48 protein-coding genes and 1 tRNA gene (2 of these 49 only partly in view) are annotated in these 56,196 nt (G+C 69.0%); 25 read left to right on the top strand and 24 right to left on the bottom strand.

The features are described from left to right. From dqs_RS13665 to dqs_RS13640, 6 genes are all read left to right on the top strand, one after another. Positions 1 to 146, top strand: partial view of a sensor domain-containing diguanylate cyclase gene (locus dqs_RS13665; protein ID WP_065340843.1) — the 3' portion only. Its footprint begins 790 nt before the window's first position; the window shows 146 of its 936 coding nt (coding positions 791–936); its start codon lies off the left edge, out of view; it ends in the stop codon at positions 144 to 146. 249 nt (positions 147 to 395) lie between these two features. Further along, positions 396 to 1,016, top strand: coding sequence for a PepSY-associated TM helix domain-containing protein (locus dqs_RS13660; RefSeq protein ID WP_065340842.1), 621 nt, complete (start codon positions 396 to 398; stop codon positions 1,014 to 1,016). A gap of 102 nt (positions 1,017 to 1,118) precedes the next feature. Further along, entirely contained in the window at positions 1,119 to 3,248 is a 2,130-nt protein-coding gene (locus dqs_RS13655) for a TonB-dependent receptor (protein ID WP_011766337.1), read from the top strand. Positions 3,249 to 3,361: 113 nt separating this feature from the next. Then, the gene (locus dqs_RS13650; protein ID WP_065340841.1) at positions 3,362 to 4,333 is read left to right on the top strand and encodes an endonuclease/exonuclease/phosphatase family protein; all 972 of its coding nucleotides are present in this window, start codon (positions 3,362 to 3,364) and stop codon (positions 4,331 to 4,333) included. 189 nt (positions 4,334 to 4,522) lie between these two features. Then, on the top strand, positions 4,523 to 5,293 hold the full coding sequence (locus dqs_RS13645; protein ID WP_065340840.1) for a class II aldolase/adducin family protein: 771 nt from the start codon (positions 4,523 to 4,525) through the stop codon (positions 5,291 to 5,293). Between the two features lie 50 nt (positions 5,294 to 5,343). Beyond that, positions 5,344 to 6,321, top strand: a complete 978-nt coding sequence (locus dqs_RS13640; protein ID WP_065340839.1) for a 2-dehydropantoate 2-reductase — start codon at positions 5,344 to 5,346, stop codon at positions 6,319 to 6,321. A gap of 4 nt (positions 6,322 to 6,325) precedes the next feature. Here the strand turns inward: dqs_RS13640 and dqs_RS13635 are convergent, their stop codons facing one another. Then, positions 6,326 to 6,763: a DUF2721 domain-containing protein gene (locus dqs_RS13635; RefSeq protein WP_011766333.1), complete on the bottom strand. Its 438-nt coding sequence runs from the start codon at positions 6,761 to 6,763 to the stop codon at positions 6,326 to 6,328. 214 nt (positions 6,764 to 6,977) lie between these two features. Between dqs_RS13635 and dqs_RS13630 the strand changes: the two genes are divergently transcribed. Continuing rightward, positions 6,978 to 7,499: a hypothetical protein gene (locus dqs_RS13630; RefSeq protein ID WP_011766332.1), complete on the top strand. Its 522-nt coding sequence runs from the start codon at positions 6,978 to 6,980 to the stop codon at positions 7,497 to 7,499. Positions 7,500 to 7,514: 15 nt separating this feature from the next. On the opposite strand, the gene dqs_RS13625 is transcribed toward dqs_RS13630, so the two are convergent. Then, positions 7,515 to 8,357 (bottom strand): EamA family transporter, encoded by an 843-nt coding sequence (locus dqs_RS13625; protein ID WP_065340838.1) that lies wholly within the window; start codon positions 8,355 to 8,357, stop codon positions 7,515 to 7,517. 415 nt (positions 8,358 to 8,772) lie between these two features. On the opposite strand from dqs_RS13625, the gene dqs_RS13620 reads away from it, so the two are divergent. The 3 genes from dqs_RS13620 (at position 8,773) to dqs_RS13610 (ending at position 9,849) form a co-directional block, all read left to right on the top strand. Next, entirely contained in the window at positions 8,773 to 8,976 is a 204-nt protein-coding gene (locus dqs_RS13620; RefSeq protein WP_011766330.1) for a cold-shock protein, read from the top strand. Between the two features lie 137 nt (positions 8,977 to 9,113). Further along, the gene (gene infA / locus dqs_RS13615) at positions 9,114 to 9,371 is read left to right on the top strand and encodes a translation initiation factor IF-1 (RefSeq protein ID WP_011766329.1); all 258 of its coding nucleotides are present in this window, start codon (positions 9,114 to 9,116) and stop codon (positions 9,369 to 9,371) included. 169 nt (positions 9,372 to 9,540) lie between these two features. Beyond that, positions 9,541 to 9,849, top strand: a complete 309-nt coding sequence (locus tag dqs_RS13610) for a Rieske (2Fe-2S) protein (RefSeq protein WP_011766328.1) — start codon at positions 9,541 to 9,543, stop codon at positions 9,847 to 9,849. Positions 9,850 to 9,861: 12 nt separating this feature from the next. Here dqs_RS13610 and dqs_RS13605 read toward each other — a convergent pair whose 3' ends face one another. Continuing rightward, positions 9,862 to 10,758: a LysR family transcriptional regulator gene (locus dqs_RS13605; RefSeq protein WP_065340837.1), complete on the bottom strand. Its 897-nt coding sequence runs from the start codon at positions 10,756 to 10,758 to the stop codon at positions 9,862 to 9,864. Positions 10,759 to 10,926: 168 nt separating this feature from the next. On the opposite strand from dqs_RS13605, the gene dqs_RS13600 reads away from it, so the two are divergent. Continuing rightward, positions 10,927 to 11,304 carry a cupin domain-containing protein gene (locus dqs_RS13600; RefSeq protein ID WP_065340836.1) on the top strand — a complete coding sequence of 126 codons (378 nt, stop codon included), beginning with the start codon at positions 10,927 to 10,929 and terminating at the stop codon, positions 11,302 to 11,304. Between the two features lie 9 nt (positions 11,305 to 11,313). Here dqs_RS13600 and dqs_RS13595 read toward each other — a convergent pair whose 3' ends face one another. The 8 genes from dqs_RS13595 to dqs_RS13560 all read right to left on the bottom strand — a co-directional run bounded on the left by dqs_RS13595 (position 11,314) and on the right by dqs_RS13560 (position 24,665). Then, positions 11,314 to 13,110, bottom strand: coding sequence for a tetratricopeptide repeat protein (locus tag dqs_RS13595; RefSeq protein ID WP_065340835.1), 1,797 nt, complete (start codon positions 13,108 to 13,110; stop codon positions 11,314 to 11,316). A gap of 190 nt (positions 13,111 to 13,300) precedes the next feature. After that, positions 13,301 to 14,896, bottom strand: coding sequence for a toll/interleukin-1 receptor domain-containing protein (locus tag dqs_RS13590; RefSeq protein ID WP_065340834.1), 1,596 nt, complete (start codon positions 14,894 to 14,896; stop codon positions 13,301 to 13,303). Between the two features lie 13 nt (positions 14,897 to 14,909). Continuing rightward, a complete protein-coding gene (locus dqs_RS13585) occupies positions 14,910 to 15,893 on the bottom strand; it encodes a hypothetical protein (RefSeq protein WP_065340833.1) in 984 nt (327 codons plus the stop codon). 22 nt (positions 15,894 to 15,915) lie between these two features. Beyond that, positions 15,916 to 17,415 (bottom strand): c-type cytochrome, encoded by a 1,500-nt coding sequence (locus dqs_RS13580; RefSeq protein WP_065340832.1) that lies wholly within the window; start codon positions 17,413 to 17,415, stop codon positions 15,916 to 15,918. Between the two features lie 21 nt (positions 17,416 to 17,436). Then, a complete protein-coding gene (locus dqs_RS13575) occupies positions 17,437 to 18,993 on the bottom strand; it encodes a c-type cytochrome (protein ID WP_065340831.1) in 1,557 nt (518 codons plus the stop codon). Further along, complete coding sequence (locus dqs_RS13570) at positions 18,990 to 21,113, bottom strand: hypothetical protein (protein WP_065340830.1); 2,124 nt, start codon at positions 21,111 to 21,113, stop codon at positions 18,990 to 18,992. Before dqs_RS13570 ends, dqs_RS13575 begins: the two co-directional genes overlap by 4 nt. 18 nt (positions 21,114 to 21,131) lie before the next feature. After that, positions 21,132 to 22,049 (bottom strand): hypothetical protein, encoded by a 918-nt coding sequence (locus dqs_RS13565; protein WP_065340829.1) that lies wholly within the window; start codon positions 22,047 to 22,049, stop codon positions 21,132 to 21,134. A gap of 12 nt (positions 22,050 to 22,061) precedes the next feature. Beyond that, positions 22,062 to 24,665 carry a hypothetical protein gene (locus dqs_RS13560; protein WP_065340828.1) on the bottom strand — a complete coding sequence of 868 codons (2,604 nt, stop codon included), beginning with the start codon at positions 24,663 to 24,665 and terminating at the stop codon, positions 22,062 to 22,064. A gap of 356 nt (positions 24,666 to 25,021) precedes the next feature. Between dqs_RS13560 and dqs_RS13555 the strand changes: the two genes are divergently transcribed. Next, positions 25,022 to 26,290: a polysaccharide pyruvyl transferase family protein gene (locus dqs_RS13555; RefSeq protein ID WP_065340827.1), complete on the top strand. Its 1,269-nt coding sequence runs from the start codon at positions 25,022 to 25,024 to the stop codon at positions 26,288 to 26,290. Positions 26,291 to 26,418: 128 nt separating this feature from the next. Then, a tRNA-Met gene (locus dqs_RS13550) sits at positions 26,419 to 26,495 on the top strand. Between the two features lie 219 nt (positions 26,496 to 26,714). Here the strand turns inward: dqs_RS13550 and ubiG are convergent. From ubiG to dqs_RS13535, 3 genes are all read right to left on the bottom strand, one after another. Then, entirely contained in the window at positions 26,715 to 27,416 is a 702-nt protein-coding gene (gene ubiG, locus dqs_RS13545) for a bifunctional 2-polyprenyl-6-hydroxyphenol methylase/3-demethylubiquinol 3-O-methyltransferase UbiG (protein ID WP_011766316.1), read from the bottom strand. 105 nt (positions 27,417 to 27,521) lie between these two features. Further along, the gene (locus tag dqs_RS13540; protein ID WP_011766315.1) at positions 27,522 to 28,238 is read right to left on the bottom strand and encodes an OmpA family protein; all 717 of its coding nucleotides are present in this window, start codon (positions 28,236 to 28,238) and stop codon (positions 27,522 to 27,524) included. A 119-nt stretch (positions 28,239 to 28,357) separates the two neighbouring features. Then, positions 28,358 to 29,677: a TRZ/ATZ family hydrolase gene (locus dqs_RS13535; protein WP_065340826.1), complete on the bottom strand. Its 1,320-nt coding sequence runs from the start codon at positions 29,675 to 29,677 to the stop codon at positions 28,358 to 28,360. A gap of 200 nt (positions 29,678 to 29,877) precedes the next feature. Here dqs_RS13535 and dqs_RS13530 point away from each other — a divergent pair, with 200 nt between their 5' ends. After that, on the top strand, positions 29,878 to 31,242 hold the full coding sequence (locus tag dqs_RS13530; protein WP_065340825.1) for a serine/threonine-protein kinase: 1,365 nt from the start codon (positions 29,878 to 29,880) through the stop codon (positions 31,240 to 31,242). Positions 31,243 to 31,276: 34 nt separating this feature from the next. Here the strand turns inward: dqs_RS13530 and dqs_RS13525 are convergent, their stop codons facing one another. From dqs_RS13525 to hrcA, 4 genes are read right to left on the bottom strand one after another with little or no spacing between them, the layout of a single operon-like run. Next, a complete protein-coding gene (locus dqs_RS13525) occupies positions 31,277 to 32,287 on the bottom strand; it encodes a hypothetical protein (protein WP_065340824.1) in 1,011 nt (336 codons plus the stop codon). 57 nt (positions 32,288 to 32,344) lie between these two features. Beyond that, entirely contained in the window at positions 32,345 to 32,701 is a 357-nt protein-coding gene (locus tag dqs_RS13520; protein WP_011766310.1) for a phage holin family protein, read from the bottom strand. Next, complete coding sequence (gene hemH, locus dqs_RS13515) at positions 32,701 to 33,792, bottom strand: ferrochelatase (protein WP_065340823.1); 1,092 nt, start codon at positions 33,790 to 33,792, stop codon at positions 32,701 to 32,703. Before hemH ends, dqs_RS13520 begins: the two co-directional genes overlap by 1 nt. 46 nt (positions 33,793 to 33,838) lie before the next feature. After that, the gene (gene hrcA / locus dqs_RS13510) at positions 33,839 to 34,867 is read right to left on the bottom strand and encodes a heat-inducible transcriptional repressor HrcA (protein WP_065340822.1); all 1,029 of its coding nucleotides are present in this window, start codon (positions 34,865 to 34,867) and stop codon (positions 33,839 to 33,841) included. Between the two features lie 103 nt (positions 34,868 to 34,970). Between hrcA and dqs_RS13505 the strand changes: the two genes are divergently transcribed. Together dqs_RS13505 and recN are read left to right on the top strand one after the other, a co-directional pair. Beyond that, positions 34,971 to 35,855: an NAD kinase gene (locus tag dqs_RS13505; RefSeq protein ID WP_065340821.1), complete on the top strand. Its 885-nt coding sequence runs from the start codon at positions 34,971 to 34,973 to the stop codon at positions 35,853 to 35,855. Between the two features lie 37 nt (positions 35,856 to 35,892). After that, complete coding sequence (recN, locus tag dqs_RS13500; RefSeq protein ID WP_065340820.1) at positions 35,893 to 37,560, top strand: DNA repair protein RecN; 1,668 nt, start codon at positions 35,893 to 35,895, stop codon at positions 37,558 to 37,560. Between the two features lie 25 nt (positions 37,561 to 37,585). On the opposite strand, the gene fur is transcribed toward recN, so the two are convergent. Next, positions 37,586 to 38,023 carry a ferric iron uptake transcriptional regulator gene (gene fur, locus dqs_RS13495; RefSeq protein WP_011766305.1) on the bottom strand — a complete coding sequence of 146 codons (438 nt, stop codon included), beginning with the start codon at positions 38,021 to 38,023 and terminating at the stop codon, positions 37,586 to 37,588. 116 nt (positions 38,024 to 38,139) lie between these two features. Here fur and dqs_RS13490 point away from each other — a divergent pair, with 116 nt between their 5' ends. From dqs_RS13490 to dqs_RS13480, 3 genes are read left to right on the top strand one after another with little or no spacing between them, the layout of a single operon-like run. After that, positions 38,140 to 38,553: an outer membrane protein assembly factor BamE gene (locus tag dqs_RS13490; RefSeq protein WP_041642620.1), complete on the top strand. Its 414-nt coding sequence runs from the start codon at positions 38,140 to 38,142 to the stop codon at positions 38,551 to 38,553. A gap of 37 nt (positions 38,554 to 38,590) precedes the next feature. Continuing rightward, complete coding sequence (dapB, locus tag dqs_RS13485) at positions 38,591 to 39,400, top strand: 4-hydroxy-tetrahydrodipicolinate reductase (RefSeq protein ID WP_065340819.1); 810 nt, start codon at positions 38,591 to 38,593, stop codon at positions 39,398 to 39,400. 9 nt (positions 39,401 to 39,409) lie between these two features. Then, positions 39,410 to 41,905, top strand: a complete 2,496-nt coding sequence (locus dqs_RS13480) for a response regulator (RefSeq protein WP_065340818.1) — start codon at positions 39,410 to 39,412, stop codon at positions 41,903 to 41,905. A gap of 51 nt (positions 41,906 to 41,956) precedes the next feature. Here dqs_RS13480 and dqs_RS13475 read toward each other — a convergent pair whose 3' ends face one another. After that, complete coding sequence (locus tag dqs_RS13475) at positions 41,957 to 42,742, bottom strand: AraC family transcriptional regulator (RefSeq protein WP_011766301.1); 786 nt, start codon at positions 42,740 to 42,742, stop codon at positions 41,957 to 41,959. A 92-nt stretch (positions 42,743 to 42,834) separates the two neighbouring features. Here dqs_RS13475 and dqs_RS13470 point away from each other — a divergent pair, with 92 nt between their 5' ends. The 3 genes from dqs_RS13470 (at position 42,835) to dqs_RS13460 (ending at position 45,334) form a co-directional block, all read left to right on the top strand. Continuing rightward, entirely contained in the window at positions 42,835 to 44,073 is a 1,239-nt protein-coding gene (locus dqs_RS13470) for an MFS transporter (protein WP_065340817.1), read from the top strand. A gap of 83 nt (positions 44,074 to 44,156) precedes the next feature. Then, a complete protein-coding gene (locus dqs_RS13465) occupies positions 44,157 to 44,807 on the top strand; it encodes a hypothetical protein (RefSeq protein WP_065340816.1) in 651 nt (216 codons plus the stop codon). Next, positions 44,804 to 45,334 (top strand): DUF2867 domain-containing protein, encoded by a 531-nt coding sequence (locus tag dqs_RS13460; protein WP_065340815.1) that lies wholly within the window; start codon positions 44,804 to 44,806, stop codon positions 45,332 to 45,334. Before dqs_RS13465 ends, dqs_RS13460 begins: the two co-directional genes overlap by 4 nt. Before the next feature lie 28 nt (positions 45,335 to 45,362). Here the strand turns inward: dqs_RS13460 and dqs_RS13455 are convergent, their stop codons facing one another. The 3 genes from dqs_RS13455 to dqs_RS13445 are packed head-to-tail and all read right to left on the bottom strand — an operon-like array spanning position 45,363 to position 51,310. Beyond that, on the bottom strand, positions 45,363 to 46,889 hold the full coding sequence (locus dqs_RS13455) for an efflux transporter outer membrane subunit (protein WP_065340814.1): 1,527 nt from the start codon (positions 46,887 to 46,889) through the stop codon (positions 45,363 to 45,365). 16 nt (positions 46,890 to 46,905) lie between these two features. After that, positions 46,906 to 50,097, bottom strand: coding sequence for an efflux RND transporter permease subunit (locus dqs_RS13450; RefSeq protein WP_065340813.1), 3,192 nt, complete (start codon positions 50,095 to 50,097; stop codon positions 46,906 to 46,908). A 10-nt stretch (positions 50,098 to 50,107) separates the two neighbouring features. Next, positions 50,108 to 51,310, bottom strand: coding sequence for an efflux RND transporter periplasmic adaptor subunit (locus tag dqs_RS13445; protein ID WP_011766295.1), 1,203 nt, complete (start codon positions 51,308 to 51,310; stop codon positions 50,108 to 50,110). Between the two features lies 1 nt (position 51,311). Between dqs_RS13445 and dqs_RS20805 the strand changes: the two genes are divergently transcribed. From dqs_RS20805 to dqs_RS13435, 3 genes are all read left to right on the top strand, one after another. After that, positions 51,312 to 51,491, top strand: a complete 180-nt coding sequence (locus tag dqs_RS20805) for a hypothetical protein (protein WP_148268755.1) — start codon at positions 51,312 to 51,314, stop codon at positions 51,489 to 51,491. 68 nt (positions 51,492 to 51,559) lie between these two features. Next, positions 51,560 to 52,567 (top strand): LysR family transcriptional regulator, encoded by a 1,008-nt coding sequence (locus dqs_RS13440; protein ID WP_065340812.1) that lies wholly within the window; start codon positions 51,560 to 51,562, stop codon positions 52,565 to 52,567. Between the two features lie 107 nt (positions 52,568 to 52,674). Next, on the top strand, positions 52,675 to 55,563 hold the full coding sequence (locus dqs_RS13435; protein WP_065340811.1) for an EAL domain-containing protein: 2,889 nt from the start codon (positions 52,675 to 52,677) through the stop codon (positions 55,561 to 55,563). A gap of 30 nt (positions 55,564 to 55,593) precedes the next feature. Here the strand turns inward: dqs_RS13435 and dqs_RS13430 are convergent, their stop codons facing one another. Then, positions 55,594 to 56,196: the 3' portion of a cation:proton antiporter gene (locus dqs_RS13430; protein ID WP_065340810.1), read on the bottom strand. 696 nt of this gene lie beyond the right edge of the window; only the last 603 of its 1,299 coding nucleotides appear in the window; its start codon lies beyond the right edge, outside the window; its stop codon occupies positions 55,594 to 55,596.

Below are 56,196 nucleotides of genomic sequence, written 5' to 3'. Positions count from 1 at the left end.
TGGCGCGGTTGCGAGCCGCCTTTGCGGCCTATGGTGTGGATGCGTCGATCGGCATGGCAATGCGCGATCCCACCTGGGGCCTGGACGCGGCCTGGCAGCGCGCCGACCGCCTGATGTACAGCGAAAAGCGCCGTCTGCGGGGTTAAGGCGCGCAGCCGCAAGTCGCCTTCTCGGATTCGTTTCGGTCTGTATCGAGATTGATTCTTATTTGTGCATGACGATACAATCCGCGCCAGCCAGCCCGCCGCACCGGTCAGCCCGCGACTCCGCTCCTCGACACTGACCGCCATGCACGTCCGATCTCCACGCCCGCCGCGGGTGCCAAAAACCCACTTCTCCCTGATCCGCCGCCGGTCCCACCCTGCTTGTGGGGGAGCGCGGTGAAGAGGGTGCGCATGCCTGCCGGCAAACCCAACGCACAGAAGTGGCTGCGCAAGCTGCACGCCTGGATCGGCCTGATGCTGGCCACGGTGGTGTTGCTGTTCGCGGTCACCGGCTTCCTGCTCAACCACCGCGACGTGATGAAGATTCCTGCGCTGCAGCGCGAGGAAGTGCGCGAGCTGGTGACGCTGGCCGAAACCCCGGCGACGCCCCAGGCATTGCTCGCCCAGCTGGCGCTGCCACTGGACCCTGAACTCGGCAAGCTGCGCACCACCGTGGAGGCCGCCCGCGAAGTGGAATGGGACGGCCGCCGCGTGCGCCAGCCGGAGCGCTGGCGCATCACCCACGACACCCCCTCGCTCGCGACCCGCGTCGAATACTGGGCCGGCGCGAGCCAGGCCGAGGTCGTGCGCACCAAGCCCAATCTGTGGCTGCACCTCGCCCGCCTGCACATGGCGATCGGCACCGGCGCCGGCTGGATCCTGCTTGCCGACGCGGTGGCGATTGCGCTGGCGCTGCTCAGCCTGTCCGGCTTCTGGCTGTGGGGGCGGCTGCACGGCTCCACGCTGCGGCTCGGCGCGCTGTCGCTGGGCGGCGGCGCGCTGGTGGTGACGCTGGCGCTGCTCGCCGGCTGAATCCCGCCCGCGCCGGGCGTACCGGCGTTCCGGATTCCTCTTCCAGCCAGCCCGCCGCGCCCGTCGGCCAGCCAGCCAGCAATCTCCTTCGGGCGTATTTCCATGCAATTCAAAACAATCATCAGCCTGTCCATCGCGGCGGCGTTTCCCTTGCAGTCGCACGCCGCGGATGCGGTCATGGCCCCGGTTACCGTCAGCGCCGAATCCGCCGCTGAAACCAGCTACAACCCGCTCGTATCATCGTCCGCCACCAAGGGCACGGCGGCGCTGCGCGACATCCCGCAGACGGTGAACGTGGTCGGCCCCGAGCTGATCGAGGACCAGGGCGTGCGCTCGCTGACCGACGCGCTGCGCAATGTGCCGGGCGTGACGCTCAACATGGGCGACGGCCAGCGCGACCAGGTGGCGATCCGCGGCTTCACCGCGATCGGCGACGTCTTCCTCGACGGCGTGCGCGACGACGCGCTCTACTTCCGCGACCTCTCCAACACCGACCGGGTGGAAGTCATCAAGGGGCCGGCGGCGGTGCTCTACGGCCGCGGCTCGTCTGGCGGCATCATCAACCGCGTCAGCAAGCTGCCCATTACCCAGAGCTTGCGCGAGATCACCCTGCAACTCGACAGCGAAGGCGAGCGCCGTACCAGCGTGGACTTCGCCGGCGCGCTCGGCGACGGCGGCCACAGCTACCGCCTGACCGGCGCCTTCGAGGATTCCACCGGCTTTCGCGACGAGTCCTACCTCAAGCGCGAGGCGATCGCGCCTTCGGTGGATTTCAGGCTCGGCGAGGATACCCGGCTGCTGCTGCAACTGAGCCACAACCGTGACCGCCGCCCGACCGACTTCGGCATCCCCGATAACAACGGCCGCCCGCTCGACGTCGATCACGACACCTACTACGGCTCCGGCGACGCCGAGGACGACGACATGACGTCGGCGACGATGAACACCGCCACCGCCACGCTCAGCCACCGCTTCAACGGCCAGTGGTCGCTGCGCAACGTGCTGCGCTATTACGACTTCAAGCTCGACCGCGAGAACACCTTGTACCGCTCCGGCAGCGCCTACACGCTCGTCGGCGGCCAGCTGCGCATGCAGCGCACCCACGGTCATGTGCAGCGCGACGAGGAAGGCTGGTTCAACCAGCTCGAACTCACCCAGCAGCTCGCCCTCGGCGGCGTCAAGCACACCCTGCTGTATGGCATCGAGGTGGGCAGCCAGCGCAAGGGGCTGAACATCGACAACTGGATCGGCATCGACCGCGTGCCGCTGTACAACCCGGGCGGCGCGATTCCGCCGTACGCCGGCGTGGCGCCGACTTCGCGCACCATCGACAGCATGACCACCCAGGACAGCCTGGCCTTCTACCTGCAGGACCAGATCGCCATCGGCAACAACTGGAAGGCGCTGCTCGGCGTGCGCTACGACGACTTCCGCCAGAAGACCACCGAGTTCAACAAGGCCGACCTCGATCGCACCGACCGCGAATGGAGCCCGCGTGCCGGCCTGGTGTGGCAGCCGGACGAGGTGCAGTCCTACTACGTGTCGGTGTCGCGCTCCTTCCAGCCCTCGGCCGAGCAGTTCCAGCTGTCGACCTCCAACGTCGATGCCGATCCGGAGATCTCCACCAACTACGAACTCGGCGCCAAGTGGGACTTCTTCGGCGGCGCGCTGTCGGCCGGCGCCTCGGTGTTCCACCTGGTGCGCACCGACATGAAGATCACCGACCCGATCACCCGCGCCACCATCAACGCCGGCGAACAGCGCACGGATGGCCTGGAGCTGTCGCTGTCGGGCCGGCCGGCGCCGGGCTGGCAGGTGTATGCCGGCTACGCCTTCCTCGACACCGAAATCGTGAAATCCACCGCCACCGGCACCGCCAACTGGGGCACTACCGTGGTCCGCGCCGCCTACGAGGGCAACAACGCGGCGCTGACTCCGCGCCACAGCGCCACCCTGTGGGTGACCCGCGAGCTGGGGCAGGGCTGGAGCCTGGGCGGCGGCATGCAGGCGCAGGCCTCGCAGTACGCCGCGCCAGACAACCTGGTGAAGCTGCCCGGCTTCGCGGTGTTCGACGCCGCGCTGCTCTACCGCAGCAAGACCTACGACCTGTCCTTCAACCTGAAGAACGTGTTCGACCGCGAGTACTGGGCCTCCGCCCACGGCAGCGTGAACGGTCTCAACCAGCCGGGCGCGCCGCGCACCTTCCAGGCCACCGCGAGCTACCGCTTCTGAGCCTGACGGCCGGCGGCCGCGACCGCCGCTGGCCGCCTCGGTGCCGCCTTGCCGCTGCCGGTCCGATGATCTATCTGTTATGACATCAGGCGGTGGCGCGCGGGGAGGCGGACATGCAGCACGGCACGCTGGCACCCGCGCTGGCGCGCGGCCTGCTGAAGCTGAAGGACAGGATCGACGCCGCCGGCATTCCGCCGTCGTGCCTCGACCAGACCATCAACATTGCCACCTGGAACATCCGCGAGTTCGGCAAGAAGCCGCGCAGCGAGGCGGCGATTCATTACGTCGCGGAAATCCTCGGCCAGTTCGACCTGATCTCGGTGGTCGAGCTGCGCGAGAACCTCGGCGACCTCAAGCGCGTGCTCGACATCCTCGGCCCCGAGTGGCGCGCGGTGTATTCCGGCGTGGTGCCGGACGACGGCGGCAATGGCGAGCGCATCGGCTTCATCTTCGACCGCCGCGCGGTGGGCTTCCAGGGCATGGCGGCGGTAGCGGTGCCGCCACGGGTGAAGGTGGGCGGCGAATACCTGATCCAGGACCGCTTCTGGTGGCGGCTGCCCTACATGGCCTCGTTCTGCGCCGGCAGCTTCGAGTTCATCCTGATCGCCGCCCACATCCGCTGGGGCAACGGCGACACCGACCGCCTTGCCGAGATCGAGCTGCTGGCGCAGTGGATCGACGCCTTCCGCAAGTCCGAGCAGGCCACCACCCGCGACCTGATCGTGGTCGGCGACTTCAACATCCCCAGCCGGCGCAGCGCGCTGTTCAAGGCCATCACCCGCTACGGCCTGCACGTGCCCAAGGCGCTGCTGGCCGACACCTTCGGCAGCAACCTCGCACGCAACAAGCGCTACGACCAGATCCTGCAGTACCCGTCGGAAGCCTATCCCGACAGCTTCGCCGACAAGGGCGGGGTGCTGGATTTCCACGTGTCTGACGCGCTGGTGGGAGAGCTGTTTCCGCCCGAGCTGTTCCCGACCATGACGATGGACAAATACACCTACCAGCTCTCGGACCACCTGCCGCTGTGGATACAGGTGCGGACGGATGATGCGAGGGCGAAGCTGGAGGGGATGGCGGGGTAGGGGGAGGGGGCACTCGGCGGCCTCGCCCAAGGCCGCGTGGCGTGGGCTTTCGACGAGCGCCACCTGCGGCGCTGTTGCCGCCGCGCGCGAGATCACCCGCCAGACGCAGCCCTGACCAGGCCACGTCCGACGAGCCCGGCCGCGCGCCCCGCGACGCGACCGGAAGCACCACCTAAGGAGGAGATCACCATGAGCACCACCGACCGCTACTACGAACATCCCGCCCGCTTTTCCGACACCGACTGGCAGGCCCGCGTGCAGCTCGCCGCGATGTACCGCATCTTTGCCTACCTGAAGTGGGACGAAGGCATCTACAACCACATCTCGCTGCGGGTGCCGGGCGAGCCCGGCTTCTACCTGATGAACCCCTTCGGCCTGCATTACTCGGAGGTGTGCGCCTCCAACCTGGTCAAGGTCAATCTGGAGGGGCGGGTGGTCGACCATTCCGACTGGCCGATCAACCCCGCCGGCGTCACCTTCCACGGCGCCATCCACGGCCACGTGCCGCACGGCCACTGCGTGATGCATGTGCACACCACCGCGACCCAGGCGGTGTGCTGCCTGAAGGAGGGCTTGTCGTTCAGCAACTTCTACGCCGCCCAGCTGTACGGCAAGGTTGCCTACCACGACTTCGAGGGCATCACCGTGCATGCCGACGAGGGCGAACGCATCCTCGCCAGCGCGGGCGACAAGCCGGTGCTGCTCTTGCGCAACCACGGCCCCGTGGTGATCGGCGCCACGCTGGCGCAAGCCTTTTCGCTGATGTGGCTGGTCAATCGCGCCTGCGAGATCCAGCTCGCCTCGCAGTCCATGGGGCCGGTGATCGAGCTGCCGACCGCGGTGCTGGAGAAATGCGTGGCCGATTCGCTCAACTTCGATCCCAAGTACGGCGCCGGGGAGGACGTGTTCGCCGCCTTCACCCGGCTGGTCGACAAGGTCGATCCGGGTTACCGTCACTGAGCCACGCCGCCGGCATCGGACCGGCGGCGGATCGAACGGAGGAGACGCGAGTGAAGATCTGCCTGTATGGCGTCGGTGCGGTGGGCGGCCTGATCGGCGCCCGCCTGGCCGCCGCCGGCCATGCCCTCAACGCGGTCGCGCGCGGCGCCACGCTGGAAGCGCTGCAGCGCGACGGCCTCGGCCTGGAGACGGCGGAAGGCCGCCGCCACTTTCCGCTGCGCGCGGTGGCGGACCCCGCCGAACTCGGCGAGCAGGATCTCGTCATCGTCGCCGTCAAGCAGCCGGCGCTGGCCGCGGTGGCGGCGGCGATCGGCCCCTTGATCGGACCGCGCACGCGGGTGCTGGTGGCGATGAACGGCGTGCCGTGGTGGTTCTTCGACGGCCTGGCGGGGCCGCTTGCCGGCATCACGCTGGAAAGCGTGGACCCCGGCGGCGATCTGCGCAGCCGCATCCCCACCGCGCAGGTGATCGGCTGCGTGGTGCACATCGCCTGCAACACCCCGGCGCCCGGGGTGTGCCGGCTCGGCTTCGGCAACGGCCTCATCCTCGGCGACGCCCTCGGCGGCCCGCCCACCGCGCCCACCCGCGCGGCGGCCGAACTGCTTGCCGGCGCCGGGCTGGACGTCAAGCTGTCGGACGGCATCCAGCGCGACATCTGGTACAAGCTGTGGGGCAACATGACGATGAACCCGGTCTCCGCGCTGACCGGCGCCACCTCCGACCGCATCCTCGACGACCCGCTGGTCAATGCCTTCGTGGTGGCCGTGATGGAGGAGGCCGCCGCGGTCGGCGAGCGTATCGGCTGCCCGGTGGCGCAGACTCCGCAGGCACGCAACGCCGTCACCCGCGAACTCGGCGCGATGCGCACCTCGATGCTGCAGGACGTGGAGGCCGGCCGCGCGCTGGAAATCGACGCGCTGCTCGGCGTGGTGGTGGAGATCGCCGCCAGGGCCGGCGTGGCGGTGCCGAACGCGTCGGCGCTGCTGGGGCTGGTGCGGCTGTTCGGGCGGGTACGCGGGCTGTATTGATGCCTCAGCGCCAGCGGTGGCTGCGCGCCTTCACCACCAGGAACACTTCGCGCAGGAACAGCGCCAGCGACACGATCATCGCCAGCATTGCCAGCACGAACAGCGCCGCCACCCCGAAGGCGACGTTGAGCGTAACCATGGCCCCGAGGAAGGCGACCGCCACCACCAGGCACACCAGCAGCGCCGCAAGTACCGCGAAGAACATCGCGTGGTAGATCAGCCGCGCGCGGCGTTCCAGCAGGCCCAGTTCCTCCACGTCGTCGGCGATCGGCTCGTGCGGCTTGGGGTCGGCAAGGCGGCCGTTGAGCACGCGGCGGCGATCGACGATGCGGGAGAGGCGGCCGCTGAGGACGTTGATCAGCGTGGCGATCGCGGTCAGCAGGAAGACCGGGGCGACCGCGAGCTGGATCGCGTGGGTGATGTCGGCAATCTGGACGATCATGGGCGGGGCGGCGAGCGGAATGCCGCCACTTTAGCGCATCGCGGCGCCCGGCCCGCAGGCGCTGCGCGGCCGGCTTCCCCCGGGGCGGGAGCGCCGTTTGCATGCCGATCGGGCCGCGCCGGCCGCTCGTTTGTGCGCCGCCCCGCCCATGCCCGGGTTTCGCCCGTACCCGGCCGGCGCTCCGTCCATCCAAAGGGATAGCGAGGAGAGTGCAATGAGCGAGTATCGACACTACGTCTCTGGATTTTTTGCCGATCGCGAGCATGCCGAGCGCACCCGCGCCCAACTGCTGGAGCGCGGCCTGCCCGCGGCGCAGACGAATATCTACGCCACCGAACCCGGCCTGCCGCCGCCGGCCGAGCCGCCCAAGAGCAAGGCGGTGCTGAAGGACGTGCTGGTGGATGGCGCGATCGGGACCGCGGTGGGCACCGGCGTTGGCGCGCTCGCGCAGCTTGCGCTGGTGGCCGCCAACGTCACGCTGTTTGTCGCCAGTCCGCTGATCGCGCCCCTGGCGATGCTGGGCTGGGGCGCCAGCCTGGGCGGGCTCATCGGCACCGTGGTGGGGGCCGAAAGCAGGAAGGGCCCGTTCTCCGATCTGGTCAAGGATGCGATCGACAGCGGCCAGACCGTGCTGGTGGTCGAAACCCACGACGAGCAGCAGACCGCGCTGGCCGAAGAGGTCATTCACGCCGCAATCGGCGAGCACGACCCCAGCATCAAGGCCGGGCTGTATTGACCCTGGGTGCGGGCTTCAGCGCACCCGCCGCTGGGTGATGACCAGCGCGATGCCGCCGAGCACGGCCACCGAGGCCAGCGCAAGGCGCAGCGTGATCGCCTCGCCCAGGAAGGCCGCGGCGCCGAGCGCGGCGATGATGGGCACGCTCAGTTGCACGGTGGCGGCGCTGGTGGCGCGCAGGCCGGGCAGCGCCGCATACCAGATTGCATAACCCAGGCCGGACGCCAGCGCGCCCGACGCCACGGCGTAGGCCGCGCCTGCGCCGTCCACCGCGCCATGCGCTGCGGCCAAGAGGCTCAGCGCGGCCGCGAACGGTAGCGCGCGCACGAAGTTGCCGGCGGTGACCGCAGTGGGGTTGGCGGCCCCGCGCCCCCGCAGTGAATACACCCCCCACGCCACGCCGGCGCCGATCATCAGCACCGCGCCACCCAGCGGCGGGGCGGACAGCCCCGGCAGCAGCAAACCCACCAGGCCGCCAGCGGCGAGCAGCAGGCCGATGGTCTGGCGCCGGTTGAAGCGTTCGCCGTGGGCAAGGCCGTAGCCGATCATCGTCGCCTGCACCGCGCCGAACAGCAGCAAGGCGCCGGCCGCGGCAGGCAGACTGACATAGGCGTAGGAGAAGGCCGCGGCATACGCGAACAGCGCCAGGCCCGACGCCCAGCTACCATGGCTGCGGATGCCGCCGCCGCGCAGGATCACGATCAACCACAGCACCAGCGCCCCGGACCCGATGCGGATGGCGGTGAAGCTGGCAGCGTCGATGCCGGTTTCGCGCAAGGCCAGCCGGCACAGCAGCGAATTGGCGGCAAAGGCGATCATCGCGATCAGGGTCAGCACGGCGGTGCGGGCTGGCGTCATCGGTATGTCCTGAAGAAGGGGTGCGAGCGGGACGTGTCGAACTGGAGAGCCGGCCCCGCGCATGCTAGGGCGCGGGGGGACAGCGCGTAAACGAGTGCAACGGATTGTGACCCGGCGACGAGGGCCGCAAGGCGCTGATCCGGGTGATCTTCCTGCCATTGAAGGGGTGTCACGCGCGGAAATCACCCTTGAACAGGGCGCCGCCTCGACGCCATCGTTCATTGCTGCACACTTTCCGGTTTGCTATTTCTGTTCTGCGGGCGCATAGTGCGCCGCAGCGATTTTCAAGCAGTGCCTTTGTTGTCCGGTTCAGTCTCCGCGTTTTCGCGCGGCGTTCTCCCTTCACTGCCAGCCGTCTTGATTTTCGCCTTACCGGGGATATCCCCTCACTTTATTTTTTTGGGATGTACAAGACATGGCAACAGGTACCGTGAAGTGGTTCAACGACGCGAAGGGCTTTGGTTTCATCACGCCGGAAAACGGTGGTGAGGATCTCTTCGCCCACTTCTCCGCGATCCAGGGTTCCGGCTTCAAGTCGCTGGCTGAAGGCCAGCGCGTCGAGTTCGAAATCACGCGTGGCCCGAAGGGCCAGCAGGCGTCCAACATTCGCCCGCTGTAACTGCTGAATGTGGCGCGGCGTTCTGCCCGCGCCGTCCGCAGCAGGGGGTGTTCCCGTCTGCGGTTCGCCCCCCACTCCGAAAAGAAACCCGGCTTCGGTCGGGTTTTTTTATTTCTGCCTTTTCTGGAGATTTCCCCATGGCAAAAGAAGAACTGCTTGAAATGAGCGGCACGGTGCTCGAAGTGCTGCCGGACGCCCGCTACCGCGTGACCCTCGACAACGGCCACAGCCTGGTCGCCTACGGCGCGGGCAAGATGCGCAAGCACCACATCCGCATCATCGCCGGCGACAAGGTCCTGCTCGAACTGTCGCCCTACGACCTCAGCAAGGGTCGCATCACCTTCCGTCATATCGAAGGCCGCGCGCCGATGACGAGCCGTCATCAAAAGCGCTGATCCAAAGCGCGCACCGCAGGGTGCAGGGGACACTGGTCCAGTACTTGCTGCTCATCGGGCCGAACGCGCCTGACGCGAAGCCCGCGGGCTGCAGGGCCGGGAAGGGCGCGGAAATGAGGGTGGAGGCACTCCGCCCCGACGACGTCCAACTCCGACAGAGACCCCGAAAATGGCCTACATCCCCCTGTGCAAGCTGCGCAACCTCATCGAAGGCGAAGCCGCGCCCTTCAACCTCGACGGCCGCGAAATCATGCTGCTGTGGCCGGAAGGCGGCGAGCTGAAGGCCTTCGACGGACTCTGTCCGCATCAGCACATCCCGTTCTCGCGCGGCGTGTTCAACGGCCGCTACCTCACCTGTACCGCGCACGACTGGGTGTTTGACGGCCGCAGCGGCGAATGCCGCCAGGGCGAGGAATGCACGCTCGACAGCTACCCGCTGCGCGTTGTCGACGGCATCGTCGAGATCGAGCTGGCCTGAGCGCTCGCGACTTCAATTCACCACCGGCGCCACCGGCTCGCACAGCAGCTCGATGAAGGCGCGCAGCCGCGGTGGCGGCTGGCGCGCCGACGGATAGACCAGCGAGATCGGCAGCGGCGGTGGGCGTCGGTCCGCCAGCACTTCCACCAGCGCGCCGCGGGCGATCGCCTCCGTGACCATGTAGTCCGGCACCTGCGCCAGGCCCATGCCGGCACAGGCGGCGGCCACCAGCGCCTCGCCGTCGTTGATCGCGAGCGTTGCCGCATCGCCCAGTGTTGCGGTAACGCCGCCCGCGAAGGCCCACGGCCGCGTCCGTCCGCTCGACGGGCTGCGGAACAGCAGGCAGTCGTGCGCGGCGAGTTCCTCGGGCGTGCCCGGCGTGCCGCGGCGGGCGAGATAGGCCGGCGCCGCAACCGTGACGATGTGGTGCTCGCCCACGCGCCGCGCGGCCAGCGCCGAATCCGCCAGCGGGCCGACCCGCAGCGCACCGTCCAGGCGGTCGGCCAGCACATCCACCTGGCGGTCGGCCAGTTCCAGCTCCACCCCCAGCTGTGGATGGCGGCGGCGCAGCTCGGCAAGCGCGGGCACCACGCGCTGGCGGCCCAGCACCACCGGCGCGCTCAGCCGCAGCGTGCCGCTCGGCCGGGCGCGCGCGCCGGCCGCTTCGTCGTGCAGGGCCTCGATTTCGTCGGCAATGCGGCTGCAGCGCTGGTAAAGCTCCTCGCCCTCGGTGGTCAGCACCACCTGCCGCGTGCTGCGATGGAAGAGCCGCAGGCCGAGATCGGCCTCCAGCCGCGCGACGCTCTTCGCCACCGTGGAGGCAGACAGCCCCAGGCTGCGTGCCGCGGCGGCGAAGCTGCCGCGCTTCACGGTTTCGACGAAGGCCAGAAAGGCCTGCAAGCCCGCCATCGTGCTGCCCTCATTGCGGAAAAATTGTCGGCAATGTTACGACATGGCGCGCACTTCCTTCGGTAGTTGAGGAGGCGGACACTGCGCTCACCGCGTCGCCGCTGTCCGGCGCCGTTCAACCCGCAGTTCAACCCGCAGTTCAACCCTATCGCACCCTGGGAGAAGCGCATGTACGTCCTCGACAACACCCGCCAGCCCGAAGCCGCCCTGCCGGGCATCCACCACGTCACCCTCGCCGGCGCGGCCGACGGCCTGCAGCGCCTGTCCGTGTGGCGCCAGACCATCGCCGCCGGCGAGGCCACGCCGCCGCACCGCCACGATTGCGAGGAAGTGGTGGTGGTCGAAAGCGGCCACGGCGAACTGCACATCGCCGGGGCCGTCCATCGCTTCGGCCCGGACACCACGCTGGTGATTCCGCCCGCGGCCGATCATCAGATCTTCAACACCGGCGAAGCGCCGATCCGGCTTACCGCCGTGTTCTCGGTGTCGCCGGTGGAGGTGGTGTTTCCCGACGGTTCCCCGCTGGCGCTGCCCTGGCGCAGCTGACAGAGGGGCTTACAGCCGCTCCAGCGCCGGGCCGCCGGCGGGGCCGAACCAGGCGCGGCTGAAGGCCTTCTGCGCTTCCGCCTGGGCTGCGGGCTTGCGCTGCTGGCGATACACCTCCGCCAGCCCGGCCAGCGCCCAGCCGTTGTTGCGCACCTTGCCGAGCGAGTCGCGGAATGCTTTCTCCGCTTCGTCGAGCCTGCCCTGGCGCAGCTTCACCGCGCCCAGCGACTGCCGCACCGGGTAGTACCAGTAGGGCGGCTCCATGTAGGACAGCGCGTCCTCGATCGCCACCGCCGCCTCGTAGTCCTTGGCTGCGGCATCGAGGTCGCCTTCGGCATCGGCCACGCGGCCGCCGGCCACCAGGCGCGCGGTCTGCACGATCTCCCTGGCCGGCACCTGCCACGCCGCGTAAGGCTGGAAATCGGCGTTGGCCTCGATGCGAGTCAGTGCGTCCAGTTCCGCGCGGGCGGCGGGCAGGTCCTTGTTCGCGGCGAAGGCGACCGCGCGCGCGTAGTGGTACATCGCGGTCACCAGAGTCAGGCCCTCGGCGGGGCGCGGCAGCGCCAGGATGGTGGCCGGTTCGCTGAACAGCGCGTGCGTGGTGTAAGGCGCGCCCTTGATCGCCTCCAGCGAGGGGAACTGCCTGACCACGTCTGCCGGCATCACGCCATCCAGCTTCGCTGCGGCCTCCAGCGCGGTGGTGGCGTCGCCGCCCATCTGCGCCGATACCAGCACGAAGTGGATGTTGTGCGGGTAGTAGCCGGTGCGGTACAGCGGGTCGGACGGCGAGGTCTGGAAATAGCGCTCATCTACCGCGATCGCCTTCTTGTTGGCCTCCAGCGAATCGCGGAACAGCCCGGTGCGGTAGTAGATGTGGGCCGGCATGTGCACGATGTGGCCGGCCCCCGGCATCAGCGCCGCAAGCCGCCGGGCCGGTGCCAATGCGCGTTCCGGCGTGGTCGAGGCCTCCACCGCGTGGATGTAGAGGTGGATCGCGCCGGGGTGGCCGGGGTTACGCTTCAGCACCGTTTCCAGCGCCGCGATCAGGTCGGCGGCGCGGCCCTTGGGTCGGGTGCCGCCAGCCTCCCAGTAGTCCCACGGCTGGGTATCCATTGCCGCCTCGGCGAACAGGACCTGGATGGTGTCGTCCCGCGGGTAGCGGCGTGCGGCCTCGTGCATCGCGTCGGCGTAGGCCGCGTCGAGCGCGCTGCGGTCCGCCTTCGGATCGGCGGAATAGCGCCGCGCGAGCGCTTCGATCAACACCCGTTCGCGCGCGTCCGCGCGCGATGCGAGTGCCTGTGCGTGGCCGGTGGCCTCCAGTGCGGGTGGGTTGGCTTCGGGCGGCATCGGCGCGTTGATGTTGGGACCGAGCGCCAGCGCTTCACCCCAGTAGCACATCGCGCAGTGCGGATCGATCTGCTGCGCGGCGCGGAAGGCGCGGATCGCCTCGGCGTGGTTGAAGGCGAAGGCGAGCCGCAAGCCCTGGTCGAAATAGGCCTGGGCGCGCGGCTCCACGGTGCTCACCTTGAAGCTCAGCGTGCCCAGATCCTTGTACAGCGGCACCTCGCCGCCGGCGGGCTGCATCTGCCCGGTCTGGAAGGGGGCGTTCTCGGACTTCGCCGCGGCAATCTGGACGAGCGTGCGCTGCCACGCCCCGGTGAACGGGCTGGCGCAGACGGCGCCCGGGTCGGACAGCAGCGGGTCGAAGGCGGGCTGGGCGGCGCGCGATTCGCTGCTGCCTTCGGGCAGGAACAGCGTGGCGGCGAACAGCGCGAGGACGGCGGGACGCAGGGAAAGCGGTGCCATGATGGAACTCCAGGTCAAGGGCACTCACCCGTTATGGACGGCGCGGCGCGGGCGGACAAGTGCGGTTTGGATGCGGGTGGATGGGCGTCTGTTTTCCGGGCGGAGACGAACTCCCGTCTGTGGCGGAGACGGCGGTCGCGCCAACTTCGGGCGCGCCTTGGGCCGGGCAGGCGGCGACGCGGGCGATCCGTCACGTCTCCTCATCGGCGTTCTCCAGCACGGGTTCAAGGGCGTCGGCCAGACTGGCCACGTCTTCGCGCAGGCGCGCAGTTGCAACCACCAGCGCGCTGTGCTCCATCAGGCCCGCCACCTCCGCCGGCAACTGCTCCACCCTTGGCAGGTCGGCGCCGCGCACCAGCACCGGCACCACCGCGATGCCGCGCGCGAGCGCCTGCACGATCTCGTGGCGGACAACGTCGCGCGGGTCGTCGAGGCGGCGCACGCCGTCGCGCCGGGCGTCCACCCAGCCGGGACCGATCACGACCACCAGCGCGCGGCAGCTGGCGATGATCTCGGTGATGCGCTGCAGGAAGCGGTCGCCCGGGCGGATGTCGTCGAGGTCGATGAAGACGCGGTCGGGGCCGAAATGGGTGGCGAGTTCGCGCGCGATCAGCGCTGCCTCGGCGATGCTGTCGTCGCGCCGGTAGCTGATGAAGATGTCCGCCTTGCGCAGCGCCCGGCGCCGTTGCAGCGCGCGGTACAGCGGCAGCCCGGCGCCGAGCGCGAGCACCAGATCGCCGGCGGCGACTGCCGCCAGCAGCGGGGCCTCGTTGCGCATGCGGGTGGCCAGCGGCGCGTTGAGTGCGTCGCCGTCGTCGAGCAGCCACGCCCGCCCGCTCAGTTCGGTGCCCAGCCCGGCCGGTGCCACCCGCAGCTGCGCCACGGTCAGCGTGGGGGAGGCCGGGCCGCGGTCGCACGGGCCGCTCGCCAGCGCCGCGGCGCCGCGCCAGTGGGGGCCGCGGGGCGGCGCGGAGCAGGCCAGCAGGCGCCAGCGCCCGTCGCGGTCGACGACGCCCGCGCCGCGCACCGGCAGCAGGGTGCCGCCGCCCTCGCTGCCGCCGAAGACGAAGCGCGCGCTGGGCGGGCCGGCGGGCGAGGCATCGGCGCCCGCCGCATGAACGCGCAGCGCGGCCCCGTCCGGTATGGCGAACTCCAGCGGCAGCGCCGCCGGCAAGGGCCAGGTGCGGCCGCCGCCCACGAGACGGCGGGGGGCGCCGCCGATGACCGCCGGGGCGTCCGCGCGCGGCGTGCCGTCGACGAAGGCGGCGGGGTCGATGGACGCCATCGCGGCGTTGAGTTCGGCACCCACCGCGCGCAGTTCGAAGTAGGGCTGGCGGCGCTCGGGGTCGGGCTGCTGGAACAGTTCGACCCGCGCGACGCCGGTGGGCGCCTGCAGTGCGACGTGGATCCGGCTGCCGCCGCGCTCGCCGGGTTCGGCGAGCCAGTCGAAGGCGCCCTCGTCGCTGGGCGGGTCGAGCGCCGCGCTGCGCAGCAGGGCCAGCGTGGCGAGTGACAGGTGGGCGCGGTCGAGGCGCAGTTCCAGCACCTGGTCGCCGCTCGCGCGCAGCAGGGGATCCGCCGCCGCGGGCAGCAACAGCACCAGGCGCTCGCCTGGTTGCGCCTCCAGCGGCGGCGCCAGCGCAGCATCCGCCGGAAATGGCAGGCGGACGAGCCACAGGTGACCCACTGCGGCGAGCACCACCAGCAGCCCCCACGCCACCCGGGTCAGCCGCCGCGCGGCCTCGACGCGGGCTGCGGGCGGCATGGCGGGGCGGAGCGCGCGCATCGCGGGCCGCGCCTCAGCGGCGCACCTCGACCGCGCGCGGCGACCACGCAACCACCCAGTCACCGGGGTCCGCTGCCCATGCCCGCACATAGAGCAGATGGGCGCCCTGCGAGGCGGCGCCGCGCTCGTCGGCGCCGTTCCAGTGCAGCGGCGGTTCGCGCCCCACCCAGCTGTTGCGCGCGACCGACTGCTGCACCGGTTCGCTGCGCACCCGCACCAGGCGCGGCCCCCCGGGGGCCGCGTCGAGGCGGGCGATGTCCACCACCGCGCGGCTGAAATCCGAGCGCGAGTGGAAGCCGTAGAAGGCACGCTCGCCCGTCCCCAGGCGGAGCCGGGCGGGTTCGAACACCACCTCGTCGATCGCCACCGAGCCGATCGCGAGCGGCCCGCAGCCCAGGCCGTACAACTGAAGTGGCGCGGTCCCGCTGCCGCCCTCGACGCGCAGGCTGACGGTGCCGACCTTGAGGACCTCGCCGAAGCGCTCCGGCAGGTCGAGCGTGATCAGCGTGCGGCCGCGCTGCGCGCCCGGCGGCAGGAAGACGCGGTGCGGCGCCTCGCCGGGCAGCGCGAACTCAAGCTCGGCGCTGGCGCCGGGCGCCAGTTCGTACGCGATCACCGCCGGCCAGCCGCCGCGCAGCACCGCCTCGATCCGCAGGCTGGGAAAGCTGTAGGACTCGGGCAGGCGCGGCCCCTCGCGCGCGAGCGCCTGCGCCGCCGGGTCCGGACGGTTGCCGAACAGCGAGCGCAACACCTGGCCGAGGTCGATCTGGATCCCGACGCCCACCCCGCCGCCGGCTCCGCCCCGGTCGCCGCCGTAGGGTCGATCGGATGCAGGGCTGGCCGGCGGGTCGGCGGGGGTCGGCCGGCTGTCGGTCGGGGGCGCCTCGGGGCGCGGTTGCGCGGCGAGCGGCGGCGCCCACCCGATGCCGCACAGCACCCAGAGTGCGAGTAGCGCGGGCCGCCAGCGCGGCGCGCGGTGGTTGCGCGATCCCCTCATGCCTCCCTCCCCGGTGTGCGGCCTACAAGGTTTTCAGGTACTCCAGCAGCGCGGCCCTGTCGGCTTCCGGCAGTGCGGTGCCGAAGTCGTGGCCCTGGTTGCCGCCGCCCTTCTGCGTGGCGTCGTGGCGGCTGCCGATGCGCTCGGCCTCCGCGCCGCTGCTGACGAAGCCGACCTTCTGCGGGTCGTAGACGTCGTAGCCGCGCCAGAACACCGTCGGCCGCTGCGCCGGCGGCGTCAGCAGGTCGGCCAGCGTGGGCACTGATCCGTTGTGCAGGTAGGGCGCGCGCAGCCAGATGCCGTCGAGGAAGGCGGCGACGTAGCCGGTCAGTGGTGCTTCCACCAGGCCGGGGCGGTCGATACCCATGTCGCGCACCACCTTGTTGGCTTCGGTGGCGGCTTTCTCGTTCCAGGTGTCGATGCGGTCGCGGCTGGTGCCGACTTCGGCCAGCGGCACCACGGTGCCGGTGCGGGCGGAGGCGTGACAGGCGGCGCACTGAGCGTCGAACAGCGCCTTGCCCTGGTCCGCCAGCGCGGCATTGACGGGAAACGGGAAGGCCGGCGCGCGCTTGGCGGCAAGGTAGTCCTGCAGCCAGCCGACATGGCCGAGGAACTCGCCGTTGTCCTTGGGCGCTGCGCCGAGCACGCCGAGCGCGGAGTCGATGATCACCGAGCGCGGGTCGTGGCTGTCGCCGGCGAAGTTCATGCGCATGCCCTGTTCCGGCTTGTACTTGCCAAGGTTCCACAGCGAGGGCATGTCGGTGGGGCCGAAGCTGTCGTCCATCGGCCAGCGGATCATGAAGTACTTGGTGAGGTTCATCGCGTCGTCGCGGCCGCGGCCCCAGGGCGGGAAATCGGCCCGGTAGAGCCAGGCGAACTGCTCCTCGCGTTCCAGCAGGGTCTTGCGCGTGATCGGGATGATGATGAAGCGGTACAGCGCCTGGTCGAGCAGCGGCATGTCGGTGACGAGGCGGATCTCCTGCATGAGGTTGTCGGCGTTGAAGCGCGGGTCCTTGGCGCAATCGACCAGAAAGCGGAAGAAGGCCCACAGGTTGAGCGTGTGGTTGGGCGCGGTGGTGACGAACACCGGGGCCGATTCCGCGCTGACGCGGTAGCTGCCGGTGTGGCAGGCCGCGCAGTTGTTGGCGACGCGCGGAAAGCCGACCACTTTTTTCGAGAAGCCCACCGGCAGTTCCTGGCCTTCTTCCCACACCACGCCGAGCGAGGCGTAGCCGCCGGGCCCGGGCAGCTTGTCGGGAAAGAGGCGCGGCAGCACGTAGAAGATCCAGTAGGGGATGCCGGCGTCGCGCTCGCCGCCGATCGAGCCGTACTTGAAGCGCATCTCCGGGTCGGCGGTGATCCATTCCGGCTGCGGCTCTTCGCGGAAGAACTTGTACCAGCCAAACACCGCGCCCCCGGCGAGCAGCAACACCAGCAGCACCAGCAGGGCGGCGAACACGGCGCCGCCTGCGTTGCGCGCGCGGGGGCGGAAGGATGGCGCGGAGCGGAAGGCGGGCTGCATGGCGGTCTCCGGCGGGGGTGCTCAAAAGGTCTTCAGGTATTCCACCAGCGCGTCCTTGTCGGCGGCGGGCAGCGCGGTGCCATAGGCTTCGCCTTCGTGGCCCTGGTTGCCGTTGCCGGGTACGCGGGTGTCGAAGCGGAACAGCGGCGGATCACCCGGTGCGGGCGGCGGCGGTTCGGCGAGGAAGCCGACGCGCATCGGGTCGAACACGTCGCTGCCGCGGATAAAGGTGGCGGGGCGCGCGAACGCCGGCTCCAGCAGATCGCGCAGCGTGGGGACGGAGCCGTTGTGCAAATAGGGCGCGCGCAGCCAGAGGCCGTCCAGCGGCATGTTGGCGTAGCCCCAGGTCTTGCGGAAATGCTGGAAGCGGTGCGGGTAACCGGCGTACAGCGTGGCCTGGTTCACCGCGAGGTCGCGGGTGTAGGAGTCGAGCCGGGCGCGGTCGGTGGCGATCTCGGCGATCGGCGTCACGTGGCCGACGCGCGCGCCGCGGAAGTCCTGCCCGCTGGCGCCGTGGCAGTCTGCACAGTAGCGGGCGTAAACCGGCGCGCCACGCGCGGCCAGGGCCTGGTTGATCGGGTAGGGATAGGCCGGCGGCGCGAGGTCGAGCAGCCAGTCCTCCACGCGCCCGATCGCGGCGAGGTCGATGGTGGGCGGCGTGGTGCCGGTGCCGAAAGCGGCGCTCTTGTTGCGTTCCTCGGTGTGGGTGTTGTTGCCGTCCCAGTGCAGCTCCATGCGCCTGCCGTCGTCGCGCGTCATGCGCTTGCGCTGGTGCCAGATCGACGGAAAGTCCGACGCGCCCAGCAGTTCCTGCGGCGGCAGCCGGTGCATCGGGAAGTTGAACAGCACCTTGGCCGAGTTGAAGGTGTCGACCCGTCCCGGCCCCCATTCCGGCTGGTCGAACACGAAGTCGAAGCGGCCGCGCAGCATCAGCAGGCGTTCGCGCATCAGCGCGACGGCAAGGGGATAGACGAGGTAGCGGTCGATCGGGTTGAGTCCGCCGGCGAGTTGGTCGATGACCGGCACGATGCGTTCGCGCGAGAAGTCGGGCCCGGCCGCGCAGTTGAACATGAAGGTTTCGAACGCGCGGATGTCGAAGCGGTGCGCGGGCATGCCGAGCACCAGCCGCGGCGCGGCGCCCGGGGCATCGCGCACGGTGCTGGCGTGGCACACGGCGCAGTTGAGGAAGACGCGGTCCAGCCCGAAGTGGCGGCGCTTCGACATCCCCACCGGCAGGTCGCGGCCGTTCTCGTAGATCAGCCCAAGTGCGGCGTAGCCGCGCTCGCGCCCCTGGGCGGGCAGGTGTTCGGCGCAGACCTGCGGCAGCGCCTGCCAGATCCAGTACGGAAAGCCGGACTCGCGCTCGCCCCCGGTAGAGCCGTACTTGAAGTGCTGCGCAGGGTCGGCATAGGTTTCCGGGCGGTCCGGCAGGAAGCGCAGCGCGGCGTAGAGCGCGCCGAGCGCGAGCCCGGCCCACGGCAGCAACACCAGCAGCCACAACAGCCAGCGCAGCCGGCGCAGCCGGCGGGGCGGCGCGGCGTAAGGCGGGGTGCGCGGCGGTACCGGGTCGGGCGTCATGGCGTTCCTCCCGCTGACGGGGGCGTGGCCGCGTGCAGCGCCGGGGTGGCGGGCAGGCAGGGGGCGAGCGTGGCGTAGGGGCGGGCGAGCAGCGGTGGATGCGTCGCGTCACCCGGCGGGAGCAGCGCGGCGATCGTCTCCAGCATCGCGGTGAGTTCCTCGGAGCGGGCAAAGGCGGCCGCGTGCGCGGCGGCGGGGGGCGGCATCGGCTGCTTCGGACGGGTCGCCGCCGGCTGCCGGTTCATTGCCAGGCGGTAGGCGATGCGCTCGGCGCAGCGTGCAAGGCTGGCGCGCACGCTGACGTCGTCGCCGCGCAGGAAGCCCGGCGGAAAGAGGCTGTCTTCGGCGTGGCATTGGCCGCAGTTGCGCGCATAGGGCTGCAGATCCGGCGGCCATGGGGTGCTGCGCACCAGCGGCGGGTCGGCGAGTTGGGCCGGTGCGCGGGGGGAAGGCGCCGCCGCGGCGACGGGCAGGCCGAGCTGCGGCAGCAGGGCCGCGAGCACGGCATCGCGCCGCAGCGGGGCATCGCCGAGCGGGCCCTCATCGCCCACCGATGGGCGTTGCGAAAGCGCTTCGAGTGCGCCATCCAGCGGGGCGAGGTCGGCGGCCCACACCAGTGCGACCGCCCGCCCGCCGTCGCCGAAGCGCAGTTCGCGCAGTGCTTCACCGCCGTTGTTGCGCAGCGCGAGGCCGTCGCGGCGGGGGTGGAAGCGCGCTGGTGCCGGTGTGCGGGCAGCGCCGAGTTCGAAGGCGCCGAGGTTGGCGCCGTCGATGACAAGGCGGTCGATGTAGCCGCCGCGGGCCGGGTCGGATGCGTTCAGGCGGCCGGTCAGCGTGCTGCCGTCCGGCGCGCTGCACGCCAGCGCAGGGCGCCCCGGAGGCGGCGGTTCGCACTGCAGCAGCTGTACGCGCGTGGATGCAGGGTAGGTGCCGAGGTGGCGGTCGAGCAGGCGGATGTCGGCGCTCGAGAAGAACTGCGCGAGCACGTGGATGGCCTGGCGCAGGTCGCCGGCATCGTGCCCCTGCCAGTGCGCCAGCGGCGCGCGCAGCGCGAGCGGATCGAAGGTGGCGGGCACGTCGGCGAGCCGCTGCGGCGTGAGCGCCTGGGTTACGCCGGCGAACGGCTGGCGGTTGGGTAGCGTGGGGTCTGCGATCGGCAGGCCGGCAGGCCAGTGGCGCTGCCAGTTGGCGCGCAGCTGCGCCGCGATATCGCGGGCGCGCTCATCGTCGAGCGCGATGTGCCGGCTGCCGCCCAAGCGGTAATGGAGGGCGAGGCGCAGCAGTCCGGCACGGCAGGCCGCCTCGCGCGCGGCCGATGCGTCCGCGCACCCTTCGCGCCAGACCTGCTGGGCGGCGGAGAGCTGGTTGGCGCGCGCGGTGGCCGCGTCGAACGCATCCGGCACGTCGACACCGTGGCGCCAGCGCAGGCCGTAGAAGTCGCGCCCGGTGGCGGCGAGCCGCGCCGCGATCGGCGGGCTGGCGGAGGTCTCGTCCCAGGACTGGCGCGAGAAGATCGGCGCGGCGTTGTGGTGGCAGGCGAGGCACAGCGTGCGGTTGGCGTAACCCACGCGTGCGCTGCCGCCGGGCCGGTAATCCCGTACCAGCTGGAATTCGAAGCGGCCGGCGGCGTCGTTGTAGCTGATGACTTCGAGCGCCGCGCTCTTCTCGTGGTACGCGACGTAGAGGCGGTCGCGCAGGTAGCGGTGGCGGGGCGCCGCGGCGGGCGGCGGTTCGCCGGTGACCGCCGCGACCACGCGTGGGTAGTGGAAGGCTTCCACGTCGCCCGCCGCATGCCGTTGCAGCGAGCGGCCGAGCGGAATCAGCACCACCGCGAGCCCGCCGCCGGGCTGTGTGGTGTCGAGCTGGCCGGCAATGTGCTGCAGCAGCGCCGCGATCGGGAAGGGCACCCGCACCTGGCCGTCCGGCGCGGTGAAGAGCTGGTCGAAGGCGGAGCGGCCGGCCGGGGGAAGGTTGCTGCCGGGGGCCTCCACTACGGTGGCAGGCGCGGCAGCGGGAGGCGGCGCGGTGGCCGCCGGCGGCTGCGGGGCAAGCCCGGGCGCGGCGCCGGCCGCGCCGGTGGCGAGTGCCGTTGCGATCATCCACACCGCCCGCGCCCGCATGTCCGCGCTCCCATGGCATCAACCCTGGCTGCGGATTGCTGCGACGCGCTGCTGCGTGCCGCCCCAGCAGTCTTCCTGCACCTTGCCGGTCTTCACGAAGTCCTCGCGCGCGCGCTCGGCGATCTCCTTGTTGTAGAGCAGGAAATTGACCACGAAGACGCGGTCCATGTAGGCGCGGCCGAGATAGAAGCCGGGATAGACCATGCGGATCTCGTCGCGGATCGCAAAGCCGTCGCGCCCGGCCATCACGTCGGGCATGCGGCGGTAGCCGGGCAGCTGGTCGGTGAAGGCGTAGTCGATGATGATGGATTCGCGCCGGCCGTCGAGCAGGCTCTGGCCGCAGTACAGCTTGGCCGGGAACAGCAGCCACTGTTCCTTGCCGTCGATGCGGGTGGTGGCGAGCGGCTGCTCCGCGCTGTCCTGCACCAGCCCCAACTGGCGCAGCGGAGCGAGGTCTTCAATGCGGTTGCGCAGCAGGCGTTGGTCGCGGAAGAAGACCTTGCCCTTCCACAAGGTCTCGCCGATCAGGTCGAGCTTGGCGCCGCCGACATTGACCGCGAGCGACTTCAACCCGCCGCCGGCGATCTCCGACAGCCGCAGCCGGCCGCTGCCGCCGCGCGGAAAGAACAGGTCGCCGTCGAAGGCGCCGTCCGGAATCGGGCCGGCGGTCAGGCGGGCGTAGATCTGGTCCACCTGCTCCTGGTCGAGAAAGGACAGGTTGGCCGGGGTGATCTTGTAGAGGTCGGCCGACGCCAGCGGGTGCTCGTATTCCAGCCGGGCGAAGTCGGGCTTGGCGGCGTAGCCGTCGCCGTGGCTCATGAAGGCGATCTCGGGGGCCGTGCGGTCGCGGCGGTCGAAGAAATCGCAGCCGGTGCCGAGCGCCAGCACGGCGAGGGCGGTGCCGGCAAGCGTGCGAAGCGGAGCGGAGGCAGTCATGGCGGTCCCCCTTTACAGCGTGGCGAGGAAGGCGATCAGGGCGTTCTTGTCGCCGTCCGGGAGGTCTTCGCCGAAGCGGTGGCCTTCGTTCTCGATCTCGGCGGTGCAACTGCTGTAGGCCTGCTTGACCAGATGGGGGCGCGCGCGCAGCGCCTCCACCAGCGCGTTGGGTTTGCCGGCCAGTTCCTCGCCGATTGCGCGCAGGTCGTCGAACACGCGGCCGCCGGTCTCGTCACCCAGGCGCTGGCGCAGCGCGCTGCGGGTCTCCTCCGGGGCGGTGCGGGCGTGCACCAGATCGACCACGAACTGCTTGTGCTGGAAATTGCCGAGCGTGCCGGCGGTGACGCCGCGGCCCTCGATCTCGGCCGGGATGGTGAGCGCGAAGCCGAGCAGGGTTTCGCGTTCGGTGCCATCCCACAGCCGGGGACCGATGCGCAGCGTGACGTCCTGGTTGAGCAGCGTGACCTTGGGCAGGCGCTGGCCGGGGTGCAGCAGCTCCATCATCGACGCCTTGTAGAGCTGGTAGCGGCCCTCGACGCTGGGGTCGTAGGCGACGCAGGCGGGCTGCTGCCCGGGCGGCAGCAGCTTCACCAGGCTGCCATCCACATAGCGCGGACGCTGCGCGTAGAAGTCGTTCTCCGCGTGCTGCGGCTTGCCGCACAGCTCGGGGCCGATTGCGTTGTTGTGCATGAAGGGCGCGTGGGCCCACAGGTTGAGCAGCGAGATGTTGCGGTAGTGGCCGCGGCCGCCGTCGCCGGGCTCCTTGATGTTGGGGTCCGGCGGCTGCGCGCGCAGGGTTTCCGAGCCGTATTCCTGCCAGACGTGGCCGGCCATGTGGTTGGAATGCAGCGCGCGGCAGCGGAAGGTGCCGACCTCGCTCGCGGGTGTCGGTTTGTCGTTGCCCAGCCAGTCCTGACGCAGGCCACTCTTGAGATCCAGCTTGTGGAAGTCGAGCGCAGCGAACTGGCCAGCGGCAGCCTCCGGCTGGCTGGAGTGGCAGCGGGCGCAGGTATTGGCGAACACGTCGCGGCCGCGCGCGACGGCGTTGGGGCCGAATTCGCGCTCGAGGTCGGCGATCAGGTCCTGCTCGGTGTAGCGCGCCCCGGGCGAGCGCATGCGCAGCACGTTCTCGCGCGCTGCGCGCAGGTCGGTGGCGGCGGCCTCGGCAGACATGAAGAAGTCGAGGAGGTTGCCGAGGCGGTCCTCGATGGCGCGGAAGTTGGGGCAGTCGCGCCGGCACTGACCGATGTCGAACGGGGTCTGGCCGAAGCCGCGCTGCTGCGGGTCGAGCTGGCGCAGGTCGCTGAGGTGATTGACCCAGCACTGTTCGGAACACGAGCCGATGTTGAAATACACGCGCTGGATGGCTTCGAGCGCGCCAATGGAGTCCTCGCCGCCCTTGAGGATGTGATGCACGGTGTCCTGCTGCATCGACTTCTTCCAGCACTTGCCGTTGCGGCCGGGTTCGCACCAGCAGCGGGTTTCGTCGGCGCCGCCGTTGGCATTGCCACCGCCTTCGCCACAGCTATTCACCTTGCGCCATTTCAGCACCGCCTCGTTGGCGAACACCGGCCGCTGCGGGATGTTGATCAGCGCGTTGATGGTGCCGGGGTTGTTCACCTGGTCGGTGGGAATCGCCGATGTGTCGCTGGTGCCGGGCCGGGCGTGGGCGAACATCTGCCATTCCAGCGTGTTGCTGGCCATGCCGGAGACCATGATCTCGGAGATGCGGGTGTATTGGTTGCCGATCAGGCCCTTGATGTTCTCCCACTGCGGGTGGGCCGGGTCGGTTGGCGGGTTGAGCGGGTCGAACGCAATGTGGCAGGAGCCGCAGGAGGTGCCGATCAGGAAGGGCGGTTCCACCGCGCCGTCCATCAGCCGCGAGCGTTCCGGTTCTGCCGCGCCGCCTGCGGCCGGGATGCGGCGGTTGTAGCCGCCCCATGTGCCTAGCCTGCCGTTGAGCTGCTGCCAGGCGGCCTTGTCGAACCGCGGGTTGGGAAACTTGCGGATGCCAAGCGCGCCGGTGGAGGTGCCGAAGCGCAGGTCACAGGCGGATTGGCGCTGGTCGGCGGGGCCGTGCGGGTCGCCTTCGGCCATCGGCGCGTCGACGAAATCGCAGGCAGGGTCGCGGTAGCCTTCGCGGCCGACGTAGCGCAGCAGTTCCTCGTCGCCCGGGCACCAGTCGAGGCCGTAGGTTTCGTCGAGGCTCTGCGCCGGGCAGTTGGCGCTGCCCGGCACGCAGCAGGCGGGGTCGTTGATGATGCCCCAGGCGCGGAAGCGGTCGTCGCGCTGATCGGCGCGCAGCACGCGGAACCAGTCGATGAGCACGCCCACGCGCTGCTGGAACACGTAGGTGTGAAAGCGTTCGTTGCCTGCGGTGGCCTTGAACCAGATCAGGCGTCCGGCGCACTGCGAGGCGGTCAGTCCTTCGCGCGCGCAGGCTTCGAAATAGGGCTTGTCCTGTTCGTGCACCGCGTTCGCGGCAGGCGTTTGCGGAGGTGCCGGATCGGCCGCCGGCGTGCCGCTGCCGGGAGGCGGCGTCTGCGCGACAAGCGGCAGTGCCGCGAGCACGACGAGGATGATCGACAGGGCAGCGAGCAAGGGGCGTGTCGCCATGGCGCGTTCCTCCTGCAGGTGGCGAAACGGCAACCGGGGCGCGGCACGCGATCGGACGCCTCGATGACGAGAGGGCATGACGAAGGCGAAATCACGCATGCAGCGGCGATACCGGCCGACTGCCGCGGCCCGGCGAATCTCTCTGCCGGCAGGGGGTTGGGCGGGGTGGCCGATGTTCGGCGCACCTTCTCGGGACCGGCGATGGGTTAGTTAAGTGGTAGCAGGAAATACCCCGCTTGCAAGAAGCGTTGCATTCCTGCGGCGCATGCCGATGCGGCGGGATTCCTTTCCCTATCGCGCCCTGTGGCGACATGGCTGGCGTTGCCGGGCGATGGTCTGCTCGCCACACTGTTTCCATGGTCCCCGCCTCCTCCGCCAGCAGGGATCGCCTGCACGCCGCGACGCCCGTCATCCTGTTCGGCTCCTTCGATCGGCATAACCTTGGCGATCTGCTGTTTCCGCACCTCGTGGCCGCGCTGCTACCGGGGCGCCGTTGCATCCCGGCGGGCCTCGCCGCCCGCGACCTGCGGCGCTGGGGCGGACACCGGGTTTACGCCCTGGGGCAGCTAACCGCGAACTGGGAGGGTCCGCCGCCGGTGCTGGTGCATGCCGGCGGTGAATTGCTGGACTGCGATGCATGGCAGGCCGCGGTGATGCTGCAGACGCGGGACGGTGCCGGTCAGGCCATCGCGCGCTTCCAGGGTTTGCCTGCAGCCGCCGCCGACTGGGCTGCCGAGCAAACCGGCTCCACTGCGCTGGCGCCTTATGCGGTGGCGGGCGGACGCGTGCCGGCCGGGACGACGATCATCCACAACGCGGTCGGGGGCGTGGGGCTTGCGGCGCGCCCGGCACCATTCCGCGATACGGTGCGCGCGGCGCTGAGGGATGCCGCGGCGGTGGGCGTGCGAGACCGCCATACGCAGGCCACCCTCGCGGCCTGGGGCATCGGGGCCGTGCTGCTGCCCGATCCGGCGGTGATGACCGCCTCGATTCTGGGTGACGCTGTCGTCCGCCGTGCGGCAAGGGGCGAGCCCGCGTTGATCCGCCGCCTGTTTCCGCGTGGTTATGTGGCCGTGCAGTTGGGTCCGGGTTTTGAGGACGATGCCAGTTTGGCGCGTCTTGCCGGCGAACTCGACCGCGTCGCGCTGACAACCGGGCAGGCCACGGTGCTGTTCAGAGCGGGGGCCGCGCCATGGCACGACGACTTCTTCACGTTGACGCGACTGGCGGCACGCATGCGTACCCCGGTGCGCGTTTTCGCTTCGCTGCATGTGCTCGACCTGTGTGCGTTGCTGGCGGGCGCGGCCGGCTACTGTGGAAGCAGCCTGCACGGGCGCATCGTCGCCTTGGCCTTCGGCCGTCCGGCACTGACCTTACGAAGTAGCGCCGCCGCGGAGCAGGGCGCAAAGACCCACGCCTATCTCGAGACCTGGCCCTCGACGGCGGGGCCAGCGGAGTCCGGAGTGGCGGGGCTGGCGGACGCGCTGAACACGTGTCTCGGGGCCGACACGACCATCCTGGCAAAGGAGGCAGAAGCGCTCGCGGCGCGCTATCGCCGCGAGTGGTCGCAACTCGCCGCGCCCATATGGGTGACGGACGAACGCCCCGGATCCGCCCAGGAGTAGGGCAGGGGCGCGCGGCACAGCAGGCGGTCAGGAACACGGCTGAACTGCCAAGCGGCCGCATATTGAAGAATTCTTGATAAAAACCTTGACGGGCAATGATCGACTGTATATAGTTATGCCTTCTCCGACGCGGGGTGGAGCAGTCTGGCAGCTCGTCGGGCTCATAACCCGAAGGTCGCAGGTTCAAATCCTGCCCCCGCAACCAACACCTCGAGGACCTGATTTAGGTTCTCGACAAAAAAAGCCGATCGATAATGTCGATCGGCTTTTTTATTTCCCGGCGCTGTCGCTTCTCGGCACGGCGAAATCACGCCGCAGGCGGCCATCAGGACAGGCCATGTTCCGGGGCGGCGGGATGGCCGTGTCCGATCCCGCCTCCGAGGGGCAGGAGCAGAGCCGCTTCCCGCCCAACTTTCCGCCGGTCTTACCCGAGCTTGCGTGCGTGCACCATGTAATTCACATCGGTGTCGCGGCTCAGGGCATAGACCTTGGTGATCGGGTTGTAGGTCATGCCAGACAGGGAGACGAGCTCCAGGCCGGCGTTGCGGCAGTACCGCGAGAGTTCGGACGGTTTGATGAACTTGGCGTAGTCGTGCGTGCCGCGTGGCAGCAGGTTCAGCAGGTATTCAGCGCCGACCACCGCGAACAGATACGCTTTGAAATTGCGGTTGAGCGTGGAGAAGAACACCGCGCCGCCGGGCTTTGCCATCTGCGCGCAGGCGTGCACCGTGCTTTCGGGGTTGGGCACGTGCTCCAGCATCTCCATGCAGGTCACCACATCGAACTGTGCCGGATGAGTGGCCGCGTGTGCTTCCGCGCTGGTCAGCTGGTAATCGACCTGAAGTCCGCTTTCGTACAGGTGCAGCCGGGCGACGCCGAGCGCTTTTTCCGACAGATCGATGCCGGACACCTCGGCGCCCCGCTGCGCCATGCCTTCGGACAGCAGGCCGCCGCCGCAACCGACGTCGAGCACCTTCTTGCCAGCTAGGCCGCAGTGGCCGTCGATCCAGTCGAGGCGTAACGGATTGATCTCGTGCAGGGGCTTGAATTCGGACGCAGGGTCCCACCAGCGGTGGGCGAGGTCGCTGAATTTCTGGACTTCGGCGGGGTCGGCGTTGGTATTCATTCGGTGGCCTCGCAGGGCAGGGAGGTGCAGCCGGGAACCGGCGGCAGGGTTCGCACAAAATGAAAAAGCCCTGCCGGAGCAGGGCTTTCATTGCGATGCGGCGTATTACTTGGAGCCGATCACTTCAACTTCAACGCGGCGGTCCGGCTGCAGGCACTCGATCAGCGCCTTGCGGTTCTTGACGGAGTCGCACTTGTTGCCGGTCACGGGCTGCTTTTCGCCCTTGCCTTCGGTGTAGACGCGGTTGGCTTCGACACCCTTGCTGACCAGGTAGGTCTTCACGGCGGCAGCGCGGCGCTCGGACAGCTTCTGGTTGTAGGAGTCGGAACCCAGACGGTCGGTGTGGCCGACGGCCAGGATGACTTCAAGCTTGATGCCCTTGGCCTTGGCGGCCAGGTCGTCCAGCTTGGTGCGGCCTTCCGGCTTCAGCACGGCCTTGTCGAAGTCGAACAGGGTGTCGGCGGACAGCTTGATCTTGTCGGCCAGCGGAGCCGGGCCGCCAGCGGGAGCGGGGGCAGCCGGAGCAGCCGCGGTGGCGGCGGTACACTTTTCCTTCGGAACGATGTCGCCGTCGCATTCGCAACCGGCGGGGAACTCACCGGCCATGGCGGTGGAGGCGGCGGCCGGGCTCCAGTAGCCAGTGCGCCAGCACAGGCCGGTGCCGCTGCGGGCAACCGCGTTGCGGGCGTCGATCACGTACGGAACTTCGCCCTTGCCATCGACGACCACGTCCTTCGCTTGGGCGAAGGCGGCGGAAGCGGACAAGCCGATCGAGGCGATCGCGGCCAGCATGAGCATCTGTTTCTTGGTGTGTTTGATCATGGTTTCCTCATTGAAGGGCAAAGACTGAAAGCGCCGCTGCTTTCGAATTAAAGCAGGAATACAGCCTCAACATAGCCGAATTCTTGTCGGATCGAGCCGGATTAGCTGAATTATCCAGTTCAATTAACGAGTTTAGTTTGCCACAGCGCTGCGAGCCTGAGCAATTCTCTGTCGCTTATTTGCAACAGCGCAATGCCTTGATCCACGCGGGTTTCGCCGTCAATCCAGACGTGGGAGACGTGCTCGCGGCCGGCAGCATAGACCACGTGCGAGGCGGGGTCGAAGCAGGGTTGGGTCGCGATCGACGACAGGTCGATCGCGCACAGGTCGGCCTGCTTGCCCACCTCGAGGGAGCCGATGCGCTCGTCGAGCCCGAGTGCGCATGCGCCGTCCAGCGTCGCCATGCGCAGCACCTGGTGAGCGGGCAGTGCGCTCGCGTCGCCGGTGGAGACCTTCGCCAGCAGGGCTGCGTGGCGCATTTCCTGCAGGATGTCGAGCCGGTTGTTGCTGGCTGCGCCGTCCGTTCCCAAGGCAACGGTGATGCCAGCCGACGCGGCGCGCGCGATCGGGGCGATGCCGCTGGCCAACTTCATGTTCGATGTGGGGCAGTGCGCGATCGCGCAACGGTGACGGGCAAGGAGGTCGATGTCGCTGTCGTCGAGATGCACGGCATGGATGCCGAGCAGGTTCTCGCCGAGAAGGCCGAGGTGCGCGAGACGTGAAATCGGGCGCAACTGATGTTCGGCGAGCGAGCCCCGGATCTCGTCCGCGCTTTCGTGCAGGTGGATGTGGACCGGGAGGTCGAGTTCGCCGGCAAAGCTGGCAATGCGTTCGAAGCTGCGGTCGGACACGGTGTAGGGCGCGTGGGGCGCCAGGGCGAAGCCGATCCGCGGGTGGCTGCGCCAGCGGTCCCTTACCGCGAGCCCCTTGGCGAGGTAATCATCGGCGTCACTGGCGTAGGGAGTCGGCGCGTCGATGACGACGAGCCCCAGTAGCGCGCGCATCCCCAGCATGTCGGCGGCTTCGGCCGCGGCCTCGGGATGGAAGTACATGTCGTTGAAGGTCGTGATGCCGCCTCGCAGCATTTCGGCGATCGCAAGCAGTGTGCCGTCGCGCACGAATTCGGCGCTGACGTGCTGTCCTTCCACCGGCCAGATCGCCTCCTGCAGCCATCGCATCAGCGGCAGGTCGTCAGCGATGCCGCGCATCAGATTCATCGCAGCATGGGTGTGGGCATTGACCAGCCCGGGCAGCAGGACGTGGTGGTCCAGCAGGAACTCGCGGGTGGCGGTGTACTGCGCGCGCGCCTCGGTGCTCGGTAGCAGCGCGATGATGCGTCCGTCGCGCACCGCGAGCGCGTGGTTTTCTAGAACCGTGGCGGCCGGCTCGATCGGGATGATCCAGCGCGCGAAGATGAGGAGATCGACTGTGTTGCTCACGCTTGTGGCTCCAGGTGTTCGTCGCGCCGGCAGGGGTCGTCGTCACGCCGTGCGGGCAGGTCGGATGCGTTGTTGTTGGTACGCGGGCAACCGAACAACATAGTATTAATCTTGTGACAATGCCGTAACGCAGTTCACGGCGTTCATGTCAGAATGCCTTGGCAAAGCACAGCGAAAGCGGTTGGCGCCGTTCGGATTCCATGCCCCAAGTCCCCGAAAAGATCGGCAAATACAAGGTGGTGCGCGAAATCGGGCGCGGCGCCACGGCCACCGTTTACCTTGCCGAGAACCCGCATTATCCGGAACCCGTCGCGGTGAAGTACATCCGCTTCGACGACAAGGTGAAGGATGAGGCGAAGTGGAACCGCCGTCTGCTGAAGCTGCTGAAGGCCGAGAAGGCGGTGGCGAGCCGCCTGGATCATCCCAACATCATCCGCATTTTCGATGCCGTGATCGAGGCGGACGAGGCCTATGTGGTGATGGAGTACTTCCCGGGCGAGTCGCTGGAGCGTTACGCGAGCTTCGAGCGCCTGTTGCCGCTTCATCGCACCATCGGGATCGTGTTCAAGTGCTGCATGGCGCTGGACTACGCGTTCCGCCAGGGCATCGTGCATCGCGACATCAAGCCCGCCAACATCCTTGTGGATGAGCACGACAACGTGAAGATCACCGACTTCGGTCTCGCGCTCAATATTGGCAAGAAGGTCGAAACCGATTCCACCTTCATCATGGGGGTTGGTTCGCCCGCCTACATGAGCCCGGAGCAGATCAAGGGCTACCCCCTCAACCAGAAGACCGATCTGTACTCGCTCGGGGTGGTGCTCTTTCACCTGCTCACCGGCCGCCTGCCGTTCCGCGCGGCCAACCCGGCGCAACTGGTCTACAAGATCATCAATGCGGATCCCCCTTCCGTCTCGCAGCTCAATCCGGATGTTCCGGAGCAGATGGACGCGGTGATCCGGAAGGCGCTCGAGAAGGATCTCTATTCGCGCTACAAGAACGGTGCCGAGTTCGCCAAGGATCTGGCGGCGGTCCGGTACAAGATCGTCGATGACTCGCTGGTGCCGGCCGATACCAGTCGCTTCAAGGCACTGCGCAAACTGGTGTTCTTCACCGAGTTCGACGACATCGAATTGTGGGAGGTGCTACGGCTGTGCGCATGGCGCAAGGCCGACGAGCATGTCACCTTGATGCGCGAGCGCGATCCCGACCAGCGCTTCGGCCTGCTGGTCGAAGGGCGGATCGAGCTTTCCGCGCAGGGGCGCAAGGTGTTCGATCTGGAAGCGGGGGAGGTGTTCGGCGAGGACGGCTGGCTCGACGCACGGGAGCATGCGCGCAAGATCACGGTGGTGACCTTGACCCCCATCGTGTATCTCGAAATCAATCCCGCCGCGCTCGCACTGGCCACCGAGGAGGTGCAGGCGCACTTCCGCAAGGAGGTGACGACGGTGCTCATCCGTCGTTACGCCACGCTTGCCCAGGCCGTGGCGCAGGGCAAGGAGCCGGCCACGCGAGGCGACTACACCGCCACCGGTGGCCTGGATCTGCAACTGCTCGACGATTAGGTTCGCACCCTGTGGGTCGCGACGGGCCCCGTCCTTAAACGCTGAGATCGATCTGGCTGATGCTACCCGCGCTGCCGTCCTCGCGCAGGTAGATGCTGCTCGCCCGCATCACGCCCTGGGTGTTGTTGGCCGCGTCCTTGTAGCTGAACGGCGTTGCGACGTTCGCGAGGTAGAGTGCGCCGACACCTGCATTGGCAAGGCTGGTCAGGGTGCCTTTGCCGTTTGCATCCGGCTTCCACACGGCGAGTCGGGCGAAATCGGCGTCGGCCTCGTCCAGCCAGCCGTTGCGATCGCTGTCGAGTGCGGCGAGTTCGGCGAAACCGTTGCCGCTGGTGGGCCCGAACAGTTCGCTGCCGTCGTCGATGCGACCGTTGGCGTTACGATCGAAGGCGAGATAGCCGCTGCCGCCAAGCAACGGGAGCGCCTCCTTGTTGCCGTCCGCATCCAGGTCGAAGCTGAAACGGACGTCGGACAGCGTGCTCGCGGATCCGGCAAAGTCGAGCACCAGGGGGTCCTTCAGCGCGGCCGTGCCCAGACGCAGTTGTTGCGACACCTCTTCGCTATACGCGCGGTGAAGCGCGAAATCGAGCGAAAACGTGATTTCGCGGCCGTCGGCGGTGCGCACGCTGCCGGCGGCGGAAAAGGTGGTGTGCTCTTCCTCGCTGTAGCGGGCCTGATAGTCCCATTCGAGGCCGAAGCCCGCACTCGCCGAGGATGCGCCGGAGCCACCGGTGCCCGTGCCGGCCGCCGGATCGCGGAGATCGTCGAGGCCCATCAGCTTTACTGGCTTGCCGGTCAGGAATTCGATCATCCTCACCAGCACCGACAGGCGCGGATCCTCGGTTTCGGCGCTGTCGGCGGCGGTCGGCTCTGCCCGCGCGGCCGCTCTCGCCTCATCCGAGAGGCTGACCTGTGCGCGCGGCGAGCCCGCGCCGGCGGTGCCGCGACGATCACCCGACCACATCTCGAGTCGTTCGGATACCGCGAGCTGGCGCGATTCGCTATGGCTCGATTGAAGCTCGATCGCGGAGGATGCGATTCTCATGGCCGGTGCTCCGGTTGCAAGGTCCCGAAGCCATTAACGGCCGGCAGCGGCAAAAATTTAGCGCCGGCGGCCTTCGGCATCGCCGATGGCGATGTTCACCAGCCACGTGAATACGCTGTAGAGCAGCGCGCCCCAGAAGGCCGTCCAGAAATCGGCCACATGGACGCCGCCGACCAGGCCGGACACGCCCCAGAACAGCAAGGCGTTGATGATCAGCGCGAAGATGCCAAGGGTAAGCACGGTAATCGGCAGCGTGATCAGGATCAGCAGCGGACGGATCATCGCGTTGACCAGGCCGAGCAGCAGCGCGGCGACGAGCGCGGCCGCATAGCTATCCACCCGCAGGCCGGAGATCAGCTCCGGCAACAGCAGCAGGGCGACGGCGTTGAGTATCCAGCGCAGGATCAGCCGCATCAGTCAGCCGCTCCCAGGGCCAACGCGCGGCCGCGCGCGGCTTCGCGCTCGGCGTCGGTGGGCGGCGTGGCGGTCAGCCAGTTGCCGGCCTCGCTCCGCACGCGCCGTTCCAGCGCGTCGATCCAGTCCGGCCGTTCATTCAGGCACGGGATGTAGTGGAACTCGCGCCCTCCGGCACCGAGAAATGCGGCGCGGCATTCCATGGCGATCTCCTCCAGGGTTTCCAGGCAGTCTGCGACGAAACCCGGGCACATCACATCGACGCGGCCGACGCCGTCGCGCGCGAGGGCTTCGAGCGTGGGCTGGGTGTAGGGTTCCAGCCAGCGGGTGCGGCCAAAGCGGGACTGGAAGCTCACGATGACGCGTTCCGGCGCCAGCCCAAGGGACTCGGCCAGCAGGCGGGCGGTGCGGTGGCACTCGCAGTGGTAGGGGTCACCCCTTTCAAGGGTATAGCGCGGCAGCCCGTGAAAGCTCATCAACAGACGGTCGGGCTGGCCGTGCTGCGTCCAGTGCTCGCGGACGCTGGCCGCGAGCGCGCCGATGTAGCCGGGGTCGTCATGAAAGCTGCGCACGAAGCGCAACTCGGGCAGGTTGCGCCAGTGCTGCAGGCAGCGCGCCACTTCATCCATGACGCTGGCGGTGGTGCTCGCGGCGTATTGGGGATACATCGGAACGACGAGGATCCGGGTGCAGCCCGCTGCCCGCAGCGCGCCCAGCTTGTCGGCCACCGCAGGCGCGCCGTAGCGCATCGCCCAGTCCACCCGTACATCGTCGCGGCTGGCGAAGCGCGCCGCGATCAGTTCGGCCTGGCGGCGGGTATGAACCGCCAGCGGCGACCCTTCGTCGGTCCAGATGCTGGCGTACTTGGCGGCGGATTTTCTCGGGCGGGTGTTGAGAATCACCCCATTCAAAAGCGGCAGCCACACCGCGCGCGGGATTTCCACCACCCGCGGGTCGGACAGGAACTGCCGCAGGTAGGGGCGCAGCGCAGCCGCCGTTGGCGCAACCGGGGTGCCAAGGTTGACCAGCAGGATGCCGGTGCGCGCGGTGCTGCCGTGGCGATGCGGGGCTTCGGTCCAGAATCGGGCCATGGGATCTTCCGGGATTGGGTTGTCGGCCCGCGGCGCGGGCAGCGATTCAGTGATTGGACGACAGCGCGTTCGACAGCAGGCGCGCGGTGATGTCGACGATCGGGATGACTCTGTCGTACGCCATGCGCGTGGGGCCGATGACGCCGACCGAGCCGACGACCTCGCCGTCCACTTCATAACTGGAGGTGATGACGCTGCAGCCGTCGAGCGGCGCGAGTCCGGACTCACCGCCGATGAAGATCTGCACGCCCTGGGCGCGGTTGGAGAGGTCCAGCAGCTGCATCAGTCCGGTTTTCTGCTCGAACAGTTTGAAGAGTTCGCGCAGGCGCGACATGTTGGACGACAGGTCTTCGACTTCGAGCAGGTTGGTTTCGCCCGAGATGACGTAGTTGTTGCCGGTTTCGGCCGCCGCTTCGGTGCCGGCTTCGACCGTCGCGGTCATCAGCTCGCTCATGTCGCTGTGGAGCTGCTTCAGCTCGTCCTGGACGCGGGTGCGAATCTCGTCGAAGGACAGCCCGGCGAAATGTTCATTCAGGTGCTGCGCGGCATTGCTCAGTTCGACCGCGGAATACGCCCGCTTGGTGAGTAGGATGCGGTTCTGCACGTCCCCGGCCGCGGTGACGATGATCAGCAGGATGCGCGATTCGGACAGGCGGATGAATTCGATCTGTCGGATCCGCACCGCTTCCTTGCGCGGCGCCACCACGACGCCGGCGAACTGGGTGAGTTGCGACAGCAGGTGCGACGCGGAGCTGATCAGCCGCTGCGGCTGGTCGGGCAGCAACTGCCCCTGCAGTTCTTCCACCCTCACGCGGTCCATCGGATGCACGGTCAGCAGGGCGTCGACGAAGAAACGATAGCCGAGCGCCGTGGGCACGCGCCCCGCGGAGGTGTGCGGGCTGGCGATGAAGCCCATCTCTTCGAGATCGCTCATGACGTTGCGCACCGTCGCCGGGGATAGTTCCAGCCCGGAATAACGGGACAGCGCACGCGACCCGACCGGCTGGCCGTCCGCGATATAGCGTTCGATCAGCGTCTTGAGCAGGATCTGGGAGCGGGCGTCGAGCGGGTTCATGGCAGTAGGCAAGGATAGTGCCTGATTCTAGGGAAGAGCACAGGCTGCTGCCAAGCGTCAGTGCGCGCCAAGCCGATACATGAATGTGGTTTAATCCGCGCCCATGAGTGCGCACTTTCGCAGCGTTGCCCTGATCGGAAAATACCAGAGCGCCGATGTCGCAGAATCCGTGTTCGCGATCGCGAATCACCTGCGGCAGCGGGGGCTCGTTGTGTGGATCGAACAGGGTACGGCAAGTTCCATTGGCGGTGCGGCCGACTTCACGGTCGCCAGCTACGAGGAAATCGGCTTACGCGCCGAGCTGGCGGTGGTGATCGGCGGCGATGGCACGATGCTCAATGCCGCGCGGCGGTTGGCAGAACACCAGGTGCCGCTGGTCGGTGTCAATCTCGGCCGGCTCGGCTTCCTCACCGACGTCGCGCGCAGTGATGCCCTGCAGCGTCTGGAAGAGATCGTGGACGGCCGTTACAGCGAAGAGTCCCGCTTCATGCTCGACGCCGAGGTGCTGCGCAGCGGCGAGCGCGTATTCCAGACCCTCGCGCTGAACGATGTCGTGGTGAATAAGGGCGACCTTGGCCGCATGATCGAGTTCGACCTGTCGATCGACGGCGAATTCGTCTATACGCAGCGCTCGGACGGCATGATCATTTCGACGCCCACCGGCTCTACCGCCTACGCGTTGTCGGCCAACGGTCCCATCCTTCATCCCGGCGTGGGCGGCATCGCGTTGGTGCCGCTGTGTCCGCACGCACTGACCGCGCGCCCGGTCACCTTGCCCGACACCTGCCGCATCGAAATCCGGCTGCTGCCGCCTCACGACGCCAGCATCCACTTCGACGGCCAGGCGCGCTTCGACGCACGCGCGGGCGACTGCGTGCGCCTCGGGCGCTCGCCACTCGCGGTGCGGCTGCTGCATCCCGAGGGTTACAACTACTACGCGATGCTGCGCGAAAAGCTGCACTGGAGCGCTGTTCCCCGCCACAACTGACCGGCCCCTCGCGCCGGGCTTCTGCCGAATCCAACCTATGCTCCGCCGCCTGACCATCCGCGACTTCGTCATCGTCGACCGCCTGGAACTCGAATTCGGCCCGGGTTTCGGCGCCCTCACCGGCGAAACCGGCGCGGGCAAATCCATCCTGCTCGACGCGCTCGGGCTGGCGCTCGGGGCGCGTACCGACAGCGCCGTGGTACGCCGCGGGCGCGACAAGGCCGACATCGCCGCCGAGTTCGATCCCCCGCGCGAACCGGCCGCCCTGGCGGCCTTCAGCGCTTGGCTGGCCGAGCAGGAGCTGGCGGCGGACGACGACACCGTGATCCTGCGTCGTGTCGTCGATGCCGGCGGGCGCAGCCGCGCGTGGATCAACGGCACCCCGGTCACCCTGGCGCAACTGCGCGACGCGGGCGAATGGCTGGCGGACATCCACGGCCAGCACGCCCACCACGCCCTGCTGCGCAGCGACGCCCAACGCGTCCTGCTCGACACCCACGCCGGAGCCACCGCGCTGGCGGCGGAAGTCGCTGCCAGCCATCGGGAATGGCAGCAGGTGGTCGCGCTGCGTCGTTCGGCCGAACAGGATTCCGCTGCCTCCGCGCGCGAGCGCGAGTTGCTGTCGTGGCAGCTGAAGGAGCTTGACGACCTGGCGTTCGACGCCGCGGAGTGGAGCGAACTGAACGCCGAACACGGTCGGCTCGCCCATGCCGCGAGCCTGATGCAGGGCGCGGATGAAACCCTGGCTGCACTGGGCGAGGGCGACTACGCGGTGTGCGCGCTGCTCAGCCAGCTCGAAGCGAGAATCGGGACGCTGACGGAGGTGGATGCGGGCCTCGCCGATGTGCGCGAGCTGCTGTCCTCGGCGGCCATCCAGGCCGACGAGGCGCTGCACGCCTTGCGCCGCTACCGCGAGCGGCTCGACCTCGATCCGCAGCGTCTCGGGCAGGTCGAGCAGCGCATCGGCACTGTCACCGACGTCGCCCGCAAATACCGCGTTGCCCCGGAAGACCTCCCCGCGTTGGCCGACGAGTGGCGCGCGCGCAACGAAACCCTTGCTGCCCAGGCCGATCCGGTACGGCTGGCCGAGGCCGAGGCCGAGGCCCGCCGCGCCTACGATGCCGCGGCGCAGCGCCTCAGCGCGGCGCGTCGTCCCGCCGCGGCCGCGCTGTCGCAGGAGATCACCACCGCCATGCAGACGCTGGCGATGGAAGGAGGGCGCTTCGAAGTCGCGCTGGTGCCGGGCGAGCCCGCGGCGCATGGCCTGGAGCAGGTGGAGTTCCGGGTTGCCGCGAACGCGGGGCAGGAACTGCGCAGCATGGCCAAGGTGGCCTCGGGCGGCGAACTCTCGCGCATCGGCCTCGCCATCCAGGTGATGACGAGCCGCGACTCGGCGACCCCGACGCTGATCTTCGACGAAGTGGACGTGGGCATCGGCGGCCGCGTCGCGGAGATTGTCGGCACCTTGCTGAAGCGCCTGGGCAGCGACCGCCAGGTGTTGTGCGTGACCCACCTGCCTCAGGTGGCCGCCTGCGCCGACTGGCAGTGGCGCATCGCCAAGGCAGAGCGTGACGGCGAAACCCTGAGCGACGTGCGTCCGCTCGACGCGCACGCCCGCATCGAGGAAATCGCGCGCATGCTGGGCGGCGTCAACATCACCGCCACCACGCGGCAGCACGCCGCGGAGATGCTGGGGCTGGGGTAAGGCCTGCGCCGCCGCCGGGCGGCGCTCAGTGCTCGCCGTGGCGGTTGGGGCAGTCCTTGCGCAGGCAGTCGGCGTACAGGTACAGCGCGTGTTCCTTTACGGCAAAGCCGCGCGCTTCGGCGATCGCGTTCTGGCGCTTTTCGATTTCGGGGTCGAAGAACTCTTCGACCTTGCCACATTGCAGGCAGACGAGGTGGTCGTGGTGGCCGCCCTGGTTGAGTTCGAAAACCGCCTTGCCGGATTCGAAGTAATGCCGCTCCAGCAGGCCGGCCTGCTCGAACTGGGTAAGGACGCGATAAACCGTGGCCAGGCCGATGTCCATGCCTTCGCCCATCAGCAGGCGATAGACGTCTTCTGCCGTGAGGTGGCGCTGGTCGGAAGTCTGGAAGAGGTCGAGGATCTTGAGGCGCGGATAGGTCGCCTTGAGGCCGATGCTCTTGAGGTTCTTGGAGTTCTCGGACATGTTCGTCCTGTGGGGAGAGAATGCAGGCGCTGCCGCGGTACGGCCCTATGTTATATTTTTTGCCCTTTACTGAGAACCAGCGCCGCTTTCGGCGGTGCATTACCGCGAAACTCCCCATGCGTTCCTTGCTCATCCCCGCGTTCGTCGCTGCCAGCATGCTGGCCGGCTGCTCCATTGGCACGATCGCGCAGAAGGTCGATCCCTACCGGATCGACATCCGCCAGGGCAACTATGTCGATCAGGCCATGGTGTCCCAGCTGAAACGCGGCATGAGCCGTGAGCAGGTCCGCTTCGTGCTCGGCACGCCGCTGGTGGTCGATATCTTCCGCAGCAACCGCTGGGACTACGTCTACCGCTTCAAGCCGGGCAATGGCGAACCGGAACAGCGCGTGTTCTCGGTGTTCTTCGTCGATGACAAGCTGGACCACGTCGAGGGCGACATCCTCGCCGGCGACCCGCAGGAGGCCGCTGCCAGCCAGCAGGCCAACCGCAGCCGCGTGGTTGAAGTGCCCGCGGAAAGCAAGAAGTGACGTGGGCGGCCCAGGCCGCTCCAATCAGGAACAAGACATGACGACACCTGTACGTGTAGCAATCGCAGGCGCTTCCGGCCGCATGGGCCGCATGCTCATCGAGGCCGCGCTGAAGGACGAGGAGGTCGTGCTGGCCGCCGCGTTCGACCGCGCCGGCTCGCCCTTCATCGGTCGCGATGCCGGCGAATTCGCCGGCGTGGCGAGCGGCGTCGCGATCACCGACGACGTGCACGCCGCGGTGGCCGCCGCCGACTGCGTGATCGACTTCACCCGCCCCGAAGGCACGCTGGCGCACCTTGCCGTCGCGCGCGAGCTGGGCAAGGCGATGGTGATCGGCACCACCGGTTTCGAGGCCGCCGGCAAGGCCGCGATCGCCGACGCCGCGCAGGCCATTCCGGTGGTGTTCGCCCCCAACATGGCGGTCGGCGTCAATGCGGTGTTCCGCCTGCTGGAGGTTGCCGCGCGCATCCTCGACGAAGGTTACGACGTCGAGGTGATCGAAGCGCACCACCGCTTCAAGGTCGATGCACCGTCCGGTACCGCGCTGCGCATGGGCGAAGTGGTGGCGCGCGAACTCGGGCGCGACCTCGAAACCTGCGCCATCTATGGCCGTGAAGGCGTCACCGGCGAACGCAAGGCGGAGACGATCGGGTTCTCCACCATCCGCGGCGGCGACGTCGTCGGCGACCACACGGTGCTGTTCGCCGGCATCGGTGAGCGCATCGAGATCACCCACAAGTCGGGTAGCCGCATGCCGTATGCGCTGGGCTCGATGCGGGCCGCGCGTTTCCTGCGCGGGCGCAGCAACGGCCTGTTCGACATGCAGGACGTACTCGGCCTGCGCTAGGTCGCCACGATGAGCGCCGGGCCCGCGACACCCGAAGGGGATGACCAGCGGACGGCGCCCGCCGCCGACGCCGCGTCGCTGCGGCGTGAACTCCAGATCACCCGTGAGCATCTGCACCTCGCCCTGCTCGGCGAGGGCGGTGGCGTGTGGGCGTGGCAGCTGGATAGCGACGAACTGCAGCTGGACGAGGGCGCGTGGCGCTGGCTGGGTTATCCGCCCGGCAGCGTCGGGCCGCATCCCGCCGACTGGTTGCCGCTGCTGCGCAGCGAAGACGCCGACACCCTGCACGCCCGCCTGGCCGCCCATCTGCGCGGCGAAACGCCGCAGCTGGATTGCGAGTTCGGCCTGCGCGCGGCGGACGGCAACTGGCGCTGGGTGCAGGTGCTGGGACAGGCCAAGGAGCGCGGCGCCGACGGTCGCTGGCGACAGCTCGCCGGCATCTACCGCGATGTCACCCGCCACCGGCTGCGCGAACTCGAACTGCTGCAGGCCAAGGAGGCCGCCGAGGCTGCCAGCCGCGCCAAGGGCGAATTTCTCGCCAACATGAGCCATGAGATCCGCACGCCGATGAACGGCATCCTCGGCATGACGGATCTGCTGCTCGATTCCGCCCTGGCGCCCGAGCAGCGCGACTACCTGCAGACGGTCAAGTCCTCGGCCGAGGCGCTGCTGACCCTGCTCAACGACATTCTCGACTTCTCGCGGATCGAGGCCGGCCGCCTGAGCCTCGAGGAGATCGACTTTTCGATCAGCGGGCTGGTGGCCGAAACCCTGCGTACGCTGGCCTTGCGCGCGCACCAGAAGGGGGTGGAGCTGTTCTTCGACGTTGCTCCGGACGTGCCCGCGGTGCTGAAGGGCGATCCTGCCCGCATCCGCCAGGTGCTCACCAACCTGGTCGGCAATGCGATCAAGTTCACCGAACGCGGCGAAATCGAACTCGACGTCACGGTCGTCGACACGGACGATCGCCACGCCACGCTGCTGGTCACCGTGCGGGACACCGGCATCGGCATTCCGGCCGAGAAGACCGAGGCGATCTTCGGCGCCTTCGCCCAGGCCGACAACTCCACGACGCGCAAGTACGGCGGCACCGGGCTCGGGCTGGCGATCTGCAAGCATCTGGTCGAACTGATGGGGGGCGAATTGCGGGTGCAGTCCACGCTGGGAGAGGGCAGTCGTTTCAGCTTCAGCCTGCGCCTTGCCCGCGTTGCCTCGCCGGTGCCACGGTTGCCGGAAGTCCTGCGCGGCGCGCGCGCGCTGGTGGCGGTGACCAACCCGGCGTTCGGCGAGCGGCTTGCTGCGCAGCTCGTCCGCGCCGGCCTGGTGCCGGTGCTGGCCGCTGATGGCGCGGGCGCGCTAGCCGCCCTGGCGGCTGCTGCCAGCGCGAACGCCCCGTTCGATTTCGTGCTGATGGACGCCGACATGCCGGCGCCCGGCGGCTTTGCGCTCGCGGAGCGCTTTCAGGAAGCGGCGCCCGCGCTCGACCGCATCGTGCTGATGCTGCCCAGCCACACCCAGCGCGCCGACCTCGTCCGTTGTCAGCAACTCGGCTTGCAGTCGCGCCTGGCCAAACCCTTTGCTGCCGAAGACCTGTACGAGGCCTTGCGCATCGCCCGCGTGGGTAGCGGCGCCATGAGCGAGGAGAGCCTGTTTGCCTTCGACCCGCAACGCACGCTGACCGAAAGGCTGCGCGCCGAGCGGGCGCCGGAGCGGCGGCTGGACATCCTGCTGGTCGAGGACAACCCGGTGAATCAGACCGTGGCCTCACGGATGCTGGAGCGCGTCGGCCACAAGGTCACCGTGGTGAACAATGGCGCCGAGGCGATCGAGGCCTTCGATGCCGGCCATTTCGACCTCGTGCTGATGGACCTGCAGATGCCGGTGATGGGCGGCATCGAGGCCACCCAGGCGATCCGCGCACGCGAGGCGCGGCGCAGCTGGGCGGTGCAGGGCGGCTGGCGGGCGGTGCCGATCGTGGCAATGACCGCGCACGCTATGGAGAGCGACCGTGCGCGCTGCCTCGAGGCGGGCATGGACGACTATGTCGCCAAGCCGATCCGCGCCGGCGACCTGCTCGCGGCGATCCGGCGTGTTTGCTCGCCGGCAACGGATGAAGACGAAGGCGGGGGCGACACCAGCCTGCTCGATACCGATGGCGGCGAGGGCCCCGTTGCCAGCCTGGACGAAGCGCGCGCGATGTTCGACGGCAACGAGGACATCGTGCAGCAACTGGTGGCGGTGTTCTTCCGCGACCTCGGCGCCACGCTGGCGGAGTTGCGCAAGGCGGGCAGCAGCGGCGATTTCACCCGTCTGGTGGAGATTGCGCATTCGATCAAGGGCTCGGTGGGCCTGTTCTCGGCCCAGCGCGCGGTCCACGCCGCTGCGGCGGTGGAGCAGGCCGCGCGCGTTGGCGACGCGGCCGCCTCCGGCGCCCTGCTCGAAACCCTGCTGCGCGAAATGAACGCCGCCGCCACCGCGCTGCGCAGGCTGCAGCGCAAACCCTGAGCCCCTGCGCGGGCGCGTCGTCCCGCGGCCTTTGCGGTCGCCGTGCCGGCCTTATTTCGGCGACGCGCCGGCGGCGTAGAAGGCTCGCGGCGAGCAGCCGAAAGCGCGGCGGAACATCGCCGAAAACGCGCTCGGACTGGCATAGCCGAGTTCGGCCGCAATCTCCGCGTAAGGCCGGCCCTGGGCGACCAGTACCGTGGCGTGGGTCAGCCGCACCTGCTGGCGCCACAGCCCGAAGCTCATCCCCATCTCGCTCTGGAACAGGCGCGCCAGCGTGCGTCCGCTGGCACCCACCCGCCGCGCCCATTCGGTCAGCGGCGCGTTGTCCGCGGGGTCGGCCATCAACGCTTCGCATAGCGCGGCAAGGCGACGGTCGCTCGGCTGCGGCAGGCGCAGGTTCAGCGTGCGCGCCTGGCTCAGCTCGGTCAGCAGCAGCGCCTGGATCTGCGTCCGACGTTCGCTTTGGGGCGGGCGCGGCAGCAGGGCTTCGATCAGTTCGCGCAGCAGCGGCGTGATCTCCAGCACCGCGCAGTGCGATTCGGGCAGCGCCGCGCAGCCCTCGGCCACGTGCACCACCCGCAGCCGGACATGGCCGAGCATGCTCTGCTGGTGCTCAACGCCCGGTGGCACCCACAGCGCGCGAAAAGGTGGCACCAGCCAGCGGCTGCCCGGCACGTCCATGCATACCGCGCCGCTTACCGGGTAGGCGAGCTGGCCCCAGGGATGGCTGTGCCACGGAATGATCGAATCCGGTGGCGGCTCGCGCACCAGCACCGAGATCGGGTCTTGCGTCGTCGGCTGCGGACGGGGCGGAAGTTCAAAAATCGGCCGTGGCATGTTCTCGATAGTAGTTGTCCGGCTTGCGCATATTTGCCAAACGATCGCCGGATTATCATCGGTTTGCCTTCTTTTGTCGCAAGGAGCCGCTGATGACCCACGTTCGAACCCCGGTCCGCCACGATGCCGGCGTGATTGCCGTAGTGGCCTTCGCCCACGGCACCTCGCACTTCTTCCAGCTCGTGCTGCCGTCCTTGTTCCCGTGGCTGATGCGCGACTTCGGGCTCGACTTCACCGGCGTCGGCCTCGCGATGACCGCTTTCTTCGTCGTTTCCGGCCTCGGCCAGGCGGCCGCCGGATTCGCGGTGGACCGCTTCGGCGCCTTCCGCGTGCTGTGCGCCGGGCTTGCCTGCCTGGGCGTGGCGGCGCTGCTGGTGGCGGTGGCACAGGGGCTGGCGGGTCTGGTGCTGGCGGCGCTGGTAGCCGGTGCCGGCAACGCGGTGTTCCATCCGGCGGATTTCAGCCTGCTCAACCGCAAGGTGTCCGAAGGCCGGCTCGGCCACGCGTTCTCCGCGCATGGTTTGTCCGGCAGCCTGGGGTGGGCGCTGGCGCCGGTGTTCGTTGTCGGTCTCGCCACGACGTTCGGCTGGCGGTGGGCCGCGGTGGGCGCGGCGGTCGTCGCGCTGCTCGCCATTGTCGGCCTGGTGGCGGCGCGTGGCTGGCTTGCCGACGGCGCCGAGCGCGCGGCCACGCGCCGCGCCGGGGGCGCCCAGGCCTCGTCGTTCGACTTTCTCGGCGTGCCGGCGGTATGGCTGTGCTTCCTGTTCTTCTTTTTCACCACGATGGCCTTCGGCGCCTTCCAGAACTACGGCACGCCGCTGCTGCAGGCGCTGTTCGACCTGACCCTGGCCGCGGCCGCGAGCGGCATCACTGCCTTCCTGCTCGCGGCGGCCGGGGGCATGTTCCTGGGCGGTTTCATTGCTGCGCGCTACGCGGCGCACGACCGCCTGGTCGCGGTGTTCCTCGGCGGTGCCGCGCTGATCGCGGTCATCCTCGCCGCAGGCGTGCTTCCCACCGCGGCAGCGCTGCCGGCGCTCGCCGGCATCGGCTTCTGCACCGGGGTCGCCGGCCCCTCGCGTGACATCCTGGTGCGCCGCGCAGCGGTGGCGCGCTTCGGTGCCGGGGCCTATGGCCGCATCTACGGACTGGTCTATTCCGGCATCGACGCCGGCATGGCGCTGGCCCCGCTTGCCTTCGGGCCTTTGATGGACAGCCGCCGCTTCTGGATGGTGATGGCCGGGGTGGCGGTGCTGCAGATCGGCGCCGTGGTGGTGGCGCTGGCGGCGGCGCGGCGCGCAGGCGGTGCCGCCCCCGCAGCCGCAGCGGCCTGAGCGCGGCGGCGATTGCCGCGCGCGCCTCGGCTCCGTATGCTCGTGGCCTACCGTCCGCAGCCGCGCCGCGCGCAGGAGCCGCCATGCTGGAAATGCTCGAAGCCTTCGTTGCCGACCGCGAGAAGCTCGAGGTCGTCAAGCTCATCATCAGCGTTGTCGCCCTCGCCAGCCTGATCGGTATCTTCGCCGGGCTGCTGTCGATGCGCATGACCGTGTGCAACCAGCTCTATGCGCGCTGGCAGTCGCTGCTGTTCAAGTTCGCGGATGTCGAGGACGCCCACACCGGCCTGGCCCGGCCCTATGCGCGCGACCTTCCGCGCACCAAGGCCCATTTCATCGTCGTGGCCTACCTCAACCTGTTCGAGGAGGCCTTCCGCTACCGCGAGGCGCGCTACGCCTTCGCCTGGCACGTGCTGCCGGAGCCGTTCTGGCAGTCCATCGTCAAGTCGATGACCAAGCAGTTCTCCAACTACCGCTACCTGCGCAGCTTCTGGGAGCAGGAGCAGGACAGCTGGTCCGACGACTTCAACGCTTTCGTGCGTAGACAGGTGCTGCCGCATTGCCCCGCCCCGGCCAGTGCGGTGGTACCGCCTGCGCCGCCGGTTCCGGTGCCGGCGCAGGCGGCGTCCGGCGTCCGGGTGCCGCCCGCCTTGGTGATGGCGTTTGCCGCGTTTGCCGGCGCGTGGATGGCGCAGCGTACGGCGCGTGGCTCCCGGCGGGAGGATGGCCGATGAGCGCCCCCGCGCGTCCGCGCGCCGTGGCGGCTCCGCCGGACAGCCTCATCGCCGCGCACCTCGAAGGCGCGCACTTTCACGACGCCTGGGCGGTGCGGGCCGGCGAGCCGGGCCGCAGCGCGCTCGGCCAGTTCATCAAGGCCTTTGGCCGCCCCCCGGGCTGGGTGGACGCCTGCATGCGCCTGCGCAACCGCGCGGTGCGCCTGGCCGGCCTCAAGGACCTCGGCCGGATGGCCGCCATCGATCCCGGCCGCGCCGAACGCGATTACCGCGTCGGTGACCGCATCGGCATCTTCACGCTGTACGACATCACGCCCGATGAAGTGCTGCTAGGTGACCGCGACCGCCATCTCGACGTGGTGCTGTCGCTGCACTGCGCGCGCAGCGACAGGGGTGAAACCTGCGTGACGGTGACGACCGTGGTCCACGTCCACAACCTGCTCGGCCGTCTCTACATGCTGCCGGTCACGCCGATGCACCGTGTGATCGCGCCCTCGGTGTTGCGCGCGGTGGCGTTGCCCGGCTAGCGGGCCGCCGCCGCGCGCTGCACCGGAACTAGCGCGCGTTGGCCGCCAGGGTGGCGGCCGGGCCGTTGGCCGGGGCCGCCTCGGCGGAGGCCGCAGTCGCCCAACCACCCCCGAGCGCGCGGATCAGTGCCACCGTGGAGCGTGCCCGTTCGCCATCCAGCTGCACTGCCACGCGGCGCTGCTGCAGCACGCTGCGGTCGGCGTCGATCACTTCGAAATAGCTGGTCGCGCCTTCGCGATACTGCAGTTGCGACAGCCGTGCGGCGCGTTCGGATGCGGCCACCGCTTCGTCCTGGGCCTGGGTCTGCCTGCCGAGGATGCGCAGGTTGGCGAGCCCGTCCTCCACCTCGCGGAAGGCACCGAGCACCGTCTGGCGGTAGCGCGCCACGTCTTCCTCGTACACCGCGCGGGCGCGGTCGAGGTCGGCCTGGCGGCGGCCGCCGTCGAAGATCGGCATCGACAGCACGCCGCCGACCAGCGGGCCGAGCAGGAAGGTGCGGCTGGACCACTGGAAGAGGTCGCCGAGTTCGGCGGATTCGTAGCCGAGCGCACCGGTGAGGCTGAGGCGCGGGAAGAAGGCGGCGCGCGCCACGCCGATGCGGGCGTTGGCGGCAGCCATCGCGCGTTCGGCGGCGGCGATGTCGGGCCGGCGTTCGAGCAGCGCCGACGGCAGCCCGGCCGGTACGCCCACCGAGATGCGGGCCAGCGGCTGGGCGGCGAAGCTGAACTCCGCCGGCGGCTTGCCGAGCAGGATGGCGAGCGCATGCTCGGCGGCGGCGCGGCGGCGGGCGATGCCGTGCGCTTCCGACTGCGCGCTGGCGAGTTCGGTGCGGGCACGGGCGACGTCGAGTTCGCCGATGTCGCCGGCCTCGAAGCGGCGCTGCACCAGCTTCAGCGCCTCGCCGCGCAGGTCCACCGTGGCGCGGAACAGTGCCTGCTCGGCGTCGAGTTCGCGCAACAGGAAGTAGGCCTGGGCCACATCCGCCTGCAGCGCGAGCTGCACCGAGCGCAGCAGCGCCTCGCGCTGCTGGGTGTCGGCGCCGGCCGCATCCACGCTGGAAGCGACGCGGCCGAACAGATCCACTTCGTAGCCGATCCCCACTTGCGCGCGCCACAGCGTGCGGGGCGACACCGAGGCGTCCTCGTCCAGCCCTTGCGAGGCGGGCGAGGGGCGCTGGCGGGTGGGGCCGAAGCTGGCGTCGATCTGCGGCAGGCGCTCGGAACGGGCGCTGCCTTCCAGCGCGCGTGCCTGGGCCAGGCGGGCGACGGCGGCCTTGAGGTCCTGGTTGGCGGCCAGCGCCTCGGCTTCGAGCGCGTTGAGCGTGTCGTCGCCGAAGATGCGCCACCATTCACCGCGGTGCTGGTCGTCGGCTGGCGCGGCGGTCTTCCACTTCGCGGCGGCGGCTTCGAGCGCCGGGTCGGCTTCCTTGAAGGCGGCCGGGGTGGCCACCTCGGGGCGCTCATACACCGGCGCCAGCGAGCAGCCTGCCAGCGTCAGCAGGGTGGCGAGCAGCAGCGGGATGCGCCGGCTGAGTCTTGATGCGTTGTCGTTCATGTCGTCGGCTCCGGGCTCAGGACACAAGATGGGGCGCGGGAATCGGCGCGGCATGGGGACTGGCGGTGTGCAGCTTGCTGCCCCTGCCGAGGCTGCGCAGCAGCACGTAGAACACGGGGGTCAGGAACAGGCCGAACAGCGTGACCCCGAGCATGCCGAAGAACACCGCGACGCCCATCGCGTGGCGCATTTCCGAACCGGCGCCGGACGACAGCACCAGCGGCACCACGCCCATGATGAAGGCGATGGAGGTCATCAGGATCGGGCGCAGGCGCAGCCGGCTGGCTTCGATCGCGGCCTCCTTCGGCGTGCTGCCCTGCAGTTCCAGCTCGCGGGCGAACTCGACGATCAGGATGGCGTTCTTCGCCGACAGCCCCACCAGCACCATCAGGCCGATCTGGGTGAAGAGGTTGTTGTCGCCGGCGGTCAGCCACACCCCGGTGAGGGCGGCGAGGATGCTCATCGGCACGATCATGATCACCGCCAGCGGCAGCGTCAGGCTCTCGTACTGCGCGGCGAGCACCAGGAACACCAGCAGCACCGACAGCGGGAAGATCCACACGCCGGCATTGCCCGCGAGGATTTTCTGGTAGGTGAGGTCCGTCCATTCGAACTTGATGCCGGGCGGCAGGGTTTCGGCGGCGATGCGCTCGGCCGCGGCTTCCGCCTGGTCGGACGAATAGCCGGGGGCCGGGCCGCCGTTGATGTCGGCGGCGGTGTAGCCGTTGTAGCGCACCACCATCTCCGGGCCGAAGCTGTTATGCACGCGCACCATCGACGACAGCGGCACCATCTCGCCGGCGGCGTTGCGCGTCTTCAGCTGGCCGATGTCTTCCGGCCGGGCGCGGAAGGGCGCGTCGGCCTGGGCGCGCACCTGATAGACGCGGCCGAAGCGGTTGAAGTCGTTCACATACAGCGAGCCGAGGTAGATCTGCATGGTGTCGAACACGTCGGTGACCGACACGCCGAGCTGCTTGGCCTTGACGCGGTCCAGATCGACGTCGAGCTGGGGCACGTTGATCTGGTAGCTGGTGAAGCTGGGGCCAAGCTCGGGCGCCTTCTGCGCGGCGGCGATGAAGGCCTTGGCGGCGGCGTCGAGTTCGGCATAGCCGAGCGCGCCGCGGTCCTCGATCTGCAGCTTGAAGCCGCCCAGCGTGCCCAGGCCCATCACCGGCGGCGGTGGGAACACCGCGATGAAGGAATCCTTGATCGCGGCGTACTTGCCGTGGAGCGCGGCCGTGATCGCGCCGGCGGACAGCTCCGGCGCGCGGCGTTCGTCGAAGGGCTTGAGCGTGACGAACACGATGCCGGCGGACGAGCTGTTGGTGAAGCCGTTGATCGACAGCCCGGGGAAGGCGATCGCGCTCTGCACGCCGGGCTGTTCCAGCGCAATCTGGCTCATGCGGCGAATGACGCTTTCGGTGCGGTCGAGCGAGGCGCCGTTGGGCAACTGGGCGAAGCTGATCAAATACTGCTTGTCCTGCGCCGGCACGAAGCCGCCGGGCACCACGTAGGAGACGCCCGCGGTCAGCGCCAGCAGCACGGCATACACGGCCATCACCTTGCTCTTGCGCCCGATCACGCCGGTGACGCCGCGGCCGTAGTTCTCGGAGGCGCGGCCGAAGGCGTGGTTGAAGCGGGCGAAGAAGCCGCCGAACACGCGGTTCATCGCGCGCGTCAGCCAGTCCGGGTTGTGGTCGTGGTGGGGCTTGAGCAGCAGCGCCGCGAGCGCGGGCGACAGCGTCAGCGAGTTGAACGCCGAGATCACCGTGGAGATGGCGATCGTCATCGCGAACTGCTTGTAGAACTGGCCGGTGAGGCCGGTCATGAAGGCGAGCGGCACGAACACCGCCACCAGCGTCAGCGCGATCGCGATGATCGGCCCGCTCACCTCCTGCATCGCGCGGTAGGTGGCGTCGCGCGGGCTGAGGCCGGCGGCGATGTTGCGCTCCACGTTCTCGACCACGACGATCGCGTCATCGACCACGATGCCGATCGCCAGCACCATGCCGAACAGCGACAGCGCGTTGATCGAGTAGCCGAAAGCCAGCATCAACCCGAAGGTGCCGACGATGGACACCGGTACCGCCAGCAGCGGGATGATGGATGCGCGCCAGGTCTGCAGGAACAGGATGACGACCAGCACCACCAGCGCCACCGCTTCGAGCAGGGTGACGATCACCGCCTTGATGCTGGCGCGGACGAACTGGGTGGGGTCGTACTCGATGCGGTAATCGACCGAGCTGGGGAAATCCTGCTTGAGTTCGGCCATGGCGTCGCGCACCGCGGCGGACACCGCGAGCGCGTTGGCGCCCGGCGCCTGCATGATGCCCATGCCGATCGCCGGCTTGTTGTCGAGCAGCGAGCGCAGGCCGTACTCGGCCGCGTCCAGCTCGACGCGGGCGACGTCGCCCAGGCGGGTGACGCCGCCGTCGGCCGAGGTCTTCAGCACGATGTCGCGGAACTCGACCTCGGTCTTCAGCCGGCCCTGGGCATTCACCGAAAACTGCAGCGGCACGTCCGGCAGCGTGGGCGACGCGCCGATCACGCCGGCCGCCACCTGCACGTTCTGCTCGCGGATCGCGCGCACCACGTCGCTGGCGGTGAGCCCGCGCTGGGCGACCTTGTTCGGGTCCAGCCACACCCGCATCGCGTAGTTGCCGGCACCCCAGATCGACACCTCGCCCACACCCTGGATGCGCGCGAGGCGGTCCTTGACGTTGAGCACCGCGTAGTTGCGCAGGTAGGTGGCGTCGTAGCGGTCGTCGGGCGAGATGAGGTGCACCACCAGTGTCAGCGTCGGCGAGCTTTTCACCGTGGTCACGCCCAGCCGCTGCACGTCCTCCGGCAGCCGGGGCAGCGCCTGCGAGACGCGGTTCTGCACCAGCTGCTGGGCCTTGTCCGGGTCCATGCCGAGGCGGAAATGCACCGTCAGCGCGAGGTTGCCGTCGCTGTTGGCCTGCGACTGCATGTAGAGCATGTCCTCGACGCCGTTGATCGATTCCTCCAGCGGCGAGGCGACGGTTTCGGCGATGACCTTGGGGTTGGCGCCGGGGTACTGGGCGCGCACCACCACCGAGGGCGGCACCACTTCCGGGTACTCCGAGATCGGCAGCTGGAACATCGCCAGGAGGCCGCCGAGCAGGATCAGCACCGACAGCACGCCGGCGAAGATCGGCCGGTCGATGAAGAATTTCGAGATGTTCATGGGAGCGTGCTCAGCTGTTGGCGCCGCTGGCCGCGCGGGCGGTGGGCGCGGCCGGGCTGGCGGTGCCGGACATCAGCACCTCGTTGGGATTGACGATCTGGCCGGGGCGGGCGCGCTGCAGCCCGTTCACCACGATGCGCTCGCCGGCGGCGAGGCCGCTTTCCACCACGCGCAGCGGGCCTTGCGCGGCGCCCAGCTTCACCTCGCGGTAGGCGGTGCGGTTGGCGTCGTCCACCACCAGCACGAAGCGCTTGTCCTGATCGGTGCCGATCGCCTTCTCGTCGATCAGCAGGGCCTGGCGCGGGGTGGCGCTACCCAGCCGGATGCGGGCGTAGAGGCCCGGCAGCAGGCTGGCGTCCGGGTTGTCGAATACCGCGCGCACGCGGATCGTGCCGCTGGAGGTATCCATGCGGTTATCGACCGAGCTGACCGTGCCGCTGCGCGGGTAGTCGTCCTCGTTGGCCAGCCCCAGATGCACCGGCACCGCGGCGCCCTGCTTGCCGTTGATCGAGGCGAGGAAGCTCTGCTCGTCGACATCGAAGGCGGCGTACATGCGCGCCATCGACACCAGCGTGGTGAGCGGCGGGGTGCCCGCGCCGGCGGCCACCACGTTGCCCACCGTCACCTCGGCGCGCGACAGCTTGCCCGCCACCGGCGCGGTGATGCGGGTGTATTCCAGGTTGAGGCGGGCGGATTCGACCGCGGCGCGCGCGGCCAGCCGGTTGGCCTCGGCCTCGCGCGCGGCGTTCTGCTTTTCCTCGTAGTCGCGGCGGGCGATCGCGTTGTCGGCGATCAGCCGCTCGCCGCGGGCGAGGTCGTTGGCGGTGTAGGCGGCGCGCGCCTCGGCCGCGGCAAGCTGGGCGCGGGCGTGTTCCAGCGCGGCAGCGTAGGGGCGGGGGTCTATGGTGAACAGCGGGTCGCCCTTCTTCACCAGCGCGCCGTCCTGGAAGTGCACCTCGGTGACGGTGCCGGAGACCAGCGGGCGGATCTCGACGCGGTCCACCGCTTCCAGCCGGCCCGAATAGCTGCGCCAGTCGGTGATCTGCTGGGCTGCAACGGTGGCGACGTCCACCGGGCTGGGCGGCATCGCGGCGCTGGCGGCGGTGTTGGCGCGGGCGTCGGACTGCACGCTGAGCGCCACCGCGCCGCCGCCGAGGGCGAGCGCGATCGCGAGGGTGGTGGCAAGGGCGTAGGGCTTGCGCAGGCGGGGCATCGTGGAACTCCTTGTCGGGGATCGCGCGCGGGCGGACGATCCGGCTTTTTTCGTTTTTGCCGCCGGGCAGGCGGACACCATGGCGGCGGCATTTTTATGCCGCGGTGCATCAATATTGGGTGTTGTTCGCGGCTGGATAAATGGGGTGAAACCGGAAACACTATTCGGTAAAGGCAAATAATCCTGGCCAATTCCCATGGATAATTCGCTTACCGGAAAATCGCCGCGGCAGACGTTTGGGGAGTCGGAATGGATCGTTTTCAGGCCATGCAGGTGTTCACGCGCGTGGTGGACGCCAACAGCTTTTCGCGCGCGGCCGACAGCCTCGGCCTGCCGCGCGCGACCGTGACCAACATCATCCAGAACCTGGAACGCCTGCTGCAGGTGCGGCTGCTCAACCGCAGCACGCGGCGCCTGAGCCTGACGCAGGATGGCGCCGCCTACTACGAGCGCTGCGTCGCCATCCTGGCCGACGTGGAGGAGACCGAGTCGTCGTTTCGCGACGCCGCGAGCGGCCCGCGCGGCCGCCTGCGGATCGACGTACCGGCCTCGCTCGGCCGCCTGGTGCTGATTCCGCGCCTGTGCGACTTCCACACCCGCTATCCGGAGCTGGAAATCGCGATCGGCATGACCGACCGTCCGGTGGACATGGTGCGCGAGGCGGTCGATTGCGCGCTGCGGGTTGGCCACCTGCCGGATTCGTCGCTGGTGGCGCGGCGTATCGGCACCTTCTTCCTGGTCACCTGCGCGGCGCCGTCCTACCTGGAACGCCACGGCGAGCCGAAGACGATCGCCGAGCTGGCAAATCACAGCGCGGTCAATTACTTCTCCAGCCTCAACGGCCGCACGCTGGACTGGGATTTCGTCGTCGATGGCCACGTCACCGAGGTCAAGATGAAGGGCGTGGTTTCGGTTAACGACGGCGATGCCTATCTCGCCTGCGCGCTGCAGGGCTTCGGCATGGTGCAGATGCCGCGCTTCATGGCGCTGCCCCACCTGGAATCCGGCGCGCTGCGCGAGGTGCTGCCGCAGTGGAGCCCGGCGCCGATGCCGATCTCCGCGGTGTATCCGGCCAACCGCCACCTGTCGCCCAAGGTGCGCGCCTTCGTCGATTGGGTGGCCGAGCTTTTCGCTGCCTGTCCGCTGCTGGGCGGCACTGCCGCGGTCGATTACTGCTGCAGTTACGAGGGCAAGCCGGCGGGCAACACCCTGCGATCGGTGGTGGAGCAGCACAACCTGGCGGAAAGCGCGCTCTAGGACCGGTGCCGAATGCCGGCCGCGGAGCGGCCGGGACCCGGTCTTGCATCCGCTGAATCCGGACCGGCACGGCCCCGCCGTGCGTCAGGTAACGGGGGCGGATTCAGATGGAGCAGGCTCGAGACTCAGGTGGTCTGGGACGCGCAGAGCGCGCCGACCGCTATCGCGCCGCGGTCGAACAGATCGTCGACTACGCGGTTTTCCTTCTCGATGCCGAGGGGATCATTCTCGACTGGAACCGCGCCGCCGAGGCGATGAAGGGGTATCGGGCCACCGAGGCGGTGGGCCAGTACTTCGGCATGCTCTATCCGGAGTTCCTGCAAGCCCATGGCAGTCCGCGCGTCAATCTCGAGGCCGCCGCCCGCGAAGGCAATTTCCAGGAGGAAATGTGGCGCCGCAGGAAGGATGGCAGCCTGTTCTGGGCCCATGTCGAATTGATTGCCCTTTACGACGGAAACGGTGGCATACGGGGTTTCTGCAAGTTCACGCAGGACCTGACCGAGCGCAAGCTGCTCGAGGACTGCCTGCGCGAAACGCAGCAGCAGACCGAGCGCATCCTTGAAGTGGCGCATGCGGCGGCGTGGCAGTGGGACAGCGAAACCGACGAGATGAAGGTGTCGCCGAACCTCGTCGGACTGCTCGGTTATTCCGATGACGAGATAGGACGCATGGCGGGCGACTGGGTGAGTCTGGTGCACCCGGCCGATCTTCCCGCGCTCCAGCGTGCATTCGCGGTCGAACGATACGACCCGGACGGGGGGCCGTGGGTGGAATTCCGTCTTCGACGCAAAAGCGGCGAATACCACTGGTTCTATACCCGATCGAGCCGCAGGAGCGGCAGTGCGGCAGGCTCGGTACTGCGCCTCACCGGCGTCACCGTGGATATCCAGGAGCGAAAGGAGGCAGAGCGCGAACGCGAGCGCCTGCTGGCCGAAGTGGCGGCGGAGCGCGCCCGCGTCACCGCCATCCTCAATCAGCTGCCGGTCTCGGTCGTGCTGGCCGACATCCGCTCGGGCGCGGTGCTCCACTACAACGACGAGGCCGAACGACAGTTCGGCAGCACGCTTGCCGCGATGGATGACCAAGCGTTCCAGGGTTGCCAACTGGTGCGCGCGGACGGTGGCGTGGTGCAGGCCGCCGGCTCGGCGCTGCGGCGTGCGCTGCTGGGCGGCGAGGCGGTGAGCGGAGCGGAACTGCATTGCCTCAGCGAGGGAAGGGCACGCTGTTTTGCGGTGAATGCGGGGCCGGTTTTCGAGGGCGACGGCGAGGCCCGGATCGCGGTGTCCGTGTTCAGCGACGTCCATGCCCTGAAGCAGCTCCAACGCACCCTCAATGCCGAAAAGGAGCGCGCAATGGTCACCCTCAGCTCCATCGGCGACGCGGTCATCAGCACCGATGCGGCCGGCACCATCGTGGAGTTCAACCCCGCGGCGGAGCGGCTCACCGAGTGGCGCCCCGAAGATGCGGTGGGCCGCTATGTGGGAGACGTCCTCCACATCGTGGACGACCAGACGCGCCTGCCGCTCGATTCCTTCATCGAATCCTGTCTCCGCGACGGGCGGGCAAGCAACCTGAGCCCGCGCGCGGTGCTGATCTCCCGCTCAGGCCGCTTCCTGTCGATCGAGGATGTCGCGGCGCCGATCCGTCTTGCCGATGGAACGGTCGTTGGCCTTGTCGTGGTGTTCCGCGATGTCACCGAGTCGCGCCGGGTGTTGCGGGCGCTGACCCACCAGGCAACGCACGACGCGCTCACCGAACTGGTCAACCGCGCGGAGTTCGAGAACCGCGTGAAGCGGGTGCTCGACCACGCGCTGGAGTTCCGCAACGAGGGCGCGCTACTGTTCATGGACCTGGATCAGTTCAAGATCGTGAACGACACCTGCGGCCACAAGGCGGGAGACGAACTGCTGCGCCAGCTCTCGCAGCGCTTCCGCACCCAGGTGCGCGAGCGGGATACGCTGGCGCGGCTGGGCGGTGACGAGTTCGGCCTGCTGGTGGAGCACTGCGCGTTCGACGAGGCGGTGGTGATCGCCCGCAAGATGCTGGAGACCACGCGCGAGTTCCAGTTTCCGTTCGAGGGGCGGATGTTCCGCGTCGGCGTCAGCATCGGCCTGGTGCCGATCACCCCCGCTTCGGGAAGCGCCCAGCAGCTCATGCAGCGCGCCGATCATGCCTGCTACATCGCCAAGGAAGGCGGCCGGAACCGCGTTCATATCCAGCGCGAAGGTGACGCGCAGCTTGCCCTGCGGCAAAGCGACATGGACTGGGTCTCGCGGGTGGGCGATGCCCTTCACGACGGCGGACTTCGGCTTTTCCGCCAAACCATCCTGCCGCTCGGGGGATCGGGCGGGTTGCACTATGAAATCCTGCTGCGGCTGCGCGACGGGCCTGACCGCTTGATTCCGCCCGGCGCCTTCCTGCCGGCAGTCGAGCGGTACGACATGATGCCGGCGGTGGACCGCTGGGTGCTGACCCACACGGTGGATTGGCTGTCCGGGCATCCACGCCATCTCGCGGACCTCGACCTGTGTGCCATCAACCTGTCCGCCCGCGCGCTGAGCGACATACAGTTTCAGGAGTACGCCATCCAGGTGCTGGACACGATGGCGATCCCGGCCGAGAAGCTGTGCTTCGAGATCACGGAAACCGCCGCCATCGCCCAGTTGCAGACCGCAGCGGCGTTCATCCACCGCCTCAAGCAGCATGGATGCCGCTTTGCGCTCGACGATTTCGGCACCGGCATGGCTTCCTTCTCCTATCTCAAGAGCCTGCCGGTCGATTTCATCAAGATCGACGGCTCCTTCGTATCCGCCATCCGCGACAGCGAGGTCGATGCGGAGATGGTGCGCTCGGTCAACCGCATCGGGCACATCATGGGCAAGCAGACCGTGGCGGAGTGGGTGACCGACGAGCAGACCATGGCGATGTTGTCGCAGATCGGGGTGGATTACGTGCAGGGCTACTGGATATCGCCGCCACAGCCGCTGGCAGCCTAGCGGGCGACGCGGCGCCGCTCGCACGCGGGCTCAACGGCTGCCGTCGCCGCCCGGCGCGCTTCGCCGGCCATAGCGGCTCATCAGCGAGTGCGCGGAGATGCCGTGCAGGATGATGGAGGCGGAGACCGTCATCAGCGTCGCGTCGACCAGAAACTGCGCGAGCGCCCCGCCGACGCCGCGTTCGAGCGCGAACATCAGGTAGAACACCGATCCGATGCCGCGGATTCCGAACCAGCTGATGACCGCGCGCTGGGGGACGTCGAGCGCGCACCCCAGCGTGCCCAGCCACACCGCGAGCGGTCTCAGGACGACAAACAGCAAGGCGATGAATCCCGCCAGCCGGGCAGAGAGGCTGGCATAGGGCAGCATGGCGCTCACGAGCAGGACGATTGCGAGTTCGCCTATGCGCTCGAGCTGTTCGTTGAAGCTCTTCACGCCCAGGGTCATCGTGCCCGCCTGACGGGCATGCGCGGCCCCGGTTTCGTGGCGGCCCGGTTGCGGGCCCGCCGTTGCGTCGGCCGCGTGCTGGCGCCAGCGCCGGAACGCGAGGCCCGCCGCAAATACGGCGAGAAAGCCCGATCCCATGCACAGGCGGGCGCTCCCGTAGGCGATGGCGATGACGCCGAGCGAGAG

Origin of the sequence: Azoarcus olearius, assembly GCF_001682385.1 — a bacterium.
Lineage (GTDB): Bacteria > Pseudomonadota > Gammaproteobacteria > Burkholderiales > Rhodocyclaceae > Azoarcus > Azoarcus olearius.
This window is presented reverse-complemented; position numbering and strand designations above follow the sequence as displayed.

Bases quoted from the DNA above. Each gene is read 5' to 3' on its own strand.
- dqs_RS13660 (WP_065340842.1), top strand. From the start codon at position 396: ATGCCTGCCGGCAAACCCAACGCACAGAAGTGGCTGCGCAAGCTGCAC.
- dqs_RS13655 (WP_011766337.1), top strand. From the start codon at position 1,119: ATGCAATTCAAAACAATCATCAGCCTGTCCATCGCGGCGGCGTTTCCC.
- dqs_RS13650 (WP_065340841.1), top strand. From the start codon at position 3,362: ATGCAGCACGGCACGCTGGCACCCGCGCTGGCGCGCGGCCTGCTGAAG.
- dqs_RS13645 (WP_065340840.1), top strand. From the start codon at position 4,523: ATGAGCACCACCGACCGCTACTACGAACATCCCGCCCGCTTTTCCGAC.
- dqs_RS13635 (WP_011766333.1), bottom strand. From the start codon at position 6,763: ATGATCGTCCAGATTGCCGACATCACCCACGCGATCCAGCTCGCGGTC.
- dqs_RS13630 (WP_011766332.1), top strand. From the start codon at position 6,978: ATGAGCGAGTATCGACACTACGTCTCTGGATTTTTTGCCGATCGCGAG.
- dqs_RS13625 (WP_065340838.1), bottom strand. From the start codon at position 8,357: ATGACGCCAGCCCGCACCGCCGTGCTGACCCTGATCGCGATGATCGCC.
- dqs_RS13620 (WP_011766330.1), top strand. From the start codon at position 8,773: ATGGCAACAGGTACCGTGAAGTGGTTCAACGACGCGAAGGGCTTTGGT.
- infA (WP_011766329.1), top strand. From the start codon at position 9,114: ATGGCAAAAGAAGAACTGCTTGAAATGAGCGGCACGGTGCTCGAAGTG.
- dqs_RS13610 (WP_011766328.1), top strand. From the start codon at position 9,541: ATGGCCTACATCCCCCTGTGCAAGCTGCGCAACCTCATCGAAGGCGAA.
- dqs_RS13605 (WP_065340837.1), bottom strand. From the start codon at position 10,758: ATGGCGGGCTTGCAGGCCTTTCTGGCCTTCGTCGAAACCGTGAAGCGC.
- dqs_RS13600 (WP_065340836.1), top strand. From the start codon at position 10,927: ATGTACGTCCTCGACAACACCCGCCAGCCCGAAGCCGCCCTGCCGGGC.
- dqs_RS13595 (WP_065340835.1), bottom strand. From the start codon at position 13,110: ATGGCACCGCTTTCCCTGCGTCCCGCCGTCCTCGCGCTGTTCGCCGCC.
- dqs_RS13590 (WP_065340834.1), bottom strand. From the start codon at position 14,896: ATGCGCGCGCTCCGCCCCGCCATGCCGCCCGCAGCCCGCGTCGAGGCC.
- dqs_RS13585 (WP_065340833.1), bottom strand. From the start codon at position 15,893: ATGAGGGGATCGCGCAACCACCGCGCGCCGCGCTGGCGGCCCGCGCTA.
- dqs_RS13580 (WP_065340832.1), bottom strand. From the start codon at position 17,415: ATGCAGCCCGCCTTCCGCTCCGCGCCATCCTTCCGCCCCCGCGCGCGC.
- dqs_RS13575 (WP_065340831.1), bottom strand. From the start codon at position 18,993: ATGACGCCCGACCCGGTACCGCCGCGCACCCCGCCTTACGCCGCGCCG.
- dqs_RS13570 (WP_065340830.1), bottom strand. From the start codon at position 21,113: ATGCGGGCGCGGGCGGTGTGGATGATCGCAACGGCACTCGCCACCGGC.
- dqs_RS13565 (WP_065340829.1), bottom strand. From the start codon at position 22,049: ATGACTGCCTCCGCTCCGCTTCGCACGCTTGCCGGCACCGCCCTCGCC.
- dqs_RS13560 (WP_065340828.1), bottom strand. From the start codon at position 24,665: ATGGCGACACGCCCCTTGCTCGCTGCCCTGTCGATCATCCTCGTCGTG.
- dqs_RS13555 (WP_065340827.1), top strand. From the start codon at position 25,022: ATGGTCCCCGCCTCCTCCGCCAGCAGGGATCGCCTGCACGCCGCGACG.
- ubiG (WP_011766316.1), bottom strand. From the start codon at position 27,416: ATGAATACCAACGCCGACCCCGCCGAAGTCCAGAAATTCAGCGACCTC.
- dqs_RS13540 (WP_011766315.1), bottom strand. From the start codon at position 28,238: ATGATCAAACACACCAAGAAACAGATGCTCATGCTGGCCGCGATCGCC.
- dqs_RS13530 (WP_065340825.1), top strand. From the start codon at position 29,878: ATGCCCCAAGTCCCCGAAAAGATCGGCAAATACAAGGTGGTGCGCGAA.
- dqs_RS13525 (WP_065340824.1), bottom strand. From the start codon at position 32,287: ATGAGAATCGCATCCTCCGCGATCGAGCTTCAATCGAGCCATAGCGAA.
- dqs_RS13520 (WP_011766310.1), bottom strand. From the start codon at position 32,701: ATGCGGCTGATCCTGCGCTGGATACTCAACGCCGTCGCCCTGCTGCTG.
- hemH (WP_065340823.1), bottom strand. From the start codon at position 33,792: ATGGCCCGATTCTGGACCGAAGCCCCGCATCGCCACGGCAGCACCGCG.
- hrcA (WP_065340822.1), bottom strand. From the start codon at position 34,867: ATGAACCCGCTCGACGCCCGCTCCCAGATCCTGCTCAAGACGCTGATC.
- dqs_RS13505 (WP_065340821.1), top strand. From the start codon at position 34,971: ATGAGTGCGCACTTTCGCAGCGTTGCCCTGATCGGAAAATACCAGAGC.
- recN (WP_065340820.1), top strand. From the start codon at position 35,893: ATGCTCCGCCGCCTGACCATCCGCGACTTCGTCATCGTCGACCGCCTG.
- fur (WP_011766305.1), bottom strand. From the start codon at position 38,023: ATGTCCGAGAACTCCAAGAACCTCAAGAGCATCGGCCTCAAGGCGACC.
- dqs_RS13490 (WP_041642620.1), top strand. From the start codon at position 38,140: ATGCGTTCCTTGCTCATCCCCGCGTTCGTCGCTGCCAGCATGCTGGCC.
- dapB (WP_065340819.1), top strand. From the start codon at position 38,591: ATGACGACACCTGTACGTGTAGCAATCGCAGGCGCTTCCGGCCGCATG.
- dqs_RS13480 (WP_065340818.1), top strand. From the start codon at position 39,410: ATGAGCGCCGGGCCCGCGACACCCGAAGGGGATGACCAGCGGACGGCG.
- dqs_RS13475 (WP_011766301.1), bottom strand. From the start codon at position 42,742: ATGCCACGGCCGATTTTTGAACTTCCGCCCCGTCCGCAGCCGACGACG.
- dqs_RS13470 (WP_065340817.1), top strand. From the start codon at position 42,835: ATGACCCACGTTCGAACCCCGGTCCGCCACGATGCCGGCGTGATTGCC.
- dqs_RS13465 (WP_065340816.1), top strand. From the start codon at position 44,157: ATGCTGGAAATGCTCGAAGCCTTCGTTGCCGACCGCGAGAAGCTCGAG.
- dqs_RS13460 (WP_065340815.1), top strand. From the start codon at position 44,804: ATGAGCGCCCCCGCGCGTCCGCGCGCCGTGGCGGCTCCGCCGGACAGC.
- dqs_RS13455 (WP_065340814.1), bottom strand. From the start codon at position 46,889: ATGAACGACAACGCATCAAGACTCAGCCGGCGCATCCCGCTGCTGCTC.
- dqs_RS13450 (WP_065340813.1), bottom strand. From the start codon at position 50,097: ATGAACATCTCGAAATTCTTCATCGACCGGCCGATCTTCGCCGGCGTG.
- dqs_RS13445 (WP_011766295.1), bottom strand. From the start codon at position 51,310: ATGCCCCGCCTGCGCAAGCCCTACGCCCTTGCCACCACCCTCGCGATC.
- dqs_RS13440 (WP_065340812.1), top strand. From the start codon at position 51,560: ATGGATCGTTTTCAGGCCATGCAGGTGTTCACGCGCGTGGTGGACGCC.
- dqs_RS13435 (WP_065340811.1), top strand. From the start codon at position 52,675: ATGGAGCAGGCTCGAGACTCAGGTGGTCTGGGACGCGCAGAGCGCGCC.